General features: G+C 46.4%; 50 protein-coding genes and 1 pseudogene (1 of these 51 running past the window's edge). 30 read left to right on the forward strand and 21 right to left on the reverse strand.

The genetic code is table 11. The annotated features are described in order from the left end of the window. The 5 genes from WH43_RS20610 to WH43_RS09700 all read left to right on the forward strand — a co-directional run. The coding region (locus WH43_RS20610) for an STM2766 family helicase-associated protein (protein WP_286049633.1) at positions 1-274 on the forward strand (274 nt) is incomplete at its 5' end. A gap of 173 nt (positions 275-447) precedes the next feature. Beyond that, on the forward strand, positions 448-1,476 hold the full coding sequence (locus tag WH43_RS09685) for an ImmA/IrrE family metallo-endopeptidase (RefSeq protein ID WP_082335737.1): 1,029 nt from the start codon (positions 448-450) through the stop codon (positions 1,474-1,476). Between the two features lie 117 nt (positions 1,477-1,593). Beyond that, positions 1,594-1,848 carry a type II toxin-antitoxin system Phd/YefM family antitoxin gene (locus WH43_RS09690; protein ID WP_053424416.1) on the forward strand — a complete coding sequence of 85 codons (255 nt, stop codon included), beginning with the start codon at positions 1,594-1,596 and terminating at the stop codon, positions 1,846-1,848. Continuing rightward, positions 1,838-2,122 (forward strand): type II toxin-antitoxin system RelE family toxin, encoded by a 285-nt coding sequence (locus WH43_RS09695; protein ID WP_053424417.1) that lies wholly within the window; start codon positions 1,838-1,840, stop codon positions 2,120-2,122. The genes WH43_RS09690 and WH43_RS09695 overlap by 11 nt, the downstream gene beginning before the upstream one ends. A gap of 302 nt (positions 2,123-2,424) precedes the next feature. Beyond that, entirely contained in the window at positions 2,425-3,954 is a 1,530-nt protein-coding gene (locus WH43_RS09700) for a Fic family protein (RefSeq protein WP_053424418.1), read from the forward strand. Positions 3,955-4,185: 231 nt separating this feature from the next. Here the strand turns inward: WH43_RS09700 and WH43_RS09705 are convergent, their stop codons facing one another. Beyond that, entirely contained in the window at positions 4,186-5,226 is a 1,041-nt protein-coding gene (locus WH43_RS09705) for a methionine synthase (RefSeq protein ID WP_053424419.1), read from the reverse strand. A gap of 93 nt (positions 5,227-5,319) precedes the next feature. Continuing rightward, positions 5,320-6,312, reverse strand: coding sequence for a DUF1852 domain-containing protein (locus tag WH43_RS09710; protein ID WP_053424420.1), 993 nt, complete (start codon positions 6,310-6,312; stop codon positions 5,320-5,322). A 317-nt stretch (positions 6,313-6,629) separates the two neighbouring features. Here WH43_RS09710 and WH43_RS09715 point away from each other — a divergent pair, with 317 nt between their 5' ends. After that, complete coding sequence (locus tag WH43_RS09715) at positions 6,630-7,577, forward strand: capsular polysaccharide export protein, LipB/KpsS family (RefSeq protein ID WP_053424421.1); 948 nt, start codon at positions 6,630-6,632, stop codon at positions 7,575-7,577. Positions 7,578-7,607: 30 nt separating this feature from the next. On the opposite strand, the gene ggt is transcribed toward WH43_RS09715, so the two are convergent. The 5 genes from ggt to WH43_RS09740 all read right to left on the reverse strand — a co-directional run bounded on the left by ggt (position 7,608) and on the right by WH43_RS09740 (position 13,625). Continuing rightward, on the reverse strand, positions 7,608-9,311 hold the full coding sequence (gene ggt / locus WH43_RS09720) for a gamma-glutamyltransferase (protein ID WP_053424422.1): 1,704 nt from the start codon (positions 9,309-9,311) through the stop codon (positions 7,608-7,610). Between the two features lie 224 nt (positions 9,312-9,535). Beyond that, on the reverse strand, positions 9,536-10,420 hold the full coding sequence (locus tag WH43_RS09725; protein WP_053424423.1) for an alpha/beta hydrolase: 885 nt from the start codon (positions 10,418-10,420) through the stop codon (positions 9,536-9,538). A 216-nt stretch (positions 10,421-10,636) separates the two neighbouring features. After that, positions 10,637-11,683 carry a zinc metalloprotease gene (locus tag WH43_RS09730; protein ID WP_147905202.1) on the reverse strand — a complete coding sequence of 349 codons (1,047 nt, stop codon included), beginning with the start codon at positions 11,681-11,683 and terminating at the stop codon, positions 10,637-10,639. A gap of 12 nt (positions 11,684-11,695) precedes the next feature. Then, entirely contained in the window at positions 11,696-12,454 is a 759-nt protein-coding gene (locus WH43_RS09735) for a hypothetical protein (protein WP_053424425.1), read from the reverse strand. A gap of 721 nt (positions 12,455-13,175) precedes the next feature. Next, positions 13,176-13,625 (reverse strand): outer membrane beta-barrel protein, encoded by a 450-nt coding sequence (locus WH43_RS09740; protein ID WP_053424426.1) that lies wholly within the window; start codon positions 13,623-13,625, stop codon positions 13,176-13,178. A 574-nt stretch (positions 13,626-14,199) separates the two neighbouring features. Here WH43_RS09740 and WH43_RS20615 point away from each other — a divergent pair. The 6 genes from WH43_RS20615 to WH43_RS09770 all read left to right on the forward strand — a co-directional run bounded on the left by WH43_RS20615 (position 14,200) and on the right by WH43_RS09770 (position 19,914). Further along, positions 14,200-15,636, forward strand: coding sequence for a DPP IV N-terminal domain-containing protein (locus WH43_RS20615; protein ID WP_286049635.1), 1,437 nt, complete (start codon positions 14,200-14,202; stop codon positions 15,634-15,636). Continuing rightward, positions 15,633-16,478, forward strand: coding sequence for a prolyl oligopeptidase family serine peptidase (locus tag WH43_RS20620; protein WP_286049636.1), 846 nt, complete (start codon positions 15,633-15,635; stop codon positions 16,476-16,478). Before WH43_RS20615 ends, WH43_RS20620 begins: the two co-directional genes overlap by 4 nt. A gap of 295 nt (positions 16,479-16,773) precedes the next feature. Further along, positions 16,774-18,261 (forward strand): mannan-binding protein, encoded by a 1,488-nt coding sequence (locus WH43_RS09755; RefSeq protein WP_152342821.1) that lies wholly within the window; start codon positions 16,774-16,776, stop codon positions 18,259-18,261. Between the two features lie 201 nt (positions 18,262-18,462). After that, the gene (locus tag WH43_RS09760; RefSeq protein ID WP_229670456.1) at positions 18,463-18,768 is read left to right on the forward strand and encodes a putative signal transducing protein; all 306 of its coding nucleotides are present in this window, start codon (positions 18,463-18,465) and stop codon (positions 18,766-18,768) included. 167 nt (positions 18,769-18,935) lie between these two features. After that, on the forward strand, positions 18,936-19,622 hold the full coding sequence (locus tag WH43_RS09765) for an energy transducer TonB (RefSeq protein WP_053424428.1): 687 nt from the start codon (positions 18,936-18,938) through the stop codon (positions 19,620-19,622). 55 nt (positions 19,623-19,677) lie between these two features. Then, a complete protein-coding gene (locus WH43_RS09770) occupies positions 19,678-19,914 on the forward strand; it encodes a hypothetical protein (protein ID WP_286049637.1) in 237 nt (78 codons plus the stop codon). A gap of 31 nt (positions 19,915-19,945) precedes the next feature. On the opposite strand, the gene WH43_RS09775 is transcribed toward WH43_RS09770, so the two are convergent. Together WH43_RS09775 and WH43_RS09780 are read right to left on the reverse strand one after the other, a co-directional pair. Then, complete coding sequence (locus tag WH43_RS09775) at positions 19,946-21,517, reverse strand: amidohydrolase family protein (RefSeq protein WP_053424430.1); 1,572 nt, start codon at positions 21,515-21,517, stop codon at positions 19,946-19,948. A gap of 147 nt (positions 21,518-21,664) precedes the next feature. Further along, a complete protein-coding gene (locus WH43_RS09780) occupies positions 21,665-24,619 on the reverse strand; it encodes a M14 family metallopeptidase (protein WP_286049638.1) in 2,955 nt (984 codons plus the stop codon). Positions 24,620-24,827: 208 nt separating this feature from the next. Here WH43_RS09780 and WH43_RS09785 point away from each other — a divergent pair, with 208 nt between their 5' ends. Continuing rightward, positions 24,828-25,190: a DUF1304 domain-containing protein gene (locus WH43_RS09785; protein WP_053424431.1), complete on the forward strand. Its 363-nt coding sequence runs from the start codon at positions 24,828-24,830 to the stop codon at positions 25,188-25,190. 7 nt (positions 25,191-25,197) lie between these two features. On the opposite strand, the gene WH43_RS09790 is transcribed toward WH43_RS09785, so the two are convergent. After that, a complete protein-coding gene (locus tag WH43_RS09790) occupies positions 25,198-25,944 on the reverse strand; it encodes a class I SAM-dependent DNA methyltransferase (RefSeq protein WP_053424432.1) in 747 nt (248 codons plus the stop codon). Positions 25,945-26,166: 222 nt separating this feature from the next. On the opposite strand from WH43_RS09790, the gene WH43_RS09795 reads away from it, so the two are divergent. Next, positions 26,167-26,505: a YggL 50S ribosome-binding family protein gene (locus WH43_RS09795; RefSeq protein ID WP_053424433.1), complete on the forward strand. Its 339-nt coding sequence runs from the start codon at positions 26,167-26,169 to the stop codon at positions 26,503-26,505. Between the two features lie 249 nt (positions 26,506-26,754). Beyond that, on the forward strand, positions 26,755-27,195 hold the full coding sequence (locus tag WH43_RS09800) for a DUF1090 domain-containing protein (RefSeq protein WP_053424434.1): 441 nt from the start codon (positions 26,755-26,757) through the stop codon (positions 27,193-27,195). A gap of 28 nt (positions 27,196-27,223) precedes the next feature. On the opposite strand, the gene WH43_RS09805 is transcribed toward WH43_RS09800, so the two are convergent. Together WH43_RS09805 and WH43_RS09810 are read right to left on the reverse strand one after the other, a co-directional pair. Then, on the reverse strand, positions 27,224-29,224 hold the full coding sequence (locus tag WH43_RS09805) for a metallophosphoesterase family protein (protein WP_053424435.1): 2,001 nt from the start codon (positions 29,222-29,224) through the stop codon (positions 27,224-27,226). Positions 29,225-29,316: 92 nt separating this feature from the next. Then, a pseudogene (locus WH43_RS09810) lies at positions 29,317-32,096 on the reverse strand (TonB-dependent receptor). A 507-nt stretch (positions 32,097-32,603) separates the two neighbouring features. On the opposite strand from WH43_RS09810, the gene nudK reads away from it, so the two are divergent. The 5 genes from nudK to WH43_RS09830 all read left to right on the forward strand — a co-directional run bounded on the left by nudK (position 32,604) and on the right by WH43_RS09830 (position 36,946). Next, positions 32,604-33,191 carry a GDP-mannose pyrophosphatase NudK gene (gene nudK / locus WH43_RS09815; RefSeq protein WP_053424436.1) on the forward strand — a complete coding sequence of 196 codons (588 nt, stop codon included), beginning with the start codon at positions 32,604-32,606 and terminating at the stop codon, positions 33,189-33,191. Between the two features lie 144 nt (positions 33,192-33,335). Continuing rightward, the gene (locus WH43_RS09820; RefSeq protein ID WP_053424437.1) at positions 33,336-33,875 is read left to right on the forward strand and encodes a hypothetical protein; all 540 of its coding nucleotides are present in this window, start codon (positions 33,336-33,338) and stop codon (positions 33,873-33,875) included. Between the two features lie 125 nt (positions 33,876-34,000). Beyond that, complete coding sequence (locus WH43_RS09825) at positions 34,001-35,356, forward strand: M24 family metallopeptidase (protein ID WP_053424438.1); 1,356 nt, start codon at positions 34,001-34,003, stop codon at positions 35,354-35,356. A gap of 127 nt (positions 35,357-35,483) precedes the next feature. Beyond that, positions 35,484-35,933 carry a carbon starvation CstA family protein gene (locus tag WH43_RS20630; protein ID WP_286049642.1) on the forward strand — a complete coding sequence of 150 codons (450 nt, stop codon included), beginning with the start codon at positions 35,484-35,486 and terminating at the stop codon, positions 35,931-35,933. 5 nt (positions 35,934-35,938) lie between these two features. Next, positions 35,939-36,946 carry a carbon starvation CstA family protein gene (locus WH43_RS09830; protein WP_286049643.1) on the forward strand — a complete coding sequence of 336 codons (1,008 nt, stop codon included), beginning with the start codon at positions 35,939-35,941 and terminating at the stop codon, positions 36,944-36,946. A gap of 56 nt (positions 36,947-37,002) precedes the next feature. On the opposite strand, the gene WH43_RS09835 is transcribed toward WH43_RS09830, so the two are convergent. The 6 genes from WH43_RS09835 to WH43_RS09860 form a co-directional block, all read right to left on the reverse strand. Next, positions 37,003-38,961 carry a CHAT domain-containing protein gene (locus WH43_RS09835; protein WP_053424439.1) on the reverse strand — a complete coding sequence of 653 codons (1,959 nt, stop codon included), beginning with the start codon at positions 38,959-38,961 and terminating at the stop codon, positions 37,003-37,005. Position 38,962: 1 nt separating this feature from the next. Next, positions 38,963-40,462 (reverse strand): metallophosphoesterase, encoded by a 1,500-nt coding sequence (locus WH43_RS09840; RefSeq protein WP_053424702.1) that lies wholly within the window; start codon positions 40,460-40,462, stop codon positions 38,963-38,965. A 103-nt stretch (positions 40,463-40,565) separates the two neighbouring features. Then, positions 40,566-42,290 carry a GMC family oxidoreductase N-terminal domain-containing protein gene (locus tag WH43_RS09845; RefSeq protein ID WP_053424440.1) on the reverse strand — a complete coding sequence of 575 codons (1,725 nt, stop codon included), beginning with the start codon at positions 42,288-42,290 and terminating at the stop codon, positions 40,566-40,568. Positions 42,291-42,343: 53 nt separating this feature from the next. Then, a complete protein-coding gene (locus WH43_RS09850; RefSeq protein ID WP_053424441.1) occupies positions 42,344-43,930 on the reverse strand; it encodes a patatin-like phospholipase family protein in 1,587 nt (528 codons plus the stop codon). Beyond that, on the reverse strand, positions 43,931-44,818 hold the full coding sequence (locus tag WH43_RS09855; protein WP_053424442.1) for an acetoacetate decarboxylase family protein: 888 nt from the start codon (positions 44,816-44,818) through the stop codon (positions 43,931-43,933). It lies immediately after the preceding gene. Positions 44,819-44,853: 35 nt separating this feature from the next. Continuing rightward, entirely contained in the window at positions 44,854-45,909 is a 1,056-nt protein-coding gene (locus WH43_RS09860; RefSeq protein ID WP_053424443.1) for an alpha/beta hydrolase family protein, read from the reverse strand. Between the two features lie 249 nt (positions 45,910-46,158). Between WH43_RS09860 and WH43_RS09865 the strand changes: the two genes are divergently transcribed. From WH43_RS09865 to WH43_RS20640, 5 genes are all read left to right on the forward strand, one after another. After that, complete coding sequence (locus tag WH43_RS09865; protein ID WP_053424444.1) at positions 46,159-46,374, forward strand: DUF3185 family protein; 216 nt, start codon at positions 46,159-46,161, stop codon at positions 46,372-46,374. 19 nt (positions 46,375-46,393) lie between these two features. Further along, positions 46,394-46,645 (forward strand): GlsB/YeaQ/YmgE family stress response membrane protein, encoded by a 252-nt coding sequence (locus tag WH43_RS09870; protein WP_053424445.1) that lies wholly within the window; start codon positions 46,394-46,396, stop codon positions 46,643-46,645. A gap of 102 nt (positions 46,646-46,747) precedes the next feature. Further along, a complete protein-coding gene (locus tag WH43_RS09875; RefSeq protein WP_053424446.1) occupies positions 46,748-47,029 on the forward strand; it encodes a GNAT family N-acetyltransferase in 282 nt (93 codons plus the stop codon). 286 nt (positions 47,030-47,315) lie between these two features. Beyond that, positions 47,316-47,870, forward strand: coding sequence for an outer membrane beta-barrel protein (locus WH43_RS20635; protein ID WP_286049646.1), 555 nt, complete (start codon positions 47,316-47,318; stop codon positions 47,868-47,870). Positions 47,871-47,887: 17 nt separating this feature from the next. After that, complete coding sequence (locus tag WH43_RS20640) at positions 47,888-48,379, forward strand: OmpA family protein (protein ID WP_053424448.1); 492 nt, start codon at positions 47,888-47,890, stop codon at positions 48,377-48,379. A gap of 68 nt (positions 48,380-48,447) precedes the next feature. Here the strand turns inward: WH43_RS20640 and WH43_RS09890 are convergent, their stop codons facing one another. Then, positions 48,448-48,969: a lipocalin family protein gene (locus tag WH43_RS09890; protein WP_053424449.1), complete on the reverse strand. Its 522-nt coding sequence runs from the start codon at positions 48,967-48,969 to the stop codon at positions 48,448-48,450. Positions 48,970-49,119: 150 nt separating this feature from the next. Then, on the reverse strand, positions 49,120-50,031 hold the full coding sequence (locus WH43_RS09895; protein WP_053424450.1) for a LysR family transcriptional regulator: 912 nt from the start codon (positions 50,029-50,031) through the stop codon (positions 49,120-49,122). Between the two features lie 106 nt (positions 50,032-50,137). Here WH43_RS09895 and WH43_RS09900 point away from each other — a divergent pair, with 106 nt between their 5' ends. From WH43_RS09900 to WH43_RS09920, 5 genes are all read left to right on the forward strand, one after another. Beyond that, the gene (locus WH43_RS09900) at positions 50,138-50,890 is read left to right on the forward strand and encodes a type 1 glutamine amidotransferase domain-containing protein (protein ID WP_286049647.1); all 753 of its coding nucleotides are present in this window, start codon (positions 50,138-50,140) and stop codon (positions 50,888-50,890) included. Between the two features lie 545 nt (positions 50,891-51,435). Next, positions 51,436-51,849 carry a substrate-binding domain-containing protein gene (locus WH43_RS09905; RefSeq protein WP_147905228.1) on the forward strand — a complete coding sequence of 138 codons (414 nt, stop codon included), beginning with the start codon at positions 51,436-51,438 and terminating at the stop codon, positions 51,847-51,849. After that, positions 51,809-53,023: a hypothetical protein gene (locus tag WH43_RS09910; protein ID WP_053424452.1), complete on the forward strand. Its 1,215-nt coding sequence runs from the start codon at positions 51,809-51,811 to the stop codon at positions 53,021-53,023. The genes WH43_RS09905 and WH43_RS09910 overlap by 41 nt, the downstream gene beginning before the upstream one ends. Before the next feature lie 5 nt (positions 53,024-53,028). Further along, positions 53,029-54,555: a diguanylate cyclase domain-containing protein gene (locus tag WH43_RS09915; RefSeq protein ID WP_053424453.1), complete on the forward strand. Its 1,527-nt coding sequence runs from the start codon at positions 53,029-53,031 to the stop codon at positions 54,553-54,555. Between the two features lie 20 nt (positions 54,556-54,575). Continuing rightward, on the forward strand, positions 54,576-55,442 hold the full coding sequence (locus WH43_RS09920) for a putative bifunctional diguanylate cyclase/phosphodiesterase (protein WP_053424454.1): 867 nt from the start codon (positions 54,576-54,578) through the stop codon (positions 55,440-55,442). A gap of 51 nt (positions 55,443-55,493) precedes the next feature. Here the strand turns inward: WH43_RS09920 and WH43_RS09925 are convergent, their stop codons facing one another. Further along, positions 55,494-57,671, reverse strand: partial view of a transglycosylase domain-containing protein gene (locus WH43_RS09925; RefSeq protein WP_286049648.1) — the 3' portion only. 885 nt of this gene lie beyond the right edge of the window; the window shows 2,178 of its 3,063 coding nt (coding positions 886-3,063); its start codon lies off the right edge, out of view; the stop codon is at positions 55,494-55,496.

Here is a 57,671-nt window from a genome sequence, read left to right on the forward strand (position 1 = left end):
CCATTTTATTGGAAATCTCATCAATGTCATGGTCTTAAATTTGGGGGATAGGTCAACGACATTTTTTTTTCATCTCATATCTGAAGACCACGGCTATTTTAGATTTGATGATGATGCAGCAAATGAGAATGGGAAAGTTCATCCCAGATTTCATTTGGATTTTTTCTTGAAGAACTCCTCAACATTGAAAATCGGACTTGATAGAGGGATTAGTCTTGAGACAGTTATTTCCATGTTCGATCCAACCAGACCAAAATGGTTCTTAAGAGAGTGAATTAAAAGATTTTGGTGTCAGCATTAATACAGTTACCGTTATTGCTGATAGATCTTCGGTCTTTCTAACGAACCCATATTGTTATTAGCTTCTCGTTATCTAAGCCCTTTTACCACTTTCCCCAAAACCCTACTAAGCTTAACTGATTGTTTTTTGTACCAAAGGTCACAGTTATGCTTGCGTCAAAAGATCAGGTCAAAGCCGACAGGCTACGAATGAATAACCCTTATGCTCATATGGACGAAGACGGTGGCTTGAGTGCTTTGCTGCCTGTTCATAAAGACAACGGGCATCAGGATCCTTATTTCAGCTTAAATAATGGCGATAACTCCGACGAAGTTTGGCCTTCGGTCGATATGTCAGCTCAGCTTATAGCCGCTGCGCCATCACCAAAAGCTGAAGCTATTCACCCATTACAGCGCGGGCACCAAAACCCTTGTGCGCATAATCAGCAGGATCATGACGAGCAAGCGCAAAAACAAGCTCCGGTCTTGCGCTTTGCGGCTATGGCCGCAGACCAAAAAGGGCATATTGCCTTGCAACAAGTTGCCAAAGTGTCCCGTCAGTTGGCTCATGCTGTTTACCTTGAACGCGATAGCTTGTGGTCTGAAGGTGTGCCAGAAGAACCAGTGCAGTTACTGAACCCGGAAAAAGCCTTTTATTTATTGGGTTATAGTTACCATGAAGTGGATTCGTTAGGTGAGATAGAGCCCGGTGTGGATGTGGCCGGTATGATCGACAAAGACAAAAAACAGGTGTTTATATCCAGGCGTTATCCTGCGGCGGTGCGTAACTTTACCGCTGCTCATGAGTTAGGCCATGCCGTGATGCATCAACAGTCTGGCCTGCATCGTGATAAGCCTATTGATGGCAGTACCGGAGCTATAAGGGACGCTATCGAAAAAGAAGCCGACTATTTTGCTGCCTGTTTTTTAATGCCGGAAAAGCTGCTGCGTAGCGTGTTTGCACAGCGTTTCCCTGCTGAAGTGTTAAACCACGAGGCGTTGCGTGACTTGTTAAACCGTACTAACGACAAAAAAATAGAAAAGCAGTTAAAAACCTCACGAGGTTTGGCGCGGGCTTTGGCTGGTTTGGATAGCATTAACGGCCATGCCGTACCCTCTTTAGCGGAGTATTTTAAAGTGTCAGTGGAAGCTATGGCGATTCGGCTGGAGCAGTTGGAGCTGGTGCCGGAGTATTAGGTGTAGGTGCAAAGCTTGGTCGTATATTCGGTGAGATACAGAAAAGCTCTAGCTTAAACCGAAAATAAAACCTAAAATAAGACCTATATTAGATGTCGACTCAAAGGTAAATCTCAGATGGCAACTGTACATAGCATACTGGCGGAACGAACCAGCAGTATTACAGAACTTAAAAAGAACCCTATGGCGGTAGTAGCGCAGGGTGAGGGTTTTCCTGTGGCTGTGCTTAGTCATAATCAGCCTGCTTTTTACTGCGTACCAGCCGCAGCTTATGAAGCGTTAATGGAGCGCCTGGAGGATTTAGAGCTGGCGGCTTTGGTTGCGGCAAGAGCTGAGCAGCCGGAGGTTGAGGTCGATATTAATGACCTATAAGCTGGTTTTTAAAGAAGAAGCTTTGAAAGAATGGAAAAAGCTGGAACCTTTGATCCGGGAACAATTTAAGAAAAAGTTGATAGAGCGCCTTGAGGCTCCTCATGTTGAATCCGCTAAGCTTAGAGGCATGAAGGACTGTTACAAAATCAAGTTACAGAGCGCAGGTTTCCGCCTTGTGTATCAGGTTCGGGATCTGGAGATTGTGGTCTCTGTTGTGGCCGTAGGGAAAAGAGATCGAAACCAGGTATACAAAGCTGCGTTAGCCAGATTGTGAAGTGGTAGCTTCTTTTGGTTTGGAGGTCGTGTTGGAAATGCTTTTCATATTCTGGCTGAGCAGGTTAGGTTAGTTCAAACCTCTGAAATTTAACTTTGTTTTGTTGATGTATCACAATGAGGACCAGTTATTTAGTCTTCAAATCTGTCCACACCCTTCTTTGTCACTCATCAGAAGACCAAAACACTTCAAAACCTATAGATTGAGACACATCAAAACCTATAAATTAAATGACACAAAAACCTATAAATGGTATTACACTAAAACCTGTAGATTAATCCTTAGAACTGTCAGGAGCTGGCATGAGCGATGTCTCGCAAAAATTAGCTGATTCGCTTGAACAGCTACAACAGCTGCAAGGATCGGGAGTTGTTGCCATAAAGTCTGAGCAACTGAGCCGGGTGCATCGTGAGCGGCTATTGAAGCATGGCTTTATTCGGGAAGTGATCCGAGGCTGGTACATAGCTGCAATGCCAGATGAAAAGCCTGGCGACAGCACATCCTGGTATAGCTGTTTTTGGGATTTCTGTGCTGCCTATTTATCAGCGCGGTTCGATAGCTGCTGGTGTCTGTCGCCTGAGCAGTCGATTAGCCTGCATATCGGGGATAAAACTGTTCCTCAACAGCTGCTTGTCCGCACTCCAAATGGCAATAATAAGCCCACTGCTTTTTTGCATAACACCTCGATTTTTGATGTCAGACTGAGCATGCCTGAGCTGAAACAGATTGAAAATGTAGAAGGGCTCAATGTGTACAGTTTGGCGGCAGCTCTGGTCTATTGCTCACCAAACCACTTTCAAAAAGCGCCAATTCAACTGCGAACTGCCTTATCTATGGTGGCAGATGCTTCGGATCTGTTGTTTGTATTACTTGCAGGCAATCATAGTGTGATTGCAGGCCGCTTAGCCGGAGCTTTTAGAAATATCGGCAGGGACTTGATCGCAGATAACATTCTAAAGGGCATGCAAGCGGCCGATTTTAAAGTGCAGGAACAAGACCCTTTCGCTGAAAAACTGCAGCTAAGCTTTGGTCGTCGTGAAGTGTCACCCTACGTCAATCGCATTCGTCTGATGTGGGCCCAAATGCGGGAAGCTGTGATTGCGCATTTTCCTGACAACCTGAACCCAGTAATCCACATCGAAACTTATATGGCTGAAGTGGAAGATAAATATGTTACCGATGCATACCACTCACTGTCTATTGAAGGCTACCGGGTTACCCGTGAATTCATTGGTCTGGTACGGTCAGGTCAATGGCAAGCCGACGGCGCAGATGAAAATAAAAAACATCTGGATGCTATGGCCGCGAAAGGGTACTGGGATGCGTTTTTGCAAGTTAAAAAAGCCGTTCGGGCTGTGTTGGAAGGTAAAAAACCGGGCGAAGTATTGGAGCTAACGCATAGTGATTGGTACCTGGCCTTGTTTGGTCCAAGCGTTGCGGCCGGTATTATCAAACCATCTGACCTGGCTGGTTATCGGACAGGGCCAGTTTATATTCGCCAGTCGATGCATACAGCGCCCAATCGGGAAGCTGTCAGGGATATGATGCCAACCTTCTTCGATTTACTTGCTGAAGAAGAAAATGCGGCGGTCAGGGTGGTGTTAGGGCACTTTGTTTTTGTGTATATCCATCCGTACTTCGATGGGAACGGCAGAATAGCGAGGTTTATCATGAATTTAATGATGGCTTCAGGCGGTTATCCCTGGACAGTGGTACCTGTTGAGCGGCGAAGTGAATATATGCAGGCATTGGAAGCTGCCAGCGTCCAACAGGATATTGTGCCTTTTACGCAGTTTCTTGCGTCGCTGCTTAAAGCCAAAGCCATGGATTGAGTTCCCGAAAATCCAAAAAACAGATAAAACTGAGAAGGTGTTGCGGCTTAACCCAACCCGTACTGCAAGTTCGGATGGGTCCATAGGCTCAACCCTTATTTGTTTTACCAGTTGCCCTAAAAGTCGATTGAGAGCAGCAGTTGCTTTTTGCATTTTATTTTGTGCATTAATAGCTTAATGCACAAAATAGTGGTCATAAACTTGAGCTGTTAACCGCCGAATTCAACAAGACTATTTCGCCGCCAATTCCCTACGTACTATCTCTGCTCCTGCTGCTAAGGCATTGAGTTTGCCTCGTGCTATATGGCGCGGCAGCGGGGCCATGCCGCAGTTAGTGCAAGGATAGAGATGATGCGCGTCGACAAACTGTAGTGCCTGGCGCAAAGTCGCTGCTACTTCCTCTGGTGTTTCGATGTTGTGGTTGGCGACATCTATAGCACCGACCATGACTTTTTTACCGCGGATCAGCTCTAACAGCTCCATTGGCACCCGTGAGTTGTGGCATTCCAGTGAGATAATATCGATGCTGGATTGTTGCAGCTTCGGAAATACTGCTTCGTACTGACGCCACTCGCTGCCCAGCGTTTGTTTCCAGTCGGTATTGGCTTTAATGCCATAACCGTAGCAAATATGTACTGCGGTTTCGCATTTAAGCTGTTTCAGGCCATCGGCGGCTTGCTCTAAAGCGGTAATACCCCAGTCGTTTACTTCATCAAAAAACACATTAAAAGCCGGTTCATCAAACTGAATAATGTCGACACCAGCTTCTACCAGCTCTTTGGCTTCCTGATTCAGAATTTTGGCAAACTCAAAGGCCAGTTTTTCACGGCTTTTGTAATGCGCGTCGTACAGGGTATCAATCATGGTCATAGGGCCTGGCAGCGCCCATTTAATAGGTTGGGTGGTTTGCTGGCGTAAAAATTTGGCGTCTTCCACAAACACTGATTTTTGCCGGCTGACAGGGCCAACCACAGTTGGCACGCTGGCGTCGTATCTGTTACGAATGCGCACTGTTTCACGTTTTTGAAAATCAACGCCGTCCAGGTGCTCTATAAAGGTGGTGACAAAGTGTTGGCGTGATTGCTCACCGTCACTGACGATATCAATGCCTGCCAGCTCTTGTTCGTGCAGCGACAAACGCAAAGCGTCCTGTTTGCCGTCTGTTAATTCTTCACCCTGCAATTTCCAAGGTGACCATAAGGTTTCAGGTTGGGCCAGCCAGGACGGTTTAGGTAAGCTGCCGGCTGTTGAAGTAGGAAGTAATTTTTTCATCAATAAGTCGCTCTTTGGTTTAATTCAATACTGTGGGCCAATGCCCTTAATGCATGCCTGGTTTCGCGTTGTGCTGTTATCGCTGCGCTTTCTTTAGCGCCGTGCTTGGCCTTGCTCCAGCACACGGCTTAACAGCGCCTGGTGCGGCTTTATAAAATGCTCTTGGGCAAACTTGCCTTGTTCTACTGCTAAGCGGCTGCGCTCTGCTCTGTCGTAGACAATGTCCGTTAAGGCGTGATCAGGATTTTTTAAGTTCGGCTGATAACGCTCACCGGCCGCGTTATGGGCGTTGTAAATTTCTGGCCGGTAGATTTTTTGGAAGCTTTCCATGGTGCTGATGGTGCTGGCAAGCTCCAGGTTGCTGTAGTCGTTCAGCAGGTCGCCAAAGAAATAAAAAGCCAAAGGCGCAGCGCTGCCAGCAGGCATAAAGTAGCGCACCTCTAAGCCCATTTTTTTGAAGTATTGCTCTGTTAATGAGGTTTCATTTGGCTGGTATTCCACTCCTAACACCGGGTGTTGATTGCTGGTGCGCAGGTAGGTTTTGTTGTCGGATACGCTCAGGCAAATCACAGGTTTTTTGTGAAAGTGCTGCTGATAAGTTTCTGAATTGACAAATAATTGGAAGAGTTTGCCATGCAAATCACCAAACTGCTCCGGAATACTAAAAGCTGGCTGGTTTTTGTTATGTTCCAGCAGCACCACGCTAAAATCATAATCCCGCACATAAGAGGAAAAGTTATTGCCGACTATGCCTTCAATGCGCTGGTTAGTTTTGTGGTCGAGAATAGTGGTTTTTAATACTTCGATGGCCGGAAACTGCTGATCATGGTTTGTGCTGGCGCCCTCTATCTGGATAGCCACAGAAATAATATCCAACTGCAGCGAATAGCGGCTTGAGTCTGGGTTATCCCAACTGACCAGATGATTAAAACGCTGGTTGATCATCGCCAGAGTGTTACGCAAATTCTGCTGACGGCGCTCACCACGAGCCAGGTTGGCAAAGTTGGTGGTGATACGGGTGTTGTTGGCTGGTTGATAATTTTCATCAAAACCAATGCTGTGAATGCTGAATTTGAAGTTGCTCATCGTCTTTGCTCTCTCATGCGCTGTTTTGTGTCACAAATATCCATTAAGAAGTCTGGACGTCTAAAATTTATGTGTCAGTTATACGCTGATAACAGGACAAAGAACAGTGGTTTTATTTCATCTGCACTATGAAAGATCTTCATGTTGGGCTGAGGCGCTTGGTGAGGAGGCCGACTTGAACCAGAGGAATTCTTGTTGTTTGCCCTTGCTGCAAAACTTTTTAGTGCTGTTTTTCTCGCAAGATTGATTCAATGTCACAGAAACAGCGTAGATTAAAACCTGTTTAAAGAGGGTGTAGCTAAGGTGTGTCGGGCAAGATGGTTCAATCTAACGCAAGTTCCAGTGATGACAGTACAGTGTTAGCGGGTGTTTCTGCCTGTAACAGCGCCTTTTATCAAACTCAGCCAGACCAGGCTTATGTGGTTCTGTTTACCTTAAATCCAGTGGAGCAAGTACCGATCTGGTTAGCGGCGCTTGCCGATTGGTTTGGGCGATATTCTATTAGTCTGGTGTATCGGCACCCATTACAGTCGCTGCCCCTGGAGTTTTTTCAGCAAAGTTTGGGTACTTTATTGTGGAGTGGTTCAGTACCAGAATTTGAGCCTTTAAAACGATTTTTACAGGCCAATGCTTTGAAGTTTAGCTTTGTGGAATGTGGCTTTTTCCCTCAAACGCAGCATGTATATTTTGACAGACAGGGGATTAACGTCGAGTCCAGTCTGGCGATGGACCCGCTGAATTGGTTGCCAGAGGACATCACGCCTATTCTGCAGCGCAAACGTCATGAGTTTTTCCGGAACGTACCGACTTATTCCGAGCAGCAAGACTATATTTTTGTGCCTTTGCAGTTAGCTCAGGATTCAAATGTGCAGTTGAATTCAAGGTTTGTGAATGGCATGCAAGAGTTTATTCATTACGTCGAGTCTTTGTATCCGCATGACACTTTGGTATTCAAACGCCATCCACGTGACAGCAGCAGGTATCAGCTCCGTTCCAGAGGCAGCCACTGGTCTGCGGATTGTTCACGAGCTCTGATCAAAGGAGCAAAAAAGGTGCATGGCATCAACTCTACTGTATTGTTTGAAGCTGAGCTGTATGGCACACAAACCATCATTGAAGGTAATTGTTTGTTAACCCGCCATGCGGATAAAAAATCTGAATTACTCAGTGCGCTGATGTTGTGGCAATTTGATGTGCAGCAACAGGATTTTTGTGTGGCAAAGATTGCCCAGCGCAGTTACCTGGCGCTGGAGCCTTACCTTTGAGTATTACAACAAGCCAAAGATTGTTTGGCACTAATACTGAATGACTTTAGCTACACCACGGGAACGCGGATCGGCGGCTGCTTTGACTGTAGTGGCTGTCACTTGTATCGCTTGCACGTCACCTAAATTCCAGCCTTGGGTATGCAGCTTGTAACCTTTTTTCTTCAGCTGTTGTTGCACTTCTGCTGATAGTGGGCTGTATGGCTCCATGGTGATCTGATCTTTGGGCAATAACTGGTGGTGAAAACGTGGGGCGGCCACGGCCTGTTGCAACGGCATGTCGAAGTCGAACAGGTTGGTGATCACCTGGAAAATAGAGGTGATGATGGTGGAGCCTCCCGGCGTGCCAACCACCAGTTCGACCTGATTGTCTTTGACCAACAGGCTGGGCGTCATGGAAGATAACATGCGTTTACCCGGGGCTATGGCATTGGCATCGTTGCCTACTACGCCAAATACATTGGGCACACCGGGTTTGGCAGAAAAGTCATCCATTTCGTTATTCAGTAAAAAACCTGCACCTTGCACAACCACGCCGCTGCCAAAATCCAGGTTCAGCGTGTAGGTGTTGGAGACCGCATTGCCGTGCTTATCCAGAATAGAAAAGTGCGTGGTGTGATAACCCTCCAGGCCGGGTTTAATGGCTTTGGTGGCGGAGATGTTAAGTGGGTTGATCTCTTTAGCGCGTTGGTCGAGGTAGTTGCTGTCGAGCAATTGCTGTTGCGGCACTTTGACAAAACCAGGGTCGCCTAAATACTCTGCCCGGTCAGCATAAACCCGTTTTTCCAGCTCTGCGATTAAGTGCACATACTGACTACTGTTGTGCGTTACTCCGTGAAAGTCGCTGCTACGGCGCTGCTTTAAGCCTAATAATTGTGCCAGCGCTATGCCACCAGAACTTGGCGGCGGGGCGCTGATGAGTTGTTTATCCTGCCATGGTGTGACTAAGGCCTCACGCCAGCCGGCGCGATAGGCGGCTAAATCTTCCATAGTGATTAAGCCGTTGCCCCGCTGCATTTCTGCCACCAGAAGCTGTGCGGTTTTGCCTTGGTAAAAATCGTCAGGGCCTTGTGCCGCTATGCGTTTTAAGGTGTCAGCCAGTTCGGGTTGTTTAAAGTTTTCGCCCGCTTTCATTGCGCCAAAATACTGCGTAAAGTTAGTTTTACCCTCCAGTTGCTGCAGTAAATCAGCGCGGTACTGGTACTGATTTTCCGCTACGATAAAACCTGTTTCAGCGTAATGAATAGCCGGAGCCACTAAATCCTGCCAGGGCAGGGAACCAAACTTTTTGTGTGCCAACCACAAGCCCATCACAGTGCCGGGCACACCACTGGCTTGATGACCAATCAGACTTAAGTTTTTTACCACCTGCTTGTCGGCATCCAAAAACATATCCTTGTGCGCCGCTGCCGGTGCCGTTTCACGGTAATCCAGAAAGTAAGGTTTGCCGTCAAACCAGACCAGCATAAAACCACCGCCGCCAATATTGCCAGCCTCGGGATAAGTAACAGCAAGGGTAAAAGCCGTGGCTATGGCAGCATCCACCGCATTGCCACCTTTGCGCAGAATTTGCTCTGCCACCAAAGCGCCGTATTGATCAGGAGAGGCGACAGCGCCTTTTATGGTCGTTTCACTTTTGTTCTGCGCGGTATGGATTGCTTGTGTTGCCTGTCCGGCTCCGGTATATACGAATAAGCAGAGAACTACGAGTCCGGATAAAAAGCGGTATTTCATAACAAACTCCTTGATGTTTCGTACAGTTCTATCACTTTAAAGTGATAGATAACAAGAGTTTGGGTGGCGCCAGAGTCTTTTAACCGGATTTTGTTGGACATCTAACAAATAAATCGCGCAGTTGTGTATCTCTAATGTCGGGCTAAATGCTTCTGAACTCCTGGGTCGGGCGAGACTGCTCCCCCGGCACAGAAGCACTAAAGAAAAAAATGTAGTAAGTCTCACTATGACTTCATATTTTGCCTGGCAGAAACATTTTTGCTGTGTAGTAGTTTTATAAACTGTCTGTAGCTCTCTAATGCCGAAGGTGAACGTAGCATTTCGCTATGCTTTGCGTTTTCTACGACGACAAGCTGTTTGAGCTCTGAAGAGCTCTTCTGGAACAGGGTTTTAGGTAAACTTGCAGGTACTTGCTCGTCATCCTCACCAGTAATCATTAAGAGCGGACCTGCGTAGGTGTTTTCCAATACGTTGGTGTTATCCAAAGCCTGTATTTCAGCGTCGATTTTGACTGTGACAAATAGTTTGTAATACCAAGGAAAACGCTCATCTACCCACTCTGAGGCGTTGGTTGCTGTGCCTTGCAACACCAGTGCATCGATAGATTTATTTTTTGCGACCTGAACCGCTACAAATCCTCCAAGAGAAAAGCCATGGACTATTAACCGATCCGGATTCATCTTTGATCGAATAAAATCGAATTGTTGTAATGAATCATTGATCAGACCTTGGACTGAGGCTGTGCCATCCGTTGCCCCCAAACCTCGACGGTCAAATATGACAATGTCCTGCTCCAAAGCTGAAAGTTCCTTCAGCGCTTTTAAACCACCATCCGAAATCTTCATTCCATTGCCTGGAATGTAGTAGATAATGTCGTTGGATTTTTTATTGTCCAGATATAAACCTACCATTGTTGTTTTTTGATCCGTCGATGGCAGTTTCAGCAAAGTAAAAGAATAATCTGGAAATTCTCGTTGCCATGCATTGATATCACTATCACTGATAGTGGATACCATTTTGTCTTGAGTAATAAAGGTTTTTTCGCGGATATAGGCTGTACATCCAAATAATGATGTTATTAGCGTGAGAATGATGACTTTTCTTATCATTAGATATTCCTATTCTGGGATGACTGTGTCTGCGCCAGCACTGCGGTTCGTCTACTCAGCCTTGGCGATGTTTTTTTATGTACTAAAGATACTCATAACCTTGAGTTGGTTTTACCTGCAATCCAGCTTTATGGTTTTAAATGATAATTGCCTAAGACAAGAGCTGTCATAACAGAGGAGCACAGGGCAAAGGCGGGGTAGGTAAAGATACCTATCTCAACTCTTAGCCCAGGAAATTAGCTTATTAAAGCCAACCAATAGATAAATGCTGACCAGGAACTGTCGGAAAAAATCAAATGCTGGCTGTTCCCATGGCAACATACCTTGCAGGTAAATATTGTTATAAAAATCTCTTACTGCTAAATAACAAACGAAGAGTAAGTAAGATAAGCCAAAAAAGAAAAAAACTTTAATGACCACTAAGTAAAATGTATTTTTGCTACCTTTTGTAAAAAAAAGCTCTTTACACAACCAGTAACCATCGCTTCTTAAAAAAGGGATCAGGTTAAAGAAAGCTTGTATGAGTAACATGTAAGAGAGTAACAGTAAATTTCTATCCCCCCCCAACAGATAAAACGGAATAGCGAGTACCGGGAACAGCAGGATTTGGAAATACACGCCTGCGATCAGGATGGAAACTCGCTCTGATTTCCTCGATAACAGAGCGGCGTCTCTAACGTCCGAGTAAAATGATGGGAAGCAATAGTTGAAACAAACACCAATTTCCGCTTTCTTTCCTGTGTATTTATAAAACGCTGAGCTATGTCCTAGCTCATGAGTGACTCCTGAGAAAAATATATAGACAATGATCATAAGGAGTACGTCATACCCCATATGTAATGTTGCAGAATGGGTTGCCATTAGTTTTTGAAAGTCAACAGTGGCTATAAATAATACAGTGACGAAGATGACATAGAGTGTAGCTATCTTGAATTTCAATAGGTTTGAGAAGACATTAACCAGGAATTCAAGTGGCCTGCCTTTTACTACGGGGATTAGACTGGAGGTGTGATTAAACTCGTCTGCAGACCCTTGTTGTACTCCCTGTTTATAAAAAACGCCTAGATCAATAAGCTTAGCCAAGTATTTTTCTGGTATTTCTTTTGAAACAACGCCGTCCGAAGATACATATTTTTTTATAGTGCTGAAAATATCTTTCGGCAATTGGAAGTAACGACCACTCGATGTTTTGATCGCAATGTGATCGCCATTGTCTATAACTTCCGTTGCAACAAACATGTAAATTTCATCTGGAGAGTTCACTATACATAGATCCTAGATGGCTTGAGTGAATGAACACATTCTTGCTAATTCGTCAACTCTTTCAAAGTGTCTGTAGTTTTTCTTCAGTAGTTTTGTGTACTCGCTGATAATATTTTCATGCGAGTCTACATTTATTTTTTTTACTTTCATTGTTTTGAAATCGTCGCTTACTTCGGGGACTATTAATACAGGCTGTTGCTTCAGTAGTTCAGCAATTCTCATGTAACCAAGTCGGTGTTTGATCTTTCCGAAATAGGTGTCAAACATTGCAAAGCTTTTATCGTCTGAGCCTACTGGCAGATCAACAAGTATAAATATGCAATGACCTCTTTTTTTTGCTCGTAATACTTTTTTAACGAACAGGCCTGATGGATCTATGACTATGGGTTCCAGCACTTCACCAAATGATTCTGCGCAACGTGCCACCAGGCTAAAATCAATACTTTCTGATGTTAGAATAAATGAAGCGCCACTGTATCCAAGCTTTTTAACGAAATGTAATGGAAGGGTAAAGTATGGTCCGTAATGAAAAACGAAAAATACACTTTCGGCAATAGTATCCATTTCATCAAATGTAACTTCACATTCCTGAAAGAACTTGCTTTCTGAACCTTTTAGCAAGAAGTCAGCGTGTAATCTTCTGTATTTTAACCACTCATCAAAATCTTCTTTTAATCCGAGATCTGTTATTTCATCGGGAGCCGAAATTGATTTAACAACATAATTGAAATTCAATCTCTGTTGTTCAAACTTCTCTTTTTTTATGTTCATTATGTAGTAGCTTAAAAGGGAGTCAAACTCCCTTGTTGTTATTTTGTTATAAATTAGAACGGGGTGCTGCAGCCAACGCCGACTTCCCATTCGTGATCTACATGTGCTTCAACTTCTTGAATTTCATCAAAATTTAATTCTTGGTTTTCTTGTTTATGTTCCATGGTATTTTCCTTTTTTGGTATAAATGATAATGACATGTGTCACGAGTTAATCTAATGACCCATAATGGGTATGTCAATAGATTAATTGTTAAATAATGAAATTTATTTGTAGTTATAACAGGTTTGTTTTGTCGCTGGAAAAATGTTCTTATGGATCTGCCTAAATAAAGGGGTACAGACGGTATTCAGTCGTCTCTATACTTCATTGAGTTTTCGAAGAGGGGCGGCTTATATTTTTTTAAAGGCTAATTTACTTTTAGACCTATAACCAATTTTTTTTGATGGCGTTTTTATCTGAAAAAGGAATGTAGGGGGAGAGAAGGCTATTGGTTGTATGGCTGTCACACTTCAGTCTCACTCAATGTTATATGTAGCTTCGCTTTACTTTGCCACAATTCAGACCGAGTCCTGATAAAGTTGAACCTTTGAGTTCAGGATCAGAGTTGAAGTACAGATATAATGCTACAGCAAGTTGCAGCAGATTCAGGTTTTAACTTGTAAGGCTGATGAACGATCAGAAAGCCTACATCTGAGTAGGCTCTTACTCTGACGTTCTGTTAATCTGAGTGCGATACCATCAAACTGATACTGTAGTCTTTTTGCTCAGGGTAGAAATTGAAGCCAACGGATTTTTTCACATCAATGTAGTGATCTGTTGTTGCATAGGTTTTCTGCAGGCCAACACCAGCAAAAGGTTTCACTTGCTCAGATAATTCATTGTATTCAAAAAGAACTCGGGTATAGATGCTATGAGTTTGACCATCGTTGGCATCTGAATACTCTGGATTTGCTGTAGCTACACCTAACTCATACAGGGCATTCCATGCCGGAGACAATGCTTCTTTGTAGCCTAAGCCAACGCCGGTTTGCCAAAAAGAGTCAACAGAACCAGTCAGTTCAGAAGCAGTCTGGTGTTGAAAAGCTGAGTTAATGTTCAGATAGAATCCATCATCTGCTAAGACCGAAGTTGAACAAAAAACAAGTAAAGCAATCACAGTACGATTCATAGGCCACTCCTTAGTGCTGCTCCCGCTATCCACCAGTAAGCATTCTGGACAATTTTTGCTGATGAGAATGTAACATAGGATTAATCTAAAGACCTAAAATGGGTATGTCAATCGGTAAATCATTGCTGCTTCAAATTCTTTTTGTTCAGCTATACATCTGTCAGGTAGATGCCAACTTTTTGGGGTGGACCGGACAAGCTGAGTGCACGGGTTTAAACCTGGTCAGCCGGTCATGTTAAATGTCGCCGCTTTAGCCGCTGGGAATCCCTTCGCTAATGCTGCTGCGCTGATTTCCCTCTGGCGTTGGACGGGATCAATAGTTTTGCTCCAGGTATCTGGCTTTATATCACTTGTGGTCTGTGCTGCTCTATTATCAGCCGATTATAGCTCTGAGCACATAGCGCTTAGTGCTCAACTGAATCAAGGGGACAGTGCCAGACGCCAGATCTGACTGTCCCACCGCAATCCAACCGACCTTGTGGTGCTTTAAACGTGAATTGGTTTTGGTTGGCTTTTGTTTAAGGATGTTTTTCTATAGCTTGGTTTTTCGCTTTTAGCTCAGGGATCTATAGCTATGAAATTAATAAACTATTGTGGTGCTTTGCTTTTGTTTTGTGCTGTCTCGGCTCAAGCGGACATTCAGGACGAGCAGATCAATCAGTCTTTGTCGCTGCGCGATCAGTGGATCCATTTAACCCGGGATTTGATGTTCGAACCTGAATGGGCTGCAAACGGCCATCAGTTTCATTACAAGCTAAGTGTGGAGGGCGGTTTTCAGTTTTTCCGTGACTCGGTGCAAAAGGCTAAGCCTGAGCTGGCTTTTGATCATCAACGGATAAGCAGGGCGCTGAATCAGGCAACGGGTCAGTCGTTTAGCGCTTTGCAGTTGCCTTTTGACCGCTTTAGCTACAGTGAAAATGACCAAAGCATAGAGTTTTATTACGACAGCAAAAACTGGAGTTGCCAGTTGGATGGGACGCTTTGTAAAGCGATGGAACGCCAGGGGCAGCCTAAGGCTTTTGGTGTGGTCAGAGACTTGCGGATTGAGGCCTATAACCCGCTGCGCAGCTCACCGGATGGCGCTTATACAGCGCAGATTGTGGCGCATAACCTTGTGATCAAACACAAAGATGGCCGCATTCAATACCAGAGCAAGGATGGTTCGGCCGTAGATTTTTATGATGCGCAGTCGATTCAGTGGGCTCCGGACAGTTCGGCGTTGCTGGTGATGAAAGTTAAACCCGGCACAGCGCGCATGGTCACCCGCGTATTATCCTCTCCTGTGGATCAACTGGAACCTAAAACTCTGACTCAGCTTTACCCTAAACCCGGTGATGCTGTCGACATAGACCAGCCTGTGCTGGTGCAGCTTGATGCAGGCAAAGCGCAGCGGATTGATAACCAGCTGTTTAGTCAGCCTTATACGCTGGATCAGGTGCAGTGGCAGGCCGATAGCCAGAGTTTTACCTTTCGTTACACCGAGAGGGGGCATCAACTGGTCCGTGTGATTGAGGTGGATGCAAAAACGGCGCAGCCAAAAGCCTTGCTGACCGAGCGCAGTCAAAGCTTTATCGACCAGTGGGGCGCTTTTTATCAGGCTTTGTCAGGGCCTGAGAAAGGTTTCGTCTGGTTGTCGGAACGAGATGGCTGGGCGCACTTGTATCGGTATGACAACAAGGGCCAGCTGATAAATCAGATCACCCAAGGCAACTGGCGGGTACGTGATGTGCTGCATCTGGATGAAAAAACACAGCAGTTGTGGTTTGCCGCCAGTGGTATGGAGCCAGAGCAAGACCCTTATTTTATTCATTATTACCGGATTAATTTTGATGGTACTGGCCTGACGGCTTTAACGACCGCCAATGCCACGCATCAGGTTAGTTTTTCCGCCGACCGGCAGTATTACATCGACTTGTATTCGCGGGTCGATTTACCCAATGTGGCGGAATTGCGCCGCAGCAGTGACGGTCAGTTAATTCGTACCCTGCTAAAGCCGATATCAGCCGTTTGACTCAGGCTGGCTTTAAAGCACCGGAAGTTTTTGTCGCCAAAGGCCGGGATGGCAAAACAGATATTTGGGGCTTAATAGTGAAGCCACAACAGTTTAAACCGGAGCAGAAATACCCGGTGATAGAAAATATCTATGCCGGACCCCATGACAGCTTTGTACCAAAAAGTTTCTGGCCCTTTGGTTTTCATTCGGGCGGCGATAAAGTGATAGGGATGCAGGCGCTGGCTGACTTGGGTTTTGTCGTGGTGCAAATTGATGGTATGGGCACGAAAAACCGCTCAAAAGCTTTTCATGATGTGGCCTGGAAAAATCTGGCCGATTCAGGTTTTCCGGATCGGATCCTCTGGCATAAAGCTGCTGCGAAGCAATTTCCCTGGTACAACATGGCGGCAGGAGTGGGTATTTATGGCGCATCAGCAGGTGGGCAAAGTACAGTAGCAGCCTTGTTGTTTCACCCCGAGGTTTACACCACTGGTGTGGCTTATGCCGGTTGCTACGACAACCGGATGGATAAAATCAGCTGGAATGAGCAGTGGATGGGGTACCCGGTTGGACCTCACTATGCGGCGTCTTCTGTGACTGAGCATGCAGAGTTGCTACAGGGTAATTTACTACTGATCAACGGTGAGCAGGACAGCAATGTCGACCCGGCTTCTACCATGCAACTGGTGAATGCACTGATTAAAGCTGATAAGGATTTTGATTTGTTGCTGGTGCCGGGGGGCGAGCATGCGGTAGGGCGTTCTGTTGGGCCTATTCGTTATGTGCAGCGCCGCCAGTTCGATTTTTTCCAGCGTCATTTAAAGCAGCAAAGCTCTGACAGGAACAAAAGTCAGCTGTAAATAAGGCCTTTGTGCTTAAATTGTATTGGCTTATCTTTAAGTGCAGTGCCACTGTCCAGCGTATTTTCACTAGGTATTCTGGTTGAGTGTCCTGCACTTTTTCTACCCCATTTTTTGTTATTCATTCCTGCTTTTTGTCTTTGCCCGCTCAGATCTGCGTTTCTTTTTTGAAAAACCTTCCTTTTTCCATAATAGCAACTAAAGTTTTCGAAACAGGTAAAAATGGTACGACAAAACCAGAACCTCCTGTGGCTCAAAAGATAGTGATAACCCCCCAATGGAAGGAATAACGCAGATGAATATCTTAAAAAAACTAGTGATCAGCAGTGTGGTCCTGGGTGCGTTTGCGCCGCACTTGGCGCAGGCAAATCAGGCGTATAACAACTCTGCTGCGGCAACAGCGGCATCCGCTTGTGCTGTTGATCCCAACTGGTTGACGAACCCATCTTTGCCTACTGAAGTGAAAAAAAGTGGCTCAGATGGCAGCTCCAATTTCTGTGACTTTTACCAGTTTTCTACCCAAACCTTTTTGTATTTAATGTCACAAAACAGCAACGGACAGCGCAATTTTCAGGTACAGACGAATTTCCCTGTACTGGAGTTTAATGCCGATGGTACGCCAGCCAACTCGTGCGATAACACTATTACAGGACCAGTGTTAAGAACCAGTTTGTTAAAAGCCGGAGCTGGCACTTCGGTGACGACAGGCCAGGCCGGCGGTGGCGCTACTATTTATGCGCAGGATGGCAATGTGGTGTATTACGACGTACGTTTTAATAGGGCACTTTGTAGTTTAACCGGCAGTGCTGTGGAGCTGCAAAAACAGAATACGAAAAATTTTCCGGCCGGCACTATGGAGCTAAAATTTGGCTGGAAAGTGTTATCAGATGCTGAAGTTGCCGCTAATACTTTTGTCACCCAAAAACAAAGTATTAATGGCAAAAATGTGACTTTGGGATTAGCGGGAATGCATATGGTGACCGCCACCAAAGACCATCCGGAATTTATCTGGACGACCTACGAGCATGTCAAAAATACCCCTACTTGTGAGGCGCCAAATGCGCAAAACAGCACGGCCTGGACTTTTGCCAGCGCAAGTTGCACTGCAGCATTGCCTGGCTCAGCAGACCCAGGCAACGCCTGTAAGTTTAATCAGCCGCTGAAAAAACAAACCTCGCCTACTGGTGTGCCCACTAATATTTGCAGGGTTCATCCTTACGGCACCGCATCGGGTGACCCTAAAGCTGCAGAAAACCTGAGTGATGTCACCACGCAAAACAGTGAGTTACTGAGTTTGTTGTCACAACCTACCGCACCAGCAGCGATGAAAGTGCTGACCAATTATTTTACCGTTGGCGCTCTATGGGTCAGTGATATCAGTCAAAGTTCGGGTGGAATAGGGGTTCCCAATGAACGTGGTTCGTTACGTTTAGCGAATTCAGTTGCAGAAACTGATTATCAGCATGTGAACCTGAACAGCAATTTTGCCAGTAACTGTTTTGGCTGCCATAACTATGCCGGTACAGCACAAAGTGTCAGTAATAACATCACTACTCAGGCGCTTAGTCATATTTTTAAAGACATTAAAATAGGGCAGGGCGAAAACATTGATGTGACGTCCACGACCACTATTGGTAATAACAGCATGGCTTCGGCTATTTGTCAGGGCACGGTAGCTCAGCCTGGTGTCTGTCCCAGTACTGCCAGTTATCTGAAGTGGAATGGCAACTGGACTAACGCCAATGCCAGCGCTGGCTCTGTCTGTGGCTGTACCGGGATCTAAGGCAGATAGCTCAGACTAACTGCACAATCCTGGCCTGTATCAAGCCACTGTTTTGTAGTGAAAACAGTGTTGATACGTTTAATGACAGCGCATCCCCTCTGTAACCAGCACAGCGAAATACGTTGTTGTCTCTTGATTCTTTGTTGCCTCAGGTCCACAGTTGATCAAAGAGTACGGCTGGAATGCAGGAGTAAAACCAGCATGAAAATGATCTATACCCATGAAAACAGACTGATTGTCAGCAATATCAGGAATATTCTGCAACGCCGTGGTTTTGAGGTGTTTATCAAAAACGAACATGCGGTCAGCCTGATCGGTGAGGTCTCTGCGTTTGATAGCTGGCTGGAGTTATGGCTGGTGGACGAAAATGATTACGCCTTAGCCAGCATGATTTTAAATAACCTGAAACTCGACAGCGAAGCCGACGACTGGCACTGCAGCAAATGCGCGGAGGAAAACGCCGCTTCTTTTGAGTTGTGCTGGAATTGTGGTACTGAGCAGGGCTGAGTCTGTGATTTTATTGCGGTCAAAAGCTTTATAACCTGTTGTTGCTTGAGAAAAAAGTTGTTTGAAGTGACCAAATCAGGCAGCATCTGGCATTAAGTAAATCTACAAGAGACTAAGATGTCACTGTCAGTAATGCGTCAAGGTGACTCAAACTGAAAAGGATTTTTATGAAAAAACTAAATGTTCTGCCCGCACTTTTTATCACCGCTATGGTTTTATCGGCATGTTCGTCAAACACAGAGGTGCAGAGTCAGAAAAAGACTTCGAAGCAATATCAGCAAGAGTTGGAAAAACAACTTGCGCTGTCGAAGCAACGTGAACAACAAAACTATCAGCTGTATACCTCAGATTGTATTACCGGATTATCTGAACTGTCCTGGACCAGTGAGCTTTACCGTGGCGAGTTGATGGATAAAGCTTACCAGCAATGTATGGGTCAATTTCGTGCCGGTATGAATGAAGACGAATTTCACAAAGCAGTGATTCAACGATTGCCTTCATCCCGTCTTTGGTTTGATAGTGCCTTGTGGTTGCAGCAGAAAGGCGAGCTTGCTCCTTTACTGCAACAGCTATGCGTTGCAAAAGCCGACTCAAAAAATAAAATTTTGTACTTACCTCGTTTGCGTTACCCGATACCTGCAGCTCGTGATGGTCTTGAAGGTAAGGTTGAAGCCAGCGTAAGGTTTGATGCGAATGGTTTTTTCAAAGAGGTGATTGAACTGAAAGGAACTCCTGAGCGGGTTTTTGATCGTGAAACCAAAAGGCTGCTTGAAAAAACCGTGGCTTGTACCTCAGGACAAGAGTTAGAGCAAAGTTTAACTATCGATTTTACTCTGGATCATACTCAATCCTGATCCTCTGATGTGCTCGACTGGCTAAGCCATATGTTTCGCGCTGGCGTCTGATGATGTGATCATAGAGGGGTATCCAACCTTGTCTTTGGCTTATTTTGGTGAAACTGCAGAGAAAGCCACCGAAGTGCTGCTGACTTTTGTGTTAGAGGAGGGCGCAGTGGCCATGGAGCCGCGCTTTTCCAGCACAGAAGATGTTCGGCAGGATGAGACCATTCAGTCTGTACTGGTGAAAATTATTGAGCGTTCAGCTGCAAAAACTGTGACCGAAGTAGCCGGAGTTGCAGTGAAATGAACTGTTGGACGGGATGAACCCGTCCTTACAGTTATTGTTTTGCCTGTTGCACTATAGCCCGCACATCCTGAAGCAGTTGCTGCGCGTCGTAGACTACACCGTCTTTGATAGTGTAACGCACGCCTTTGCTGCGCTCCGGCTCGTTGTTGGCATTTAAGCGATAATGACCTGTGCCATACAGCACTTTAAAATTCGCCAGCGGGTTTTCCGCCACTATGACCATATCGGCTTTTTTACCCGGCACTAAGCTGCCTATGTCTTTTTCCATACCCAAAGCTTCGGCACCATTTAAGGTGGCAACCTGTATCACTTCCAGTGGATTAAAACCTGCTTCACGTAAAAGTTCCAGCTCCTGAATATAAGCGAAACCATAAATTTTATAGATATAACCCGCATCAGAGCCTGCAGTGACACGGCCGCCATGGTTTTTGTAGTCATTTAAAAACTGGAACCAAATGCGGTAGTTTTCGCGCCAGGCGATTTCCTGATCGGTGGTCCAGTCAAACCAGAACGAACCATGAGCATAACGGTTAGGTTTAAAGAAGTTGGCTAAAGTCGGCAGAGTATAGTCCTGGTGCCATTCGGCATTACGCTGTGCACTGGCATCCCGTGTTGCCTCATAAATGGTTAGTGTAGGGTTGATGGTGAAGTCCAGTTTGATCAGTTCATCCCGCACTGCATTCCACTTTTCTGAACCAGGCGCTGCGGCTTGTTTCCATAGGTGTCCCGCGTTGGCGAATCTGTCCTGCTCGTTCTGATAGTTGTAGTTGGCCGGGTAATTCTGGATCACCTGACCGGTAAAGAGTGCTTCGGGCAAACCATACCAATGCTCCATCGAAGTTAAACCCATACGAGCGCTGTCCAGAGCGTTGGTGCCCATCACGTTAAGCTGCGCATGGTGCATCATAGTGCCGAGCTGTTGTTTTTTCGCTTCGTCTAAAGCGGCCGAAATAATAGCCGGGGTAGAGCCAAAAAATTTAATACCAGCAGCGCCAGAGTCTTTAATGTCCCGCACCCAATCCCTGGCCTGTTCCGGGCTGAATACAGGCTTGCTCAGGCCTTGACCAAAGCCGATATAAGGCACAATACGAGGCGCTACTATGCTGTTTTTCTCTGAAGCTTTGACATGGCGCATAGTCCAGTCGACGCCATTAAAGCTGCCGGGCTCGCGCACTGTGGTAATGCCATGCGCCAGCCAGAGTTTAAATACATATTCGGCCGGAGTGCCGTTGGCTGAACCGCCAATATGACCATGCATATCAATGAATCCCGGCAGAATGTACATACCGCTGACATCCATTTCCTGATCACCGGCCAAAGCCTTAGGCCTGCCATCCGGCAAGACAGGCACGCCTGGATTACCTACAGCCGTAATTTCTGTGATGCGATCCTTTTCAATCACTATATCGACAGGGCCAACAGGAGGTGCACCTTCGCCGCTGATATAAGTACCACCCCGTAAAATCAGCCGCTTATACGGGCCTTCGCCTCTGTCACGTTCTGGTGCTGATGGCGTTCGTTCTGTTGTGGCCGCTTCGACGGTCGCTGGTTGAGCAAAAAGTGTCAGCAATAAAGCGGTGCCGACAAAAGGCAAAATGCGCATAGTTTTTCCTTATTATTTTGTTATGTTGCACAGGCTGTAAACCACTATGGCAAGGCGCAGAGCTGGCTGCAACTGAATAGGTTTAAAGGGATAAATTCAGCGATAACTGTGGGCCATGCTGTGAAAAATTAAGCATGGCCCGGCACGTCAGAGTTTAATCGGGTTAGATGCGCCCAAACCCGGGCCATAGACAATAGCGTTTAGCAGTAAACGTTCTGTACCTTTGGTTGCACCGCGTACCACTGGCTGACCAGCAAACAGAATGACCTGGCCATTGCCTTTACTTTCACGCGTCAGATACGCTGCGTTAGTGACGCGTTGCGCTGCTTCAGGCCATAACAAACCGCTCATCCGCACCCGTACATCCTGACCCGCAGGCAATGTTGACCAGCCGAGTTTACGGGACGGCACCATTTTATTTTCTGTCATCACACCAATACGCACTGCGGCTTCAGACTCGTCATCGGACATCAGCAGCGGATGGTTACTGAACAACAAAGGCAGCTGATTTTCACTACCAAAAGTGAGCCAGTGTTTCTGATCCACCCGTCCGGCCAGAATGGCGCCTGATGGCATAAAGTGAGCTGACCATTGTTCCCAGATTTTTAGCTGATCTTTATCCAGCCCTTTGCTTTTCTCATCGGCAAGCCAGGGCAGGCTAATGCGTTCAGGCACCAGATAACTATTGATGGCCGCTTTATTGGCCAGGGTACTCTGACTGGCTAACCATTCACGTTGTAAAGACAAATCATATTTGGCTGCGTCTTCAATAGCTGCAGCCAGAGGTTTGACTGTAGACAAGCCACCAGCCATCACTTGTGCTGTTGCACCGTCCACACTGATTAAGGTTCCACCAGCTTCGACCCAGCTTTTTAACGCCGCACTCGCTGAAGGATCAAGTTTGGCCATCATATGTGGCAGTACTATCACGTTGTACTGACGTAAATCTGCTCTGGTTAAAGCTGCCAGATCCAGATGGCTGTGACGAATGCCTAAATGCGTATCGACCATATGCCATATAGCGCCAAAATCCAGCTGGCTGACGCCACTTTGGCCGACAATAGCCAGTTTGGGCGCCTGCAATAAGCGGAAATGTGCGCCTCCGATATCAGGTAAATCGCCATCTCCTAAGCCTTGAGTCAGATTGTGTAAGTCGGTATGAACATCAGCCGCTGCAGTCATAACCTTGTCTGCTAAATCAGCATGTTGAGGATTGTCACTACGAAGCACAGTGACAGTACCTCTGTTAAAGACTACAGAACCTAATTGGCCCGCCTTGTCGATTAAACGCACCTGCACTCCTTGTTCCATCAGCCGTGCCGCAAAGGCAACTGAGGCATCGTCGTCGCCATTGACCAGCCAGCCCAGGTTTTCATCTTTGGCTGCAACGTGCAACGCAGCAGGTTCGTAGGCTTTGACGTTATCGCTAATTTCTTCGCCTACTTCCAAAGCGGTTAAACCCTGCATCATGGTCATATTCCAGGCTGTGTTGTCGTACATCAAAGAGCTGCCATCGCGCAAGGTACGCTGGTATTCTTCCAGCAGCACTTCGTCTTTAATGTTGGCATTAAACTCCAGAATAGCGTTGAGTAAACGGGCCTCGCTTTGGCGGGCGTTGATCACTATTGCTCCCTTGGGCAGGTTTTTCTGCGTAAAGCTTTGTCCTAGTTGATCAACCACCCGTTTCACTGAAGTGGGGGCTGTCAGTTGCAGCACTTCAATATTCTGTGCTTGCAGTAAAGAGACAAAATGCTCCAGCCTTTTGCGGTTGGCTGTGGGCAATACGACATAACTTTTGTTGGCATAAGGGCTGTCCGCTGACGTGACTAATTGGCGGTCTTCGACAAAATCACGGTACATGGCTTTGCTGTTGGCGGCGAGGGTTTTCAGGTTGGCGATAGAGCTCACCAACTGATGATGCACCGACTGCTGATAAGTGCGGACAATGCCATTGTTCAGTTGAATACCATCTTCGGCGGTGCGGGCTTGTTCATACAATATATGCACTGCACCACGGTATTCGGCATAGTTGGAATAGCCGGGATAGAGGTTTTCAAACCACTCGCCTGTGTAGTAAGTCCAGTTATTCTGGTCAAAAGCTGCCGCCTGATCGGCGGCAAAGGTTTTGCCCCATTTATGCTTACTCTGTGGAATATTGCTGTTAATAGGTTCGCGCGACGGGCCAAACAGGAAGGTATCGTCGCTGCCCATTTCATGACCGTCGATCATCAATTGCGGGTACCACTGATTAATCAGTGCGACCCGGCCGCGGGTTTCAGGCGCCTGCAGGAAATAAAAGTCGCGGTTTAAGTCGTAGTAATAGTGGTTCGAACGGCCAAAAGGCCAGACTCCGGTATGCAGCATCGACTGACCGTCGACATTAGGTGCTGTGCCTCTGTGCTGTTCTAGCATTTTGGTGAACCGGGCGCGGCCATCCGGGTTCATCATAGGGTCGACTAATACCACCATATTCTCAAGCAGTGCCGTGACTTCAGCATCATCTGCCGCAATCAATTGGTAAATCAACGCCAAAGCAGCATCCGCACCTGAAGACTCATTACCGTGAATGGAATAAGCCATCCAGGCGATAGCAGGTAATTCTTTAATTGCTTTTTCTATGTCGCTGGACGATTTGCCTTGAGGTTTTGCCAGCATTTGCACCTTTTGTTGAATAGCCGGTAACGCAGCCAGATTTTTCGGTGTCGAAATAGCTAATAGATGCAGTGGCCGGCCTTCATAACTGGTGGCGTATTGTTGGTACGAAATACGGTCACTCTCTTTGGCCCAAAGTTTAACCAGCTCATTAATTTGTTCTGGTGTCGCGGTGCGCTGGCCAACCGGAAACCCGAGTACCTTTTCCGGTGGCGTAATGGCTGGATTGACTTTTTCCGGTGTCAGCGCATGTGGGTAATTCAGCGTTGTGGCTGCTGTAGGTTTCATTAACACTGCAGCCTCTGAGCTGACTGTTACAAAAGCACAGCACAACAAGCTGGCTGGCAGCAGTGTTTTAAATAAAGGGATAGACTTTGTTGTTTTCATTAGTGTTTTATCTCTGTCGATTGGAATTTTTGGGTCGTCAGGCACAGGCCTAACCGTTACCATAGCAAAGTTGCATAAAAAGCATACAAGGCAACCTGTGCAACAGTGGAAATTGCGACCGAAGGTGATTTTCTTTGGTTAAAACGATGAATTTATAACGCCAGACGGCGCTGAGCCATTGAGCGTTGATCACTTTGGCAAGAAAGCTCTGGTTTGTCTGACGTGCGTTGGGATAGCATAAAACATCATTTTTACAGACAAGGATAAAATTATGGAATTGCTCGTAAATCTGCTGGTTCTGCTGGTGGCATTGCTGCATCTGTATTTTCTGGTGCTGGAGATGTTTTTATGGGACAAACCTAAAGGGATGAAAGTGTTTGGCCTGACGCCGGAAAAAGCGGCTGTAACCAAAGTGATGGCAGCCAATCAGGGTTTGTACAATGGGTTTCTCTCAGCTGGTTTGCTGTGGGGGTTGTACCAGGGCAAGGCAGGTGTCGACGTTCAGGTGTTTTTTCTGTTGTGTGTGGTCGTAGCTGGCATCTATGGCGCGATGACGGTAGGTAAAAAAATCCTGTATGTGCAGGCGCTGCCAGCGGCTGTGGCTTTAGTCTTGTTGTATTTAACCTTTATGTAAAAGCCGTTTAGCGTTTAATACAGATAAAAAGTGCATTACCTGAATGCTTGTCCCATGCAGCAATTTTTTCGTAGTTATGCTCAAGAATATGCACTTCAAAATAAGGGCAAAGTAAGAGTTCCAGCTCTGCAAAACTAACCGCAACCATAGGGTGTTGGTCTTGCCAGAGCTGTTTCAAATCTGTCGTAGTTTTTTCGATACTTAAGTTCAGTGTTTGTTTTTCGCCCGTACCGCTGTAATTCCAGCCGGATTCGAATACAAAATGGCTATCGTCAAATACAGCGCTGTGTCGTACATAAGAGTTGTTGTCGATTTTGTCTTTGTCTACCGCATTAAAACAAAATACACCGCCCGGTTTTAGTGCGTTAAACACGCTATCGATACAGGCCTTAAGATTTTTTATGCTGGCGCTGTAGTGAATGGAATACAAAAAACAGGTAATTAAATCAACGGGTTCAGCCAGTGTAAAATTACACATATTTTGCAGCATAAAGCTGGCTTCAGGGCAACGTTGCTGCGCTTTATCCAGCATGGGCTGGTTTAGATCCAGTCCGCTGCTTTGATACCCCGCATCAAGAAAATGCCGGATATGAGGCCCAGTGCCGCAGGCTAAATCCAGATGGGTTCTGCCATCCCCACCAAAAAACTGATGCAACCTGCGCGCACTCTGACTTTGCGCCTGATAGTCAATATCAGCACACATCAGGTCGTAATAACCAGATAAATCTGTGTAAAGCGCGTTGGATGAGTGCATAGCTGGGTTTTAGCTGGTCAAATTTTCGGCCGCGCATCATATATCAGTTTGGTGTTTTTGCGAAGCTCAGAAAAAGTGAAAAGCTGTGCTTCGATGAGCCACAGGACGCTGTTAGGAAAAAAAGCTTGCTTAAAGGGGCCTGATAACGAGATCCTATAGCCGTACCTATAGTGTTAATCAGGTATCAGGCCGAATGTGCGGCAGATACATCAAGGAGATCTCATGTCTAAACCTAAAAGCCGTCGTTTACAGAAAAAGCTCTATTTGGGTGAATTTACTGAATACGGTTTTCAGTTGTCCTGTGACTTAGGACTGGAGTCTGAGCAGGACTTCAGCAAATTGCTGGACCAGTTTATTGCTCTGATTGAAAGTCGTGATCTGGTGATGGCCGGTGGTGGTGACAAAACTCAGTTTGAAGCTTTTATTTGGTCGGCACACCGTTATGGCTCTGCGACACAGGAGGATATCAAGGTGATCAGCGACTGGTTTAAAGCGCTGCCTTCTGTCGCTAAATTGCAGGTCAGTGAGCTGGTCGATGCGAACTACGGTGTAAGTTTCTAAATTAGCAGTTCGCTCTGAAACAGTAAGAACCCGGCTTTGGTCGGGTTTTTTTATGGCATATCCATGTAAGTCTGAGGCTGAGTTGAAGCCCTGAACTGACTGGTGCTGCAGTCACTTTGCTCTTGGCCGTGTTTTCAGTCTGAAGTACGCCTCGTCCACAACATTTTGTGTTCATCCGGCTTAAGTTTGAGTTCATCAACAATTGCTACTTTCTATCAGGACTTGCAGGTTCTGATGAAGGAGATAGACATGAGGCTTAAATCAACAGGTTGTTATTCCTTAATTGCTGCAGCTCTGGCAGTGACCACTGTGATGGCTGTTGCTCCTGCTATGGCTCAAACCGCAGCCAGCTGTAGCGCTTTAAAAGGCTGTGAACAAAAATTTTGTGAAATAGAAACTCAGTTGAGTTTGGCCAGGCAAAGTGGTGACACCAATCAAGTCACTGGTTTGCAAATGGCATTGGACAATGCCAGAACCAGCTGTGATGACAGCCGCCTCAAAGAGGCTTTGAATGCCAAATTAGCTGAAGCCAATCAAAAACTGGTACGTTATCAGGTTGATTTACAGCAGGCTGAGCTGGACGGCCAAAGAGATAAAGTATTGAAATATCGTCAAAAGCTGGAAGAAATCACCAGTGACATTAATAGATTAAAACAGCAGTTGAATCAGTTGGAACAGTTGCCGCAGTGATTGACATAGTCTGAACAAAGCTCTGGCGCTAGTGCGCCTGAGCGTTGTTCAGTGCCGTGATTTTTCCTGTTTGCATATTCAGTATAAAATCGCCATTCGGCTGACCTTGTAAAAAGCCATGGAGGATCTGAAATAAAGCGGCAAACTGATGCTGACTGTACTGTGGCAAAGTCCACTGCGCCCAGTTTGCCTTGTTTTGGTTAGCTGTTGTTTTCGCTTGTTGCAGCTGCGAGGTAAAAAAGCCGTACTGTTTTAACCGTGCTGCGGGGATATCCGGCAAAGCCAGCTCACCGGCGTTTTGTAAACGATAAAAATCCAGCACTAAGTCAAAACCAGTCCATGTTGTCAGGTCGTCCAACTTTATCCCTGCCGCTAATGCCTGCAGCTGGGCTTTTTGTCTGGCTTGTTGCCAGGCCTGGCTTTGCGTGAGTTGCTGCAATAGATCCGGTGAAAATTGCCCCAGTGTGACTTGGCTATCCAGTTGAGACAGTATCAGCATTTGTTCGCCGTTTAATGCCAGCAGAAGCTTGCGTAGTTCATCCGGCCAGTCTTTGGGTAAAAAGCGCAAACGGGTGAGTTCACGCAAATGGCCGTTGGCAAATTCGCGGTAGTTTTTGGCGTGAAGCAAACTGGCATCCCACACAGGCTTTTTGTCTTGTTTGAGTTGCTGCCATTCATGTTGATAATGTGCAAATAACTGATTAAAACCAGGCACATGATCCAGCTTTATGGTTTGCACTTTCACCTGCTGCGCGCTGGTCAGGGTCAGTAACTTATAGGCCGGAACATAAGCGGCTAAAGAAGGGGCCTGGATATTCACCAGACTGGCTCCACTCTCTGACTTCACCACTGCGGTATTGTTTAAATGCATATGGCCGGCTATGTGCAACTGTACGCCCAGGTCGGCTAATTGCTGGCTGATATGCTGCTTAGGGCTGCGTGATAACTGACTGCGCTCTTCACCTAATAAGTTGGCTATATGCTGCGTTTGTCCCTGATAAAACTCAATCATAGGGTAATGGCTGAAGGTAATGAGTGTTTTACCCTGAGCTTTAGCGCGCGCAGCCACCTGTTTTACCCAGGCCATCACTTGTGGTTTGTAATCAAACATGGCGTTGTAACCGGCATTGCCAGAGCCTTCAAAGGCCGTCGCTTCATTGCCTTTGCCCTGATAACCAGCTTTAGGTTTATAGACATTGGCATCTATCGCCAATAACCACAGATCGTTGACAGGCTCCACCAGATAACTGGCGTCTGGAATTAAATGGCAGTTGCTATAGCCTGACTTTTTATAACGTCCACCTGCGCCTTGCTGACAAATTTCAAACTGGCGTTTGCCGAAATCAGACTGAGCTAAAGCGTTTTCGTAGCTATAGTTGGCTGAAGAATAAGAGCTGTAGGGGGTTTCCCAATACAGATCTTCTGCTTTGGGGTAAAAACCAAAGTCAGCAAGTTCAGTGGTGAGTTCGCTATAGCCCAGTTCTTTCACTTCTTCAGTGCAAATGACTGCGCTGGTTTTGCTGGTGCAAGGTTCAGAACCTGGGCTAAAAATAGCTAAAGGCCGGTTGTCTTGGCCTAAATAATCGGCTTTACCTGCAGGCTGGGCAAAAGGCCGCACTGGATCGTGATTGCCCAATGTCATTAAAAACTTCAGACCATGGGCCTTATTGTAGTGCTGCAGCATGCGTTTTAAACCGCGGATATGCAGGCTCTGACCGTCGTCACTGAAATCACCGGGCAGTACCACAAGTTTAACGTTACGGCGCACTACATCATCCAAAGCGGCCTTTAAGGCAAAGTAGTTTTCATTAAAAAGCCGGGTGGATTGCAGCTGAGCGGTCATAGTGCGGATGGTTGCGGCTTTGTGTGTACCTGGAATTCCTTTAAAACTGCCGTCGTTAAATTCGGCATACACATCATGAAAATGAATATCAGGTAAAAAGGCAATTTGTGTCGGGGCACTTTGTTCTGCTGCCACTATAGGTAAATAAAACAGAGCCAATACAAAGCAGAGCAGGGCTATTTTCATCAGTGATGTTTTCCTTCGACGACGAATAAAAAAGGCCACAGAGTGGTTGTGGCCTTTGTAATTTTATTGTTTATACCCAAACTGCTGCAGCATTAGAAATCTGCACGCAGACCTAAGCTTACACGTCGACCTGAGAGCTCGTACATCACAGGGAATGCCGGATTCATGGTGTAACCTGTAGTTTCTTCATCTGTCATATTGATGCCTTTTAAGCTCAGTTTGACGTTGTCTGTCAGCTGGTAACCTAAAGCTATATCCGTCTGACCGTAAGCGTCACGGTATACCGGGTACATGTTCAGGTGAATGTACTCGACGTACTTGTCTTTGTAGTTGTATGAAATCCGCGCATCAAACACGTCGTTTTCATAATAAGCGGTAAAGTTGTAAGTTTTATCTGCTAAACCTTCGGGTGGGGTTGGGATATCTAAATCCGAAGCGCCCGTTAAACTGTTGTCCAGCATGGTGTAGTTAGCGTTGATACCAAAGCCATCCAGAGACTCGCTCAGCATAGTCAGAGGTAACTGGGCTATTAATTCCAGACCAGTGACCTTGTAAGAACCTTCGGCATTCACAGGTTGGAACACTTCAAAATCGTAATAACCGTCCAGTGAACCGTCTGCATTACGCTTTTCCACATCTTCTACCAGACCGGTCAGCTCTTCACGCACTACACCTTCGATATCTTTCCAAAAGTATGATGCAGCCAGGATACCGCCATTTTCCATATACCATTCAACGCCAGTTCCCACTGTTTAGCTTTGGTTGGTTTCAGGCCTGGGTTACCGTCTTTAAAACGAAATTCGCTCCAGCTTACCGTGCGTTTGTAAGCGATATCGCCTAAAGCTGGACGCATCAGAGTTTCTGATGCAGCGGTTCGCCAAATCACGTCTTCAGCCACTTCTACGGTCAGGTTCAAGCTTGGTAAGAGGTCGTTGTAGCTGCCGTCTGCAGACACAGGATCCTTGGTGTAGCCTGTAGTGCCGTCCTCGTTTTGGATTGGATGGTAACCGAAGGAAGTGACGTCAGTGTCCACAGCGCGCACACCAGCATTTAACTTGCTTGCTAAGCCGCCAATTTCAAAGTCAAAGTTGCTCATGGCATATAAAGCAGTGACTTCTTCATCAACACGGTAGTACTGGTTCACCTGAAATGGCGTGTAGAAACCGTCATAACGGAAAGTGCTGCGGGCATAGTCGTTTGAAACCTGCATCCAATTCAGATCTTTCGGTTGGTAAGCGCCGCCTGAGGCGATATCTGTCACATAACCCAGCTCACTGTCTTTTAGCGTGCGTTTGTTCACGTATGAACTGTCACCGGCAGAAGGCCCCTGTATTTTTATTTCGCCATAGTTACGATCTTTTGATTTGTCGGTATAACGCACACCAAACTGCACACTGCTCAGTGCGGGTAACATGGACCAATCCAACTCTTTTTTGAAGTCGAGCTGAGCGGCGTACTTGTCGTCTTGCACTTCTTCTAATGTGGTTTCATAGGCTTCAAACAGGTATTTGTCGGCCGCGTTGTACATGTCGATACTATTTGGGTTGGCGCTCTTGATGGTTTCACCACCATTGGCAGTCCAACGGGTACGGGATGGCGCATAAGCTACATGTTTCAGGTTCGCGTAGTCAGCTGTTTTTTCGGCACCTGAAAAACCTGCCAGTGCATTGATTTCCCAGCCATTCAGATCCCAATCCATAGTAAGGCTGTACTGAGTGAAGTCGGTTTCGTTAATCCGTTCTTTGCTTAAAAACTCATGCTGAGTGGCCGTGTATGACACGTCAGTCAGCACCACCATGCCGTATTCCGCCAGTGTGGTATCGTCGTAGGCATGAATAGTTTCTAAGGTACTGCGGCTTGAGGCTGAGTAAGCGGCTGCATCGTATTCATCTTCGGTGTTGTCATACCCACCTAACATTGCATCAAAGGTCAGGCTGAAATCTGAGCTCGGTTTGTATTGAACAGAGGCTGTGCTGCCCCATTTGTCTTGCTCGCTTTGGAAAACACGGTCACCCACTTTATCCTGAAAAATAATACGGCTGGTTTCGTCTTTGTCTTTAAAATCACTGACTATTACGCCTGCATCACGTTGCAATACAGCGGCAGCTTGTGTCGAGCGAGGAGCTGATGCTTCCAGAAAACGACCCATAGGGCGGAAGTTGATGCCCGAGTTTGAGTCTGTTCTGTTGCTGCGCTCAGCCTTAGAAAAAGACACTAAAGCCCCCCAGTCACCCCAGGTATCGCTGGCGAGGAAAGAGAATTTAGGGTCGGTTTTTTCTGAAATCGAGTTATGAGCACCTTCAGCGGACAGCACAAATTGGGCGTCACTGTAGTCGAAAGGTTTAGCTGTGCCAATTTGCACAGAACCTGCGATACCACCTTCTTCATCAGCTGCCGTAGGAGATTTTTGTACTGTCACGCTCTGGATAATTTCAGAGGCAAAAATATCGAATTCCACATCACGGCCACCACTGCCTGAAGCTGTGGCTAAGTTATTAATAGATACATGAGTAAAATCAGATGGCAAACTGCGTACGTTGACTTTGCTACCCAGGCCTTTGTTACGCTCGATAGTCACACCAGGCATACGTTGCAAAGCTTCAGCCAGGTTTTGTTCAGGAAAGTCAGCAATATCAGTAGCAACTATAGAATCAGAGAAACCTATGTTGTCTTTTTTCATGTCAACGGCTTGCTCCAGACTTTTGCTGTAGGTCCCTTTGACTGCGATGACTTCGACTTTTTGTTCTGTCTGTTTGTCTTGTGCATATGCAGGCAAACTGATCGCTGACCCCAGTACCAACTGGCTGATGGCCAGACTTAAGGCTGTGCGTTTTGATACAAGATGATGACGGTGTTGCTTCTGACTTTTCATTCCCAAACCCTTAGCTGATGTTATTTTTTCACTACAGTATTTCAAAGCTGAAGTACTGCAGTTGTACTCAACGACGGGCGAGGTTACAGAGCAACTATGATGCTTTTATTTCAGTGATTTATATCAAATGTTACTTTTTTGAAAGCTTAGTGAAACAAAAAAGCAGCATGATTTCAGGCGACTAAAAGTCTGAATGTAACCGTTTTCATTTTTATGTTAATGTCCTAGCGTTGTAATTATTTTAAAATCAGTAACTTAATCTTATTTTGGCGCTATCTTTTCCTCTACTGCGAGAGGACGAGGTTTTGATGAACTTTTTGAACTGAAGCACGAGATAAGCATGTCTTCTTTTTTATGAAAGACGATAAGTAGCGGTATTTTTGCGATTAATTTTGCAACTTTATGTGGAACGCTCGTCGCCATGGCAGGCTGCGAGCAAGTCGATAAAAGCTTGTCTCCAGCTTTGCTGATGCGGGCAGTGTATGAATTTAGATAAAGGTTTTATCCATGAATCATAAGATCCGAAATATTCAGAAAACCCTGTTGTCTGACAACTGGTATACCCTGAATAAATTTAGCTTTGAATATCAAAACCAGCATGGGCAGTGGCAACTGCAGCACCGTGAAGCCTATGACCGTGGCAATGGCGCTACTATTTTGTTGTACAACAAAGCCAAAGGCACAGTGATCCTGACACGTCAGTTTCGGATGCCTACTTATATCAACGGTAATCCGGATGGTTTGTTGATTGAAACCTGTGCCGGTTTGCTTGAGCAGGATAATCCGGAAGACTGCATTAGACGTGAGGCCGAAGAAGAAACCGGTTATAAAGTCGATCAAGTACAAAAGCTGTTTGAAGCTTATATGTCGCCTGGTTCAGTCACCGAAATCATTCATTTTTTTGCCGCTGAATATGCGCAGGATATGCAGGTCTCGGCAGGCGGCGGTTTGGCGCATGAGCAGGAAAATATCGAAGTACTGGAGCTGGATTTTGAACGGGCTTATTCGATGATTCAATCCGGTGAAATTAAAGATGGCAAAACTATTATGCTGCTGCAGTACGCCAAAATTAATAGCTTATTCGATAGCAAGTGATGGTGCAGGAGCATAGTCCGGAGCGTGCTGTGCTGCGCGCTACTTTTGCTTACAATTAGACACAGCGATAACAGCCAGGATCAGTCAGACTCAACTGAGTTCTTGGTTGGTAAACAGATGCATGGACTGAGTTGGAGTAAAGGAATGACAGAAAAACAGTTTCAATCACATCGTTGGGTTTTCATTGCAGTCAGCACTTTATATATCTGGGCTTTGTTGGCTTATGAACACCTTAATGGTGGAGTGGTGAGTCATCATTTATTGCAAAGAGAAGACTTACCTGCGATATCAAACTGGTGGGGAGCTCTGGTATTGCCTGTGCTGAGCTGGTTTTTAACAGGTCGTATCTATAAGCGGGTAGTGATAGCTTATCCTTTTACTGTGCTGGCTGGTTTTATAGGTGCTCTGCTGTTTGGCGTTTTGCTTTCGGTATTATTTTTGTATCAACAGCAACTATTGCCTGCGTTGATGCTGAGTTTGCCTTTACTGGCGCTGCTGTTTCCGCTGTATAGGGCTGAGTGTTTATTAGGTTTTGTGCTTGGCATGTGTTTCACTTTTGGGGTGTTGATTCCGACCGGCGTTGGTACTCTGGTGGTCTTGATGTCTTTTATTTTGCATAAAACTCTGCGGCCTTTGTTGGCCTATGCTTTTGGTTTTTTGACGAGGTCGCGCCGTTCAAACTAACTTTTGTCGCAGCATGCATGTGATCTGCTGTATTTCAGGCTTCATCGACTTGTAATTTGTTGTAAGTTTTTCTTTATAAACTAGTTTTAGTTCAACTTTATAATTACAACTACAAGGTGCGACCAATGAAAACTATAGTCACTGCAGTTTTACTGACTGTTATTGCCATAACTCCGACTTTTGCTGCCGAATTTAGCCAAGGCCGACAATTGAGCTCTGCAGATGATTTTGCTGTGCTTGCGCCCAGAGACAGGGTGGCGATAGAAAATCGTATTCTGACAGAGCGGCTGGATGCGTTATTGCCTGAGCTGATGGCTGAAACCAAGCTGGATATGTGGCTGGTGATTAACCGGGAGTATGCTGAAGACCCTGTGTATTTTACACTGGTGCCACAACCTACTTTTGCCGCCCGCCGCACCACAATGCTGGTGTTTTCCCGCAAGCCAGATGGCTCGGTTGAGCGTTTATCGGTCAATAGATATCCTTTTGGTGCACCTTATACTGCGGCCTGGTCGGGTGGTGATCTGACGGAGCAGTGGCAGGCTTTGGCTAAGGTAATTACAGAACGTGATCCACAGCGTATTGGTATTAACGTCTCGGCAGATTGGCCAGTGGCTGACGGTCTGACCAAAGGGCTACACCAGTTACTGCTTGATGTGTTGCCGAAACACTATGCCAGCCGTTTGGTTAGTGCAGAATCTTTGGTGGTGCGTTGGATGGAACAGCGTACTGAGTCTGAACTGGATATTTATCCACATATTGTCAGTCTGGCCCGCGCTGTGATTGCCGAAGCTTTTAGCGCAAAAGTGATCACACCCGGAGTGACCACAACAGAAGATGTGGCCTGGTATATCCGCCAGCGTTATGAAGCTTTAGGTTTGCCAGTCTGGTTTATGCCCGATGTCAATCTGCAACGACCAGGCTTGCCGTGTGAAGCACAGGCTGCCTCCTGCGCAAATCAAGGCGTGATCCAACGTGGTGATGTGTTACATACAGATTTAGGAATTTGTTATCTGAAGCTTTGTACTGATACTCAGGAAATGGGCTACGTGCTAAAGGTGAATGAGCAGGAGGTACCTGCTGGCCTTCAAAAAGCATTGGCGACAGGCAATCAATGGCAGGATAGTTTAACCCGTCAGTTTAAAACTGGCCGCACAGGTAATGAAGTACTGGCTAATACCATCAAGGAAAGCAAAAAGCAGGGCATCATCAGCAGTACTTATACTCATCCTTTAGGTTTTGTTGGCCATGCGCCGGGGCCAACTATTGGTATGTGGGACAATCAGGGGCCTGATTTACAGCACGGCCAATGGCCATTGTATGCCAACACCGCTTATGCCATTGAAGGCAATATCAAACAACAAGTACCGGAATGGGGTGGGCACTATGTACAGATTAAGCAGGAGCAAAGTGCTTATTTTGATGGCAAAGAGGTCATTTATCTGGCAGGACGCCAGACTCAATGGCATCTGGTGCGCTAAAGTCTGGTTCTATCGACTATCCGCTAATGTCCAATGGCATAGCTGCATGTTAATGTGAGATGACTCATAAAAAAGCGCCGCATCGACGGCGCTGAAAAAGCCTGTAAGAAACAAGGAATCTAGCCCTATGCTTATCTTTTTTGTCAGTGTTGCGATACTTATTCTCGGTTATAAATTCTATAGCCCTTTTGTTGAAAAACAGGCGGGTATCGATCCTAAAGCCATCACACCGCAGGAGCGTTTTAACGAAGGTGTGGATTATGTGGCGATAAGCCCGGTAAAAGCTTTTTTAATCCAGTTTTTAAACGTGGCAGGGGTAGGGCCTATTTTTGGACCTATCCTGGGTGCTGTGTATGGCCCTGTGGCTTTGGTCTGGATTGTTATAGGCAATATTATTGGCGGTGCTGTACACGACTATTTCTCTGGCGTGATGAGCATCAAAGAGGATGGTAAAAGTTTACCTGAAATAGCAGGCAACTATTACAACATTGTGTTTAAAGGCTTTATGTTGGTGTTTACCGCCATGTTGCTGTTTTTTGTTGGCGTGGTGTTTATTATGAGCCGGCCGGGCTGTTAAGTAACTTGTCTTACTTTGAGGGCACTTTTTTAGCGGGTAATACCTTTTGGGTCTTGGTGATTTTAGCCTATTACTTCCTCGCTACTTTACTGCCTATCGACAAAATTATTACTAAGCTGTACCCGGCTTTTGGCATGTTGATGATAGTGATGACCACCTTAATCGCCGGCGCTATATTGCTTGAAGCTCCACACTTACCACAAGTTGCTGATGTTTTTGCTTATTTTGATGGTCATCATGAGCATGATTTTTTAACGCCAAACCCTGATGGGGCTCCAATCTGGCCTTTACTGTTTTTAACTATCACCTGTGGCGCTATCAGCGGTTTTCACTCTACTCAGGCACCTATTATTGCCCGTTGTTTAACCAATGAAAAATACGTGCGTCCAGTCTATTACGGCGCTATGGTCTGTGAGGGCATAGTCGCTTGTGTTTGGGCTTTGGCTGGTATTGCCGCTTTTCCTGGTGGTTATGTCGAGTTAAAAGCCATGTTGGCTCAAGGCGGTCCGGGTTTAGTGGTCAATCATATAGCAACCAGCTATCTAGGCGTGTTTGGTGGCGTAATGGCGATACTGGCGGTTGCTGTATTCCCTATTACTTCAGGCGATACCGCCTTCCGCTCATTACGTTTAACTATAGTGGATGCGTTTAACATTCCACAAAGTCTGCGTAACAGACTGTTATTGTCAGTGCCCATCCTGACTATTGCTTATCTGATGACCTTACTGGATTTCTCGCTGATTTGGCGTTATTTCGCCTTCTCTAATATGCTGTTATCCACCAGTGTGTTATGGCTGGCGACTAAGTACTTATTTGACCGTGGTACTTTCCACTGGATTGTCAGTATCCCTGCCGTTATAGGCACCAGTATGACGGTGGCTTACATCGCCACTGCTGGCATAGGTTTGAACTTACCTATGGACTACAGCAAACCTATAGGTGTGCTGGTGGCTGTGGTGGGTTTAATTGGCCTGGTGGTTGCTCATAATAAACGCACTGTGCCGGCGGTTTAAGCTGCTCTTCGTCAGATAAAGCAACAGCGGGCTTATGCCCGCTGTTGCTTTTCAGGTCATTGTTCTTCTGTTAATACGTCTACCGCAGTTTGGGCCAAGTCTTGCCAGATTGGGCTTTTCCATTCCAGCAAGTAACGACCAAATTGTCGCCTTGTTGATAGTATGGGGAATTTATCAGTCAGAGGTTCATCCAGCATGGCTTTGCAGTAGCGCCTGATTGTCTGCTGCAGTGCTTTTGGATCGGCTTTCTCCGGATGATAAACCGCATTCAGTAAGGTCAGCTCAGCTAAAGTTGCCAGCACATAAACCTTGTCTTTGCCTGAGTTCAGATTCAGTTTCCAGCTCGTCATTTCAAGCGCTGCTGACCAGATAGCACCGTAGTGTTCCGACAACTTTTGTAAACCTGCTGCATCGTCTGTTCTGTTGCGAATAGCTATGATGGAAAGGTATTGCGTCAATAACCAGTGATTGGCCTGATCGATGGTCCAGGCGGCCTGATAAAACTCAAAGCAGCATTTGTAAGCCTGATCCGCTTCTTTTTCTGCACCTATTAAATCCAGCGCTATACCAATACGTTTTTCGCTGGCAGCACTCAGACCTAAGCGCATCGACCATTCTTCTTTGGTTAAATGATCATGAGGCTCGTCGCGCCACTCTTTCAGCTCTTGCCGTATCGCTTCGGATAAAGCTGTCAGTTCTTCATGCACATCAGTTTGCTGATCGGATGTGGTCACTCCTTGAGTGATGGTTTTCACCAGCTCATCAATGCGGTCAAACTTCACTTCAATTTTGCGCTGGGTTTGTGTGGCATGGAACTGCTGCACCTGCACAGCAAAGTCTGATGGAATAGTAGCGTAAGCCACTATGCTGGCCCAGTCGTGGGTTTCTGGTGCGTCAGTACGTAAACGCTGACGTAATTCATGTAATACCCAACGCGGGTCGTCACCTTTGAGTAATCCGCTGTACAACACTTTAGCGGCTATAGCCGAGGCTTTCATCCAGAGTGGAAACTGTGAGGCAATGACCCATGGAATACCTGAGCTATTGAGTTCATGCGCTATGCTACCACCTGGTGTTAGTACCGAGTTGATATTGCCTGAATCACAAGTCGCTAAGCTAACTACAGTTGGACGGCAGTGCGTGGTGCCTAACGCATCATTCGCAGTCAGTGCGACCGCCAGTCGTTCACCGTCGACCACGTCAATTTGATCAGGGCCTGCCTCGCTGCACAAAGCGACACCATAATGCTCATCACCGGATTCCTGATAAGGCGCGCCATGCGCCAGAATATGCACATGAGTAAACTCTTGCGTGGCACAAAGTGCGCGTAATTGCTCAAGCGTCGCTTGTGGTAAGACCGTCAGCAGCTTTTTCACTTCACTGACGCGCTGTTCCGGGCTGTCTTTTAATTTGACCCAGGGTTCTATCGCCTCACGCAGCGCTTGTAAATGGGATTGGGATGGCACATAACTGCCCGCTGGTGCTGCAAAAGCAAACAGAATTTTGGGGGTTCTGGCCCAGTTCATCGGCAAAGGACGACCACGGCGTACTTCGCGGGTGACAGATACCGGTGTACGCATTTGCAGAAACAGCGGGGCACCCGTGCCAGGGAAACCATCTGCTGCTATGGCCGCTTCAAAAGGCAATAAACCCAGCTCAAAAGCCGACATCGATAAACTTAAATGCACCAGACTACTTTTGTCTGCTGCGGCCGCGCCCAGTTCGGAAATCAATGCTGGTACTTGTGCAAAAATACGTCCCAGACTTTCGCCTATATCCCGAAGCTCAGCCTGGCGCTGAGCGTCGGTGGCTGGGTCTTTATCCAGAGGGTACTTCAATCGCTTTAACCGCATCAGCAACTGGCGGTGTTCATAAGGGATATTGATGGTGACAGGGCCGTCTGAACCACAAAGCGCAATATAGTTGGTTAAGGGCGACAACAACTGGTTGTGAGTAGGGCCTGCTCTTAACAGTTCGAGCTTGACGCTGCGAATTTCGGTGCTTTGCGCTTTCATGTTAAGACCTCTCAAATTGCTTGATAATTTGCGGCTCGCCTGTGCCATCACCCAGCACATGAGTCAGGCTGCCGATGGCGCCTGTGGCAGTTTTTTTAATAGAAACGGCGCTGGTTTGATTCATCACAAAAGGCTGGCCACCAAAACTGGCATTGTCGATGCTTTCCATTTTGCCGTCGATTAAGATTTTATAGACGGGCTGAAAAGAGGCCTGATCTTTAAGCATCTCCGGCGTAAAACTCAGCAGGCGGATCCAGGTGCCGCAGTTAAAGTAATAACGACCTGACCCCATATCGATGGCGCGCTCCAGATGGGTGTGGCCTGTAATAATAAAGTCGATGCCATTACCAACTGCAGCTGTGACCTCTTTGTAAGTGTCATCTTTGTCATTGATATCAAAGGTCTTATCGCCTGACAACCAGTCTTTCATCGCGCGGCGTAAGGCTTCATCTTTGGGAATGTTGCGGATCCAGCCGGTTAAACGGTCAAAAATCAGCTGGCCAGTGCCCAGTTGTCCATCCTGTTCATGGAGTTGCGCATTTGGCGTACCAAGGTTTTGTTCGGCTTGCAGTAGCATGGCATCCACCGCCTGACTGTCAGCACTGGCGTAGGTTCTCATACCTTGTGTCAGGTTGCTGCCAAGCACTTGTGTCAGTGGAGGTGGGGTTGCATTTTGTTCTGCATGCGTCTGAAAGCCATCCATCGATAAGCGTTGATTGACTTGTGCGCCGTCTACTGTTTTTCGTCCTACGATCGACAATAAATCGCCGATTTTCTTCGCCTGCGACGGATCCAGCACCACCAAGGTGCCGACAGCGGCCTGAGTTTCAGGTTTGAGCAGGTCAATCCATTTGTATTTCTCTTTCACCTGATTCATCACCTCTTTCACCATGCGGGTACCGGCATTAGGAGTCCATTCCTGCTGGGTTAAAGTGCGGCCCGCATTGAGGCGTCGGCCCACTTTGGCTAAGTCTTCGTATCTGTTGAAATTCCAGGGGTCGACTTCATTACCATGGGTGCAGTAAACCCTAGCGCCACCCACAGTGCAGCTAAAACCAGCCCCTATAGTGGAAAACTCGATACGGGCGCGTTTTTGCGGATTATCGCTTGCCAGACGCTGCTGGATCAGGCGCTGTACTACAGGAAAGGAGATTTCCACATCGTGATTGCCGATAATAAACACCAGGGTGCGGCGTTCCAGCGCGACAAAAGCCGCCAGTGCCGCCCAAATGCCAGAGAAGGATGGATTGGCCATAATACTACTGACCACTTCAACGGCTCTGTCGACCATAATGTAGTCAGAGGATTTTTCAGCCAGAGTGTCAAACACGTCGCCATTGAGCACCAAAGCGACCTGACCTGCAGGGTTTTGTGTACCGACCCACTGAATATAACCAGCCAGTCGTTTGGTTTCACGCAGCACCTGAAAACTGGGCTCAGCGCCGCCCATATGAATATCGGAAATGACATGTACTTCATCATAAGCAGGAAAATTGCTCATTGCGGTTAACCTCGTAGAGACTGACAGAGCAGCAGTAGCGCTCTGTCTTTGGAAAAATTTGCGAATGAAAGACCACAGCCATTCGCTCATCTGCTAAGCCTTATTACAGATCAGCGCTGGGGGCTATACCGGTAATACCCTCGGCCACCCGTTCAGATACAGCGCTGATGGTCGCTATAGGGTTGGCGCCCACAGCTGTAGGCAACAAGGAACCGTCTGCGACATATAAGCCTGTGTAACCAAAGACCTGACCAAAAGTTGCCAGTTCTGCACTGGTCACCCCTTGTTCCGGGCTGTCGGCTAAACGGCAACCGCCCAGCGAATGCACTGTGACATTACGCCGCATAGGCCAGAGCCAATTTGGCATAGGAATAAAAGCTTTGCCTCCGCACCAGGTTTTGAATCGCTCGCCTGTGGAGAGAATGGCGTTGTACAGGGACATACTGTTTTTGTAAGGCCATTTCAGATGCAGGTAGCCGTCTTTATTTAGCGACATCACACCGTCGCCTTTATCCAGCCCCATACAAAGCAAGACGCTGGTGGTGTAGGACAAGTCGTTTTTCAGTAATGAACTTACGGCATAACCTAAATGGCCTGTGCTGATTCCATGCACAAAGCGGGTAAAAGCCAATCTGATGGTGCGAACCAAAGCCTGTAGCTTGGAGGCGCCGGGTTTGACGCCTTCGGTGTACCAGGCGGCAAAGTTCGGATAGCTGGCATCTTCCAGAATAAAAGCTTTATCACGGTCGAAGTTTTTAAACAGGTTGTAGTCTGTGCCCTGAGTGATCACCGGGCCATAGTTAGGGTCTGCCGGTTTGTCGCCATCAATCACAAAAGATAAAAAGTCGCCGTTGCCTGAAAAGTGCCGGCCTAATTGCTGGCTGATATTAGGTAAAGTTTTATGCAGGTCGCGACAACGCATCAACAGCTCATTGGTGCCTAAAGTACCAGCTGAAACCACTACACGACGGGTCAGGGCACTGCATTCTTTGTGCGCATCTTTTAAATCCTGCCAGTAGACCCGATAACCAAATTCGCCGTTCATGGCTGGATTATCCTGGCCTGATGCGTCTATAGGCACTATTTTTTGCGCCAGTACCTGAGTCTGAATATGGGCTTGATATTTGTGCTCTGCTACATAGAGGTAATTAAGATCCAGCGTGTTTTTTGAATGGGTATTGCAGCCAACATCACATTCAGCGCAATAGACACAAGACGTTTGCACAGCGCCATAGCGATTTTTTTCCTGCACCCCTATAGGCGTTGGCTTGTCAAAGTCGTTGCCAAAAAATACATTGATATCCAACAGCTGAGATTCATGGCCATCGGCTTTGGCGAAGTTTTGAAATAAACCGGTGCGGATAATTTTGCGTCTCGGATCATCATTTTGTGGAATGGGCCGTGCGCCCAGTACTTGTTTGGCAACAGCATAATAGGGTTGCAGCACGTCTTTTTTTGCATTCGCAGGCCAGTTATGGTCAAACACTTCATCCGGTGGTTGTAAAAACACATTGGCGTAAATTAACGAGCCACCACCTAAGCCTGCGCTTATCACCGCATCCATATGATCAAAATTACGGATATCAAATAAGCCGTGGCTTTCTTCACCTTGCAGTTTTTCTGGCATATCACGTTTTTCTTGCGGCAGGTTCCAGAAGTTGCGCGCCATATCGTGCGGTGAGCGGGCAAAAGAGCCCATAGGGTATCTTTTACCTCGTTCCAGTAATAACACTTTGCCTGGCCATTTTTTTGACAGGCGGCAAGTGTTAATGGAACCACCAAAACCACTGCCAATTACTATGGCTTCATAGTCATATTGAATATCCATCTTGTTGCGTCCTTTAAGCCAGCTCTGCTTCTGGCCTTTTTCGTTTTATGTTGTTACTGCTGTTCGTTTTTAACTGTATGGCTGACATAAGTTGCCCATAACTGACGGGCAAAAAAGCCAGTAAAGGCATTGATGGTTTTCACCTTGGAGCTAAAACCATCGGCTTTGGTGACTGTGACTGTGGACAGCAGTTTCAGTAAATCCACAGCACCAAGGCTTAAGGTGCCAGCTCCTATCACAGGGCCTGACTTATCAGAGCCCTGATGCAGCTGGGTATAAAGTGTGGTGGTCTCAGGCCAGAGTTTAAAAATGGAACCTTGCCGCACTTCTTTACGGCCAGCCAGGTAATAGGACTGTCCCTGATGCTGAAAGGCCAGCTCGTACACCATCAGTGTGAGCTTTGGATCCTCTGTGGGTTTAAACAGATTAAAGACACCGCTATGAGCTTCTATTCCCATACCTAAAGGCGGAAAATCTATAGTGCCAATAAGTGTGCCTGTATGCTCTGGATCAACAATAAAGCCGGCCATCTCTGCGATGCCAACAGTGGCGTGCATTGCAAGGACTGTGCCTGCCTGCTGACCTTTATGCAGGCCATCAGTCGGGTCTGTAGCATCCAGGGAAAAGCCACCTTTCATCGTCTCTTTAAATTGAAGACCGGTTATTTCTGCTGTCATTTTTAGGCTCTCTGGCTGTAAGGGGACTCCCGCAGGGGTCATAGTGTCAAAGTAACGAATGGTATCTTTTCGGCCGCATTCAATTAATTCGGCATGACTGATAGCGCCTGTGTATAAAGCTGAATCCAGTGGCAGGGGATGAGCAGGTTTAATCAGATGTAAGGTGATTGGCTTCTGATGGCCATAAGGTTGCTCACCATTTTCAATACGCTGATTCAACTCCTCAATCAGGCGAAGTTCTTTAATCAAGGCGCCGTTGGCACTCATTTCCAGCATTTGCACATAAGCATTCAGCGGGCCGCTGCGATACTCTGGGATATTGCCCATCACCCAGACCAGCCAGAGCTCATTGGCGCCTGCTTTGACGGTATCCAGCAGATTGGTATCCTGAATAAAACCAGAATCCAGATACAAGCTACCGTTGATGTCTACCGGCGGCATAGTGGCTGGCAGCGACATACCGGCAATCAAATGATCTTCCGTCAGCTCGGTATGTTGAGTGACCTGGTTGGTTTTACTGGCGAAATTGCACATATTAAAACTGGCTGTAAGACCAGTGGCAGCGCGGATTTTGTCAAAATTGATACCTAGCTGCGGGTAGACTTTAGTCCGAAAGGCTTTACTGGAACTGGCCGCAACAAAACAAGGGGGCCAGAGGTAATTGCTAAGAGGCATAAAGGAAAAGGTGCTACGCATTTTTAAACTGCGCCAGCGCTCGCAGATTTCAGAGCTGGTTAAACCCGATAACAGCATCGCCAGATTCAGCGAACCACCTGAGGTGCCATCCATATGGGAGAAGGTGAGACCGTGTTTAAACAGCTCATCCATCACACCAGCAGCATAAGACAAACGTAAACCGCCACCGGGTAAAATCAGCGCTCTTTGGATGCCACTTTGCTCTGTTGTTGCGTCGACAGCAGCACCTTGTGGGATATGGGCTTGAATAGTTGGCTGCACCGACATTTACGAATTACCCCCGGAATCCGGTGGAATAGGGGCTGTGGGCGGTGGTAACCAGGCTTCACTTAAGGTCAGGTTGATCACCGATTCAAAACCTTCAGGCACGACTTTGGGCAACTGCTCAAAATCGAGGAACCAGCTTTCGATATGATCGTCCAGCACACCGCCAATAGAGGGTAAAAATATGGTGGCTATGGCTTTGCCGATATTTAATTCTTTTAATGCCTGCAGGCGAGGGTGATCGCCAATGACAAAACGGGCTTTGGCTTTACTGAATAGATTCAACCCTGCTTTGGCGTTGAGGAAAATATCAGATTTCATCAACATGCCGCGAAAAGAACAGTAGTTTGACGCTTTGGTTTTAACAGGGATCCAGGCGCTGGCAGGCTTGTCTATTTCGACATAAGTCACCAGTTTGCCGTCGAGGTCATACTGGCTGCTGACTTTGTCCTCTTTGATTAAAAAGTTCAGGCTGCCCTGATGTTTCGGCATACCCCAAATCCCTTTGCCACCTTTGACCGACACTTCTGAGGACACAGGTAAATCCACCACATACTGGCCGGTTTTAAACCAGTTCATAAAAATGGCGGGCAGGAGCCTGGGGGCAGGTTTTTCGCCATGAGTGCAGCCTATGGCGATGCTGTACTCCACATATTTACCGATAGGAGTTTCGCGATAATCAATGACAGTGACTATCAGTAAAGCTGAGTTCCAGAGCCGCAGCGGATGAATACCTGCGGGTAAAAAGTCTTTGGCTTTTTCTGCATCTATAGGAAAAACCGCCATCAGCGCTGGTGAATTGACCGCTGCCACGGGCAACTTAAATGGAATACCATCGACCAGTGAAAATCTGTTGCTGTAATTTTTTATCCGTTTTGGTAAACCAAACATAAAACAGTCCCTCGTTAGTTTCGTTTTTGCCGGGCTCAGTTGAGCGCTTTAGTTTTATTCAGCTCTGCAATAATCAGTGGAAAGGTATCCACCGCTGCATTTTTTCCCATAAAAACATCAAGATGGCCGTATTCAGGCAGCAGATGCAGGCTGTGGTAATCTGGCCTTAACGCATCAAAATAGTTGAAACTCTGGATTTGGCTTTGTGGTAAAAAACACAGGTTTTTTTCGCCACTGAAAAAGGCAAAACGAGCCTCTGTTCTGGGCTGTTGTGCTGTGTAGTCTTTGGGTAATACTGGGAAATCTTCAAAGGACACTAAATGTCCGCGCTGTACACAGCGGGTGATTTGCTGAAAAAACCGCAAAGGTACGGCGCCAAATTCTTCCTTGAGCCATTCGTGGGTCTGTTCATTGAGATTTTCATGGCGCCACAGCGCAGGAAAACCACTGCCATAAGTGAAGCTGACTTGTTTACGGACGGCGTTATTGCATTCGTGGTGAGTTAAATTCACCAACAGGCTAATCAGTTTGGCGACAACTCCGGGCGCTTCTACGCCCCAGTGTGGATTCAGGTACTGAGTCATTTGCCGCACCAGCGGCACCATATATTGCAGCTTAAATTTGGACCAATCTGGTACTACAGGGTGCAAGGACACAGCATTACTGATAATAGTAGTGACTTCAGGCACTAAGCCTGCGATAGCCGACATCATGAAGCTGGTGGAGCCCTGGCAATGAATAATAGCTTTTAAACGGCTCTCACCAGTTTCAGCCAAAATAGTTTGTACAGCTTTAGGGTGGTCGTATAAAGCAACCTGATCCAAAGTCCATAAATTTGGAGCGAAAACAATGCTGCCACGCCAGTTTTCTAACCAGACATCGTAACCTTCACGAATCAGTACATCGACTATGCTGGTTTCTACCGGAGCCCTATAGATATTGGCTCGGACGCCTGCACCATGCACCAAAATTACAGGGCCTTTGTCTGGTGTTTTGTCGCCACGGATATGAATCAAATTCAGCTCTACACCATCGTCTGTGACAAAGGGGACTGTACGTTCGGTGTAAGCTGGGGCTGTATGTGACGACATAACTCTGTTCCTTTTGTGGTTGGAATGTCCCTTTTTTAATGTCGATAAAAAGCCTAGCATATGTTTCTGATAAGGGTATGTTTTGTATGAAATTATTTTGCCAATTAAAAGGTATTAAATGCTGCTGTTTTGTTTTTAATTACAGTCTTCAGGTGAGGTTCATGCAGAAATAGCTAATACTGTAGTCAGATAAGGCGCTCTTTCAGTACCTTGCTTCTAATTTTTTGATGCGACACAGAGAGATAAATTATGGCTAATGGAACAAATTCGTTATTAAAACTGGTTGGTTTAGTTCTGCTTGTACTGGGTGTTGGCCTGGCGTATTGGGGCTTTCAATTATCAGACTCCATTCAATCCGAACTGACTGAAGTAGTGACGGGTGCAGAAACCGACAAAGTGATGCAGTTTTATATAGGTGGCGCCATCAGTGTTGTCGCTGGTCTTTTCCTGACGTTAAAACGTTAAACCTTAAAAGGGAGTGGTCATGAGCTTAAGTGGATTATTAATAACTCTTGTGATAGGTGCCATAGCAGGCTGGCTCGGGGGGCTGATTATGAAAGGCAGCGGCTTTGGTCTTTTAGGGAATATCATCGTCGGTATTGTCGGTGCTGTGATAGGGGGAGCTTTATTTGGCATGCTGGGTATCAGTACCAGTGGTATGTTGGGTTCTATCATCACTGCCACAGCGGGTGCCGTGGTTTTACTCTTTATCGCGGGTTTGATCCGACGAGCCTGATTTCAGGCTCGTTGTTTTTTTACATTACTGCTATTCACTAGTTCTTCTGAGTTAACTTCGATGTATTCCTAAACAAATACAAACTCTTACCTTTGGTTTCTTATGCGTATTCAACTTGATTACCTGACAGGCCCTGACATTGCAGCTTTGTTGCAAGAGCATTTAAATGAAATGAATGCAGTGTCACGTCCGAAGAGTAAACATGTGCTGGATTTGGCTGCTTTAAAAAGCCAGGGATATCAGCTGTTGTATCTGGAAACCGGCGCTATGGATTATTTTGCACCAACCCGGGCTTTATACCGTTGTTTTGGTTTTGAACTCTGTGGGCTTTTCGCTCAATATAAAGAGAACCCGAATTCTGTGTTTATGTATCTGCAGTTATAAGTAAATTAGTCTGCTTTAGACTGAAAAATACACTTTCTATGCGCTATAAAGCTATTGGTACGCTAACACACAGACAGCTATTCGTCGTTATGAGAAAACCTGTATTGCTGACAGTAATTTACAGCTCAGCATTAATTACAGGAAAAGAAAAACTATGAACAACTCTAAGGCTACAAGGAATGAGCAGGTTATCGGACAGCAATGTACTGCGCTGAAACCAGCAACTGCCACATTATTAAGCTCCCCATCTTTTCGATTTAACCCCCTGTTTTTAAGCGTTTTATCTATGTTGATGGTGCCTGCTGCCCAGGCGATGGACTACACCAATTTTGAGGAAAATGGTTGGTCTGTTGGTATGAACGTAGGTAAATCTGTTGCCAGAATAAAGCAGGATACTATACGCAACGACTTAGAAAACCAGGGTTTTGATGTCGTTTCGGTGCTTGAAGATCGCCGCAGCGAAGGTTACAAAATCTTTGCTGGTTATCAATTCAGCCCTTATCTGGCGGTTGAAGGTGGTTACTTCAACCTTGGTGGCTTTCCGATACTGGCGAATACTCTGCCATTAACCGACTTTCGTGGCAAAACCAAACTGTTCGGCTGGAATCTTGATTTAGTCGGTATTATGCCTTTTACCGAAGCTTTCTCTGCTTTTGCCCGTGTGGGGGTCACCCGCAACGACACATCAAATACCTATAGTAGCAATGGTTTTGTTGATGTGACGGGTTACAACGAAGACGGTAACTACACTAAACATAAATACGGCCTGGGTCTGCAATACGACATTTCTCCTATTTTCACAGTACGACTGGAAGCAGAGCGTTATCGTTTAGAGACTTAATCGCTCACAGTGGTGATGTGAATTTGTACTCTTTAGGTCTGGTACTTCGTTTTGGTGAAACACCATCAGCTTATGCAGCAACTCCTGCTCCTGAACCTGTGCGTCGTGCAGAAGTTGCGGCAGTGGAACAAACAGTTGTGGTTGCAGATCCTGAAGTGTTGGTGCTGGAAGATGTACATTTTAATTTTGATACTTCAGAGTTAAATGAAAACACCAAAGTAATTTTACGTCAGCATGTTCAGACACTGAAAGCCAATCCACAAGCCCGTGTTCGTATTGCAGGTTATACCTCAGCCAGTGGCACAGCCGAATACAATCAAGCCTTAAGTGAACGCCGTGCCGAGTCGATCAAAACCTTTTTGATCCTCGAAGGTGTGGCTGCAGATCGATTTAAAACTATAGGTTTTGGGCAAACCAACCCTGCTGAATATGAGGCGAATCCTTCGGTATTACGTTCTGATGCGGCTAAAGCTAATATGCGTGGTTTGTTCGAAATTATTGTTGAATAAAACCAACACTCTGAAACAAGAAGCAGCCTCAAACCGGCTGCTTTTTTTTGTTAAATCGCAAAGACTCTTTAACTGCTTGTGCAGCTGCGGATCTTAATCCATTGACTGGGTTGGATGCCTAAATCTTCCGCACTGCTGAAATAGCGCTGGCATAATTCAGCAGACGGAGTCGGGTTGCGAGACAGTAACCAGGCGTACTCCAGAGAAGGTCCAATCACTAAGGCCATACTATAATCCGCTTCGAGTTTGGCGATGTTGTAGGCGCCATAAAAAGGGCCAAAAAAAGACACTTTCAGCCGACCTGTGTTGCTATCTGCCACAAAATAGGCCTTGCCTTCGGCCTCTTGCCACTGGTCGTCTTTTGCGTTGTAACCACGGTTGATCACTTTGACTCCGCCATCTTCACGCATGCTGTAATTAGCTGTGACTTCTGTCAGTCCACGCTCAAAGCTATGATCCAGCCTGGCAATTTCATGCCACTCCCCCAGATAGTTATTGAGGTTAAACGGACTGACAGGTGTAACCCCGACAGGTATTTGTGTGCATGAGCTACTGAGCAGAATTGCTATCAGGAGAAAAAAATAACGCATAAGAACTCCTTTTTATTTGTATACGCGCCAAGCCTGGATTTATAGCATTGACCTATTCATTTTTTGTGTTCTTTTTTCAGTATATAGACCCTGGCGCAGATGGTGCATTAAACACACTAACTGTTTTAGTGAGAAGCCGTTGGGCGATTATTACTCTCTGGTTAACAGTTGGTGGATCTGCTTACGCAACCAGCGTCTTAACGGATCGTCTTGTGTTCTGGAATGCCAAACCTGACTGATTTGGACCGCAGGTAATGCGACAGGACAGGTCTTGAGCAATAAGTCTGGGTTTGCCTTTTGCGCAATGTTTGCGACTGATGTTAAACAAGTAAGTAACAGATCATTGCTGGCGACTACATGAGCGGGTGATAAAAAACCAGAAAGACCAGCGCAGACCTGACGTTGTAAACCTGATTTAGCCAACTCCTGATCAACTAAACCATCCAGATCTCCCGTCAAGGTCGTGACTATATGACGCGCCTGACAATAGTTACTCAGGCTAAGCGGCTGTTGTGCCAGAGGATGTTGGCGGCGCAACAAAACCACAAACTCTTCAGTCTGTAGTTTTTGCTGATAAAAACTCTCCGGCAAATCGCGATAAAAGCCTGCTATAGCCAGATCACAGTCGCCACGTTCTAACTGTTGTTTTGGCAATATGCCCTGGGTATGGCGCATGACTAACTGAACCTGTGGTGCCTGTTCTGTCAGCACGGCGAGTAAATCAGGTAGCAATAAACTTTCTATATAGTCGGTGCTGTAAATCACCAGTTGGTCAGCCTGCGCCAAAAAGTTGGTTTCACTCTGATGCTGGTAAAAACCTTCCAGAGAGGACACCAGTTGCAGAATATCTGCAGAGAGACTAATGGCTTTAGGTGTTGGCGTTAAACCTCTGGCAGCACGGACAAACAGCGGATCGGCAAATTCGTGACGGAGTTTATTCAGTTTATGGCTCAGAGCTGGCTGACTCAGATTCAACCGGTTTGCTGCTGCACTGACATTCAGCTCCTCGTACAGTACTTTGAACAGCAGCAATAAATTCAGATCTTTATTTTTAATATTCATTATTTGAATCGCTATTATTAAATCAATTCACTTCTTTGTAGTTTAGCTCTGCGGCACACTGAGCACCATCAAATCGAAAGCCAATTTATAGTTACGAGGTGAGCACATGAGATTATCGACGCGCATGATACAACTGGGACTGGCAGCTGCTCTGGCATTTAGCAGCTTCACTATGGCGGCAGAAAAAGTACTGATAGTGGTCACCAGCCACAGTCAAATGGGCACCAGCAATGAGAGAACCGGTTACTGGTTAGGTGAAGTGACACATCCTTACAAAGAGTTGGCAGATGCTGGTATTGAGGTGGATATTGCCAGTATCGCCGGTGGTAAAGCGCCAGTAGATGAACGTAGTCTGGCGGAAGCCGATGCAACCAATCAGTGGTTTATGGCCAATAGCCAACACAAGACCAAGCTGCAGCAGACGCTGAAGCTGGCAGATTTAAAGGCGTCAGATTATAAAGCTGTGTTATTTGCCGGTGGGCACGGCACTATGTGGGATTTTCCACAAGATAAAGCCTTACAGCGATTTGCCGCAGATTTGTATCAGAACAACGGCATAGTGGCTGCAGTCTGTCATGGCCCGGCCGCTTTACTGAACATCAAACTGGCGGACGGCAGTTATCTGATTGCAGGCAAACAAGTCACAGGCTTTAGTAACACTGAGGAAGAGCAAGTGAAACTGGCTCAGGTCGTACCATTTTCCTTGCAGGATCAACTAACACTACGTGGCGCTCACTTCAGCGCGGCAGCCAATTGGCAATCGAAAGTGGTGGTAGACCAGAGACTAGTCACAGGCCAGAATCCACAATCTGCCGCTGCTGTGGGGCAGGCTTTGGTTCGTTTGCTAAAGAGTGAGTAAACCTCAGACTGCTTACTGCAGCAGGGGACTCTGGGTTTTCATCAAAACTTCGTATTGTTGTCACACTGCTGCAAACTCAGTTCTGCATGCTACACAGGCTTAAACTTGTTGCATGCATCACTGTTCCTGGTGATTTCCGGGCCCCTGCGAGGGCCCTTTTTTATATGTTACTGTCCAGATGCTACGAATGCTGAAGAGCGGGGAAAAGCTGAATCGCAGCGCGGATTAACCAGGCCCTGAACTGCTTAGCCATGGACAGGCAAGTGGTAAAACTCAGGCTTGAGCGCTACTGGGCAGCACAATTCTATGCATTGCTGTTGAGGAACAGGGAGGCCAGCCCAGACTATGGATTGTTGTGCTGAAAATAGGGGCAATAATGGTCCTCTGAGTTCTCATTCCACTGAAAACACTACTTTTTTTGCAAGGTTACAATACAATGTCAAGCACTGCTACTATACTGAGCGCGGACAACCTGCGCCTGTTGTAGGGCTTTTCATAAAGTGTTGGCCGTTTAGCATTCTTTAGACTTGAGGATCAACAAAGACGTGAAGATCAAGTTTGTTACTGCTTGTGTTGTGCTTTGGACAGGATATGCCTCAGCGACAGAAGTAGTGACCCATCCCGCCGTGCCCATGGATCAGCTGACTGTTACTCAGCTGCGCGGTATCTATTCCATGCGACAACAAAACTGGCCCGACGGTACCGCGGTCCGGGTTTTCGTGTTGCCTGCGAAAAACCCAATACATCAGACCTTTGCCAAAGAAAAACTACAGATGTTTCCTTATCAATTGGACAGAATTTGGCAAAAAATAACTTATTCAGGTTTAGGGGCTGCACCAGTTGTATTGACCTCTGAGCAGCAGATGCGTGAAATGGTAGCTAATACCGAAGGTGCAATCGGTTATATCGAGAATTCAGATGAACTATCCAAGCTTAAAGTCATTCGTGTTACGCAGTAAGCTGTATCTGTTACTGCTGCTGGGCTCTGTAGTACAGGCGCAGGCAGAAGGACTTACAGCAGAGAAAGTGCGATGGCATGGTTTTATTTCACAGGGCCTGATCCAGGCTCCTGAAACGAACTTTGTCAATCTGGATGACAGTATCTCCGCTGAGTTGACCGATCTCGGCGTCAATATGTCCTGGGCTCTAACGGATAATTTACGACTGGCAGGACAAGTGGTGTATCTGGATGGCGGTCGTCGTTATACCAAAGGGACCAGGCTGGATTACCTGTTTTTAGATTGGACCTTGCACAGTGATTTTGACTGGCGGCTGGACATGTTTGTTGGTCGTTTTAAAAATCAGCACTGGCTTTACTCCGCTACTCGTGATGTGCCTTTTACCCGCAATGCGATTGTGCTGCCGCAATCTGTTTATTTTGATTCCTTCCGTGACATTGCAGTGGGTAGTGACGGTTTAGCCTTTAAACTGACCCGCAATACCAGCCTTGGTGAAGTGGAACTGAACTGGAGTTGGGGATCAACCAATTTAAGCAAAGAGCAAAGCCAAATTCTGCTGAGCCAGCTGGCACAGGGCGATGCTGAGCAAGAGTATGTGCATCAGGCCAGTTTGTTCTGGCGTCCGGACCAATCGGCCTGGCAGCTTGGCATCTCGTTGCTCGATTCCGATTTTACTTATGAAAAAGCTGAGCAGGATTATTACAGCGATGGCGCCATGACGGTGCAAAGGGTGATGTTCAATGGGCGCTATGCAGCTGAATTTTGGGAGTTAAGTAGCGAATGGGTACAGGAAAGGCTGGATATCAGTAATTTTTACGCTCCAGGCTTTCAACGAAACAGCTTTAGTCAGGGCTGGTATCTGCAGGGCCGTTACAATCTGCTGCCCAAGACCTGGGCTTTATTGAGTGTCGATTTATTTGATTTGGATAAAGATGATCGCAGCGGCCGCAAGTTCTCAGAGAGTACAGGCGGTTTGGTCCCTGCCTATTTTGGTTATCAGGATGACCTCACCCTGGGCATCACCTATGATTTTAAAGATAATTTGCGCTTAACTATGGAGCATCACTGGGTGAAAGGTACGGCGCGTCTGGCTTATCCTGTGATGCCTGATCTGCAACATAATAAATCTGAATACTGGCAAATGTGGGCTATGCAACTGATGTACTGGTTTTGACCCTTATGCGACCTTTTGTGTTTAGTTTACCCTGGAAAATTTTGCTGGCCACCATCAGTGCTTTGCTTTGTATGACGGTGCTGCAAACCAGCTTGGGCCTGATGCGGATGGGCGAGGAGTTTGATCGGCAACAGCTGGTGAAACGTGAATCGGCACGGCAACAGTATCTGCAACAAAACGCTATCATTGAGCAGCAATTGCGGGTGTGGCTGGAAAGTTTTTCTGATCTGGTCCGGCTCAGCCAGCAAGCTGATTTTTCCTCTTTTGTTCAACAATTGGCGGAACAAAGCGCCAATATGCAGTTGCACCTCAATATTGAACAAATTTGGTTGCATGACAGTTCCATGCAGTTGCTATTTAGCAGTGGCCAGCAAACCCCTTATTTTTCGCCTGCTTTGGTGCAGAACGTATTGGAACAACAAAGACCTTTGACCGCTAATTTATGCGTGCAGTTTTGTGTGAAGCAGCTAAGTTTGCCGGTATTAAACAGCGCCGGAGAGGTGGCTGTGATGACGGTCACCACGACGCTGGTGGATATTTTATCGGCTTTACATCAAAGCTTAAATTCAGATGTGGCTCTGATCCGAGCCAGTAAAACTGAAGCCGGAAAAATCAATCGCGACTTAATTTCCAGCTCCAATCCCGACTTGTTAAAAGCGCTGCTGCAAAAAGTGTCTGATCTGGAAGCTGATTTGGCTTTAACCAGAGGGCTGGAGCTTGAATACCAGGGGCAACAATACCTGATTTCTGCATTTGAGATGCAAAGTAAAGGCATGTATCTGACCGTGGTCGATAATATCAGTGACTTCGTTGCCACTAATAACGGTTATCGGCGTCAGTTACTTGTGACCTCTGTGATCTTGTTTGGCTGTATGGTGGTTTTAATTTATCTGATCACCAGACGGATCAGCCTGAGACTAAAAACGCTGAGTAAAGCCTTGCCTCTGCTTTCGCAAAAACAATATGCCGGCTTTCGTCAACAAAGTCATTTTGAATCCAGCTTATGGCCAGATGAAGTAGATTTATTGCGCCAGGCCGCTGAAGAGTTAAGTGTCGAGTTGGAACAACTGAACTATAAAGTAGAGCAACATACCAATGAGCTTGAAAAAGTAGCGATGTATGATTTGCTTACTACGTTACCGAACCGGAATATGCTGCAATATCAGTTGGAACGTATGCTTAGCGACCAAAGCGCAGAAAAAAAATTCCTGGCTGTACTTTTTGTTGATCTGGATGACTTCAAACGTATTAACGACAGCTTAGGTCACGCTTATGGCGATAAGCTGTTAAGACTTGTGGCGCTGCGCTTAAAAGACTGCTGCAGTCCCAAGGACTTATTATGTCGTTTTGGTGGTGATGAGTTTGTTTTTGTTTTGCCGCAATTAAAAGATGTGGATACCCCTTTTCATTTAGCCAGCCAGATTTTGCAGCGCATTCAACAGCCTTTGACTATCGATCAACAAAACTTTGTGATGACCGCTAGTATCGGCTTAACCATGAGTATTGATGCATCTGTAAGCCTGATGACTTGATACGACAAGCCGATTTAGCCATGCATGAAGTCAAAGTCAACGGCGGTAATGGAGCTCAGGCCTATAACCTCGATATGTACCAGCGGGTGCAACAGCGGGTGTTACTGGAACAAGACCTCAAAGAGGCTTTGATGTTGAAGCAGTTCAGTATCAGCTTTCAGCCGCAGATGACCATAGCGACGGGGGCTTTGTATGGCTTTGAGGCGTTGATCCGCTGGCACCATCCGGTGCGGGGTATGGTACCGCCTGATGAATTTATTCCAGTGTTGGAGCAATCCAGACAAATAGTACCGCTGGGGTACTGGATTATTGAACAATGTATGCAGCAGTGTCTGATTTTATTGCACAGTGGCTGGCATCATTTTCGTATCGCCATTAACTTATCGGCAGAGCAGTTTGTTGACCCTGATCTGATCCCCAGGTTAAAGCTGCTGTTGGATAAATATGAGCTGCAGGGTACTTATTTTGAGCTGGAATTGACAGAGCGTACTTTGGTACAAAGTATGGAGACAATGCTGAGTATCATGTCGCAAATCAAAGCTATGGGGATTCATTTTGCAATTGACGATTTTGGTACCGGCTACTCATCGTTAAGCTATCTGAAAAAAATGCCGATGGATTGCATCAAAATAGATAAGAGCTTCTTGTCTGGCATGTTAGAGAATGCCGCTGATTTTCAAATCATTGCGTCTACCATCGCCATGGTACAAAAACTGCAATTGCAAGTGGTCGCTGAAGGGGTTGAAACCCGGGAACAGTTGGAATTATTGCGCCAGCAAGGCTGCGATATAGCGCAGGGTTACCTGATCGCCAGACCTGTGCCACAAGCTGAATTGACAGGCTTTTTAGAGGAGCATTTCCCGAAAGGGATTTGGCGGGGTCATTAAAAATGAGCTCGAATCACATTGTTAACAGTAACAATGTGATTCGAGCTTTACTTAACGACACAGCTGACCTTGTTGGATATATGGATTCAGAATAGGCGCCATGCCTTTGAGGACTTGCAGTGGTAAAGCTGAAGTAAAACTAAAGTCCTCAGCTTCTTTACCTGGTACAAAAGCCGTCAGAGTACCAAAGTGATTCTCGCCCAGATAAAACACAAAAGTTGCAGTACGGTTAATGGTAGTGGCCTGCACTGTACGTCCCCGGATCACTTGAGTTGCCATCTTGTTGTCACCCGTACCTGTTTTACCACCTATCACCAAAGGTGAACCATCTGCTTTGGTGAACGAGCCTTGCAAACGACGTGCAGTGCCGCCATCGGCCACCTGCGACAGGGCAAAACGCAGCGCTCTGGCAACCTCAGGTTTCATTACTCTTTTGGCTTCATCTGGCTGATATTTTAACTTCACTTCATAAGGCGTATTGGCTGCAAAATGTAGCTGATCTACCCGGACTGTAGGCAACAACAAGCCGTCATTCTGGATAATACCTATGAGTTCCGCCAAAGAGGCGGGTCTGTCACCTGAGCTCCCCAGGGCTGTGCCCAGAGAAGGCACCAGGTGGTCAAAAGCATAACCCAATTTTTTCCAGCGCTGGTGAATGTCGAGGAAGGCTTCGACTTCCAACATAATGCGGATACGGGTGTCACGGGCACTACGATTCGAGGTTTTAAATAACCAGCGGTACACTTGCTGGCGTTGTTCTGCCGATGCCTCCACAGCCTCTTTGAAGGTGGCTTGTGGGTTTTTCTGCATAAAGCTCAGTAACCATAATTCCAGCGGGTGAACCTTGGCTATGTAGCCTTGATCCATCAGACTGAACTTACCCGGACCGTACTTGTTGTAAAGTTCATCTATATCTTTCACTGTCAGATTTTCTTCTGGCAGACGCTGCTGCAGAAAAGCACTGAATTTAGCAAAATCAGAGTCCGGCAATAAATAACGATGCACTGCTGCCAGACGATCCGGTGTTTGTTTTAAACCTTCAAAGAACGTACTTAAGCGGTCTTCTTCAGTTTTCTTCTGGTATTTCCGCCAGAAACGCTGCAGGAAAGAGCTGCCTTCTTTGTCGGCAAAACGACGTAAATAGTCCTCGCGACGCGGATCTTTATCATTTTTCAACAGCAACGAAGTACTGCCAGCGGTTTGGTAGCTGCTGCTGTACGCCACTATGTCTCGCATCAGACGGACAAAGGGCAGGTTAATAGATTCTTTTAATGACTCCAGCACAGTCGGCACTCTGCTGTCTTCTTTTTTCTGGAAGTTATTAAACACCTGCAAACCACCGCCGGTAAAAAAGCGTTCGGCAGGCGATGCAGAGTAGGTGCGCTGTAAGGCTGCATCCAGCATTTTGGACAAGTCTCTGTCTGCTGTATGTGCCATATAAGTTGCTGCCCAGCGGGTTAAATGATCGTTAGGCGCTATCTCAAGGTTCAGCAAATTTTCTGGTAGTTCATCGATAAAGGAGTCGTGCAATTCAGCGACAATTTCCAGATAAGTCGTCAGAACCCGCAATTTAGCTGTGGAGCCTAACTCCAGCTTACTGCCTTCGTTTAAATCAAAAGGCTGGTCGGTATTGTCGGTTTGTACCCTTACTCTGTTGCCGCTCGGCGTCTTCTCAAACAGAGTAAAGCTGTACGTAACTTTGTCTGTGTTGCTGGCACTTAACAGCCTTTCTCCTAAGAGCCCAACTTTTTCCGCAACAGCAGGGGAGGCCAGACTATTGAGGTAATGACTGACTTTTTGTTGTAGCTCATGATGTAACGATACTTTGGCCGTTAGATCCAGCCGGTCTAAATCATACAGTTGTTGGTTCAGCAGCGTACCTAAACGTCCTCGGGCAACGTTGATGCCTTTGAGGGTTTGTGCATCCTGTTTAATACCAGGTGCTTTGCCACCTTTAAATAATAAACGCTGTGACATAGCCGAATCGGCTAAATCTTTGTCTATCACTTTAGCATTAGCCAAAACCCGCAAATGGCTGTTGGTCAGTTCCTCTAAATCATCATGGCCTTGCAGCAGGTAATACGAAGGACGGCGCTGAGCTATCATCAGAGCTAAAACCTGACGTAAAGCCAAGCCCCTTAAACTTCTGTTTTGTTCAGTGGGTTCTGCGTTTAACACCTGATTAAAACGACCAAAGTCAGTGCCAAACCAAGCCCACAAGGCATCACC

Source organism: Rheinheimera sp. KL1 (assembly GCF_001275035.1).
GTDB classification, from domain to species: Bacteria; Pseudomonadota; Gammaproteobacteria; order Enterobacterales; family Alteromonadaceae; genus Pararheinheimera; species Pararheinheimera tangshanensis.

Excerpts from the sequence above, each read along its gene's own strand:
- WH43_RS09685 (WP_082335737.1), top strand. The coding sequence starts at position 448 with ATGCTTGCGTCAAAAGATCAGGTCAAAGCCGACAGGCTACGAATGAAT.
- WH43_RS09690 (WP_053424416.1), top strand. The coding sequence starts at position 1,594 with ATGGCAACTGTACATAGCATACTGGCGGAACGAACCAGCAGTATTACA.
- WH43_RS09695 (WP_053424417.1), top strand. The coding sequence starts at position 1,838 with ATGACCTATAAGCTGGTTTTTAAAGAAGAAGCTTTGAAAGAATGGAAA.
- WH43_RS09700 (WP_053424418.1), top strand. The coding sequence starts at position 2,425 with ATGAGCGATGTCTCGCAAAAATTAGCTGATTCGCTTGAACAGCTACAA.
- WH43_RS09705 (WP_053424419.1), bottom strand. The coding sequence starts at position 5,226 with ATGAAAAAATTACTTCCTACTTCAACAGCCGGCAGCTTACCTAAACCG.
- WH43_RS09710 (WP_053424420.1), bottom strand. The coding sequence starts at position 6,312 with ATGAGCAACTTCAAATTCAGCATTCACAGCATTGGTTTTGATGAAAAT.
- WH43_RS09715 (WP_053424421.1), top strand. The coding sequence starts at position 6,630 with ATGGTTCAATCTAACGCAAGTTCCAGTGATGACAGTACAGTGTTAGCG.
- ggt (WP_053424422.1), bottom strand. The coding sequence starts at position 9,311 with ATGAAATACCGCTTTTTATCCGGACTCGTAGTTCTCTGCTTATTCGTA.
- WH43_RS09725 (WP_053424423.1), bottom strand. The coding sequence starts at position 10,420 with ATGATAAGAAAAGTCATCATTCTCACGCTAATAACATCATTATTTGGA.
- WH43_RS09735 (WP_053424425.1), bottom strand. The coding sequence starts at position 12,454 with ATGAACATAAAAAAAGAGAAGTTTGAACAACAGAGATTGAATTTCAAT.
- WH43_RS09740 (WP_053424426.1), bottom strand. The coding sequence starts at position 13,625 with ATGAATCGTACTGTGATTGCTTTACTTGTTTTTTGTTCAACTTCGGTC.
- WH43_RS20615 (WP_286049635.1), top strand. The coding sequence starts at position 14,200 with ATGAAATTAATAAACTATTGTGGTGCTTTGCTTTTGTTTTGTGCTGTC.
- WH43_RS09755 (WP_152342821.1), top strand. The coding sequence starts at position 16,774 with ATGAATATCTTAAAAAAACTAGTGATCAGCAGTGTGGTCCTGGGTGCG.
- WH43_RS09760 (WP_229670456.1), top strand. The coding sequence starts at position 18,463 with ATGAAAATGATCTATACCCATGAAAACAGACTGATTGTCAGCAATATC.
- WH43_RS09765 (WP_053424428.1), top strand. The coding sequence starts at position 18,936 with ATGAAAAAACTAAATGTTCTGCCCGCACTTTTTATCACCGCTATGGTT.
- WH43_RS09775 (WP_053424430.1), bottom strand. The coding sequence starts at position 21,517 with ATGCGCATTTTGCCTTTTGTCGGCACCGCTTTATTGCTGACACTTTTT.
- WH43_RS09780 (WP_286049638.1), bottom strand. The coding sequence starts at position 24,619 with ATGGTAACGGTTAGGCCTGTGCCTGACGACCCAAAAATTCCAATCGAC.
- WH43_RS09785 (WP_053424431.1), top strand. The coding sequence starts at position 24,828 with ATGGAATTGCTCGTAAATCTGCTGGTTCTGCTGGTGGCATTGCTGCAT.
- WH43_RS09790 (WP_053424432.1), bottom strand. The coding sequence starts at position 25,944 with ATGCACTCATCCAACGCGCTTTACACAGATTTATCTGGTTATTACGAC.
- WH43_RS09795 (WP_053424433.1), top strand. The coding sequence starts at position 26,167 with ATGTCTAAACCTAAAAGCCGTCGTTTACAGAAAAAGCTCTATTTGGGT.
- WH43_RS09800 (WP_053424434.1), top strand. The coding sequence starts at position 26,755 with ATGAGGCTTAAATCAACAGGTTGTTATTCCTTAATTGCTGCAGCTCTG.
- WH43_RS09805 (WP_053424435.1), bottom strand. The coding sequence starts at position 29,224 with ATGAAAATAGCCCTGCTCTGCTTTGTATTGGCTCTGTTTTATTTACCT.
- nudK (WP_053424436.1), top strand. The coding sequence starts at position 32,604 with ATGAATCATAAGATCCGAAATATTCAGAAAACCCTGTTGTCTGACAAC.
- WH43_RS09820 (WP_053424437.1), top strand. The coding sequence starts at position 33,336 with ATGACAGAAAAACAGTTTCAATCACATCGTTGGGTTTTCATTGCAGTC.
- WH43_RS09825 (WP_053424438.1), top strand. The coding sequence starts at position 34,001 with ATGAAAACTATAGTCACTGCAGTTTTACTGACTGTTATTGCCATAACT.
- WH43_RS20630 (WP_286049642.1), top strand. The coding sequence starts at position 35,484 with ATGCTTATCTTTTTTGTCAGTGTTGCGATACTTATTCTCGGTTATAAA.
- WH43_RS09835 (WP_053424439.1), bottom strand. The coding sequence starts at position 38,961 with ATGAAAGCGCAAAGCACCGAAATTCGCAGCGTCAAGCTCGAACTGTTA.
- WH43_RS09840 (WP_053424702.1), bottom strand. The coding sequence starts at position 40,462 with ATGAGCAATTTTCCTGCTTATGATGAAGTACATGTCATTTCCGATATT.
- WH43_RS09845 (WP_053424440.1), bottom strand. The coding sequence starts at position 42,290 with ATGGATATTCAATATGACTATGAAGCCATAGTAATTGGCAGTGGTTTT.
- WH43_RS09850 (WP_053424441.1), bottom strand. The coding sequence starts at position 43,930 with ATGTCGGTGCAGCCAACTATTCAAGCCCATATCCCACAAGGTGCTGCT.
- WH43_RS09855 (WP_053424442.1), bottom strand. The coding sequence starts at position 44,818 with ATGTTTGGTTTACCAAAACGGATAAAAAATTACAGCAACAGATTTTCA.
- WH43_RS09860 (WP_053424443.1), bottom strand. The coding sequence starts at position 45,909 with ATGTCGTCACATACAGCCCCAGCTTACACCGAACGTACAGTCCCCTTT.
- WH43_RS09865 (WP_053424444.1), top strand. The coding sequence starts at position 46,159 with ATGGCTAATGGAACAAATTCGTTATTAAAACTGGTTGGTTTAGTTCTG.
- WH43_RS09870 (WP_053424445.1), top strand. The coding sequence starts at position 46,394 with ATGAGCTTAAGTGGATTATTAATAACTCTTGTGATAGGTGCCATAGCA.
- WH43_RS09875 (WP_053424446.1), top strand. The coding sequence starts at position 46,748 with ATGCGTATTCAACTTGATTACCTGACAGGCCCTGACATTGCAGCTTTG.
- WH43_RS20635 (WP_286049646.1), top strand. The coding sequence starts at position 47,316 with ATGTTGATGGTGCCTGCTGCCCAGGCGATGGACTACACCAATTTTGAG.
- WH43_RS09890 (WP_053424449.1), bottom strand. The coding sequence starts at position 48,969 with ATGCGTTATTTTTTTCTCCTGATAGCAATTCTGCTCAGTAGCTCATGC.
- WH43_RS09895 (WP_053424450.1), bottom strand. The coding sequence starts at position 50,031 with ATGAATATTAAAAATAAAGATCTGAATTTATTGCTGCTGTTCAAAGTA.
- WH43_RS09900 (WP_286049647.1), top strand. The coding sequence starts at position 50,138 with ATGAGATTATCGACGCGCATGATACAACTGGGACTGGCAGCTGCTCTG.
- WH43_RS09910 (WP_053424452.1), top strand. The coding sequence starts at position 51,809 with ATGAACTATCCAAGCTTAAAGTCATTCGTGTTACGCAGTAAGCTGTAT.
- WH43_RS09915 (WP_053424453.1), top strand. The coding sequence starts at position 53,029 with ATGCGACCTTTTGTGTTTAGTTTACCCTGGAAAATTTTGCTGGCCACC.
- WH43_RS09920 (WP_053424454.1), top strand. The coding sequence starts at position 54,576 with ATGCATGAAGTCAAAGTCAACGGCGGTAATGGAGCTCAGGCCTATAAC.